Origin of the sequence: Sorangium sp. So ce448 (assembly GCF_051520915.1) — a bacterium.
Taxonomy (GTDB): Bacteria; Myxococcota_A; Polyangia; order Polyangiales; family Polyangiaceae; genus Sorangium; species Sorangium cellulosum_B.
Genome location: NZ_CP150343.1, coordinates 2,361,342 through 2,419,012 on the forward strand (window position 1 = coordinate 2,361,342; position 57,671 = coordinate 2,419,012).

General features: G+C 71.8%; 42 protein-coding genes (2 of these 42 cut by a window edge). 27 read left to right on the top strand and 15 right to left on the bottom strand.

Annotated features, from left to right (window positions below):
- The 9 genes from WMF45_RS09050 to WMF45_RS09090 form a co-directional block, all read right to left on the bottom strand.
- On the bottom strand, positions 1-360 hold the 5' portion of the coding sequence (locus WMF45_RS09050) for a tetratricopeptide repeat protein (RefSeq protein ID WP_437716536.1). It extends 753 nt beyond the left edge of the window; only the first 360 of its 1,113 coding nucleotides appear in the window; it begins with the start codon at positions 358-360; its stop codon lies beyond the left edge, outside the window.
- Positions 361-431: 71 nt separating this feature from the next.
- Positions 432-1,835, bottom strand: coding sequence for a PGRS family protein (locus WMF45_RS09055; RefSeq protein ID WP_437716537.1), 1,404 nt, complete (start codon positions 1,833-1,835; stop codon positions 432-434).
- A 305-nt stretch (positions 1,836-2,140) separates the two neighbouring features.
- Positions 2,141-3,202, bottom strand: a complete 1,062-nt coding sequence (locus WMF45_RS09060; protein ID WP_437716538.1) for a PEGA domain-containing protein — start codon at positions 3,200-3,202, stop codon at positions 2,141-2,143.
- Positions 3,202-4,992 (bottom strand): hypothetical protein, encoded by a 1,791-nt coding sequence (locus WMF45_RS09065; RefSeq protein ID WP_437716539.1) that lies wholly within the window; start codon positions 4,990-4,992, stop codon positions 3,202-3,204. Before WMF45_RS09065 ends, WMF45_RS09060 begins: the two co-directional genes overlap by 1 nt.
- Complete coding sequence (locus WMF45_RS09070; RefSeq protein WP_437716540.1) at positions 4,982-6,001, bottom strand: hypothetical protein; 1,020 nt, start codon at positions 5,999-6,001, stop codon at positions 4,982-4,984. The genes WMF45_RS09065 and WMF45_RS09070 overlap by 11 nt, the downstream gene beginning before the upstream one ends.
- A gap of 256 nt (positions 6,002-6,257) precedes the next feature.
- Complete coding sequence (tsaD, locus tag WMF45_RS09075) at positions 6,258-7,328, bottom strand: tRNA (adenosine(37)-N6)-threonylcarbamoyltransferase complex transferase subunit TsaD (RefSeq protein ID WP_437716541.1); 1,071 nt, start codon at positions 7,326-7,328, stop codon at positions 6,258-6,260.
- Positions 7,316-7,906 carry a hypothetical protein gene (locus WMF45_RS09080; protein ID WP_437716542.1) on the bottom strand — a complete coding sequence of 197 codons (591 nt, stop codon included), beginning with the start codon at positions 7,904-7,906 and terminating at the stop codon, positions 7,316-7,318. The genes tsaD and WMF45_RS09080 overlap by 13 nt, the downstream gene beginning before the upstream one ends.
- Positions 7,903-12,174, bottom strand: coding sequence for a HEAT repeat domain-containing protein (locus WMF45_RS09085; RefSeq protein ID WP_437716543.1), 4,272 nt, complete (start codon positions 12,172-12,174; stop codon positions 7,903-7,905). The genes WMF45_RS09080 and WMF45_RS09085 overlap by 4 nt, the downstream gene beginning before the upstream one ends.
- Before the next feature lie 109 nt (positions 12,175-12,283).
- Positions 12,284-12,598 (bottom strand): hypothetical protein, encoded by a 315-nt coding sequence (locus WMF45_RS09090; RefSeq protein ID WP_437716544.1) that lies wholly within the window; start codon positions 12,596-12,598, stop codon positions 12,284-12,286.
- Positions 12,599-12,968: 370 nt separating this feature from the next.
- On the opposite strand from WMF45_RS09090, the gene WMF45_RS09095 reads away from it, so the two are divergent.
- The 12 genes from WMF45_RS09095 (at position 12,969) to WMF45_RS09150 (ending at position 34,895) form a co-directional block, all read left to right on the top strand.
- Positions 12,969-17,009, top strand: coding sequence for a protein kinase domain-containing protein (locus WMF45_RS09095; protein ID WP_437716545.1), 4,041 nt, complete (start codon positions 12,969-12,971; stop codon positions 17,007-17,009).
- A 346-nt stretch (positions 17,010-17,355) separates the two neighbouring features.
- A complete protein-coding gene (locus WMF45_RS09100; protein WP_437716546.1) occupies positions 17,356-17,997 on the top strand; it encodes a hypothetical protein in 642 nt (213 codons plus the stop codon).
- 88 nt (positions 17,998-18,085) lie between these two features.
- Positions 18,086-19,258, top strand: coding sequence for a TolB family protein (locus WMF45_RS09105; protein ID WP_437716547.1), 1,173 nt, complete (start codon positions 18,086-18,088; stop codon positions 19,256-19,258).
- Positions 19,255-22,788: a hypothetical protein gene (locus WMF45_RS09110; RefSeq protein ID WP_437716548.1), complete on the top strand. Its 3,534-nt coding sequence runs from the start codon at positions 19,255-19,257 to the stop codon at positions 22,786-22,788. Before WMF45_RS09105 ends, WMF45_RS09110 begins: the two co-directional genes overlap by 4 nt.
- Before the next feature lie 166 nt (positions 22,789-22,954).
- Positions 22,955-23,773 carry a CDP-diacylglycerol--serine O-phosphatidyltransferase gene (gene pssA, locus WMF45_RS09115; protein WP_437551069.1) on the top strand — a complete coding sequence of 273 codons (819 nt, stop codon included), beginning with the start codon at positions 22,955-22,957 and terminating at the stop codon, positions 23,771-23,773.
- A 171-nt stretch (positions 23,774-23,944) separates the two neighbouring features.
- Positions 23,945-24,346: a hypothetical protein gene (locus WMF45_RS09120; RefSeq protein WP_012234257.1), complete on the top strand. Its 402-nt coding sequence runs from the start codon at positions 23,945-23,947 to the stop codon at positions 24,344-24,346.
- A gap of 273 nt (positions 24,347-24,619) precedes the next feature.
- Positions 24,620-25,531 (top strand): cytochrome C assembly family protein, encoded by a 912-nt coding sequence (locus WMF45_RS09125; protein ID WP_437716549.1) that lies wholly within the window; start codon positions 24,620-24,622, stop codon positions 25,529-25,531.
- A gap of 5 nt (positions 25,532-25,536) precedes the next feature.
- A complete protein-coding gene (gene hemA, locus WMF45_RS09130; protein WP_437716550.1) occupies positions 25,537-27,126 on the top strand; it encodes a glutamyl-tRNA reductase in 1,590 nt (529 codons plus the stop codon).
- Positions 27,123-28,028, top strand: a complete 906-nt coding sequence (gene hemC / locus WMF45_RS09135) for a hydroxymethylbilane synthase (protein WP_437716551.1) — start codon at positions 27,123-27,125, stop codon at positions 28,026-28,028. The genes hemA and hemC overlap by 4 nt, the downstream gene beginning before the upstream one ends.
- Before the next feature lie 258 nt (positions 28,029-28,286).
- Positions 28,287-29,885 (top strand): glycoside hydrolase family 57 protein, encoded by a 1,599-nt coding sequence (locus WMF45_RS09140; protein WP_437716552.1) that lies wholly within the window; start codon positions 28,287-28,289, stop codon positions 29,883-29,885.
- Between the two features lie 556 nt (positions 29,886-30,441).
- Positions 30,442-31,623 carry an efflux RND transporter periplasmic adaptor subunit gene (locus WMF45_RS09145; protein ID WP_437716553.1) on the top strand — a complete coding sequence of 394 codons (1,182 nt, stop codon included), beginning with the start codon at positions 30,442-30,444 and terminating at the stop codon, positions 31,621-31,623.
- A gap of 44 nt (positions 31,624-31,667) precedes the next feature.
- On the top strand, positions 31,668-34,895 hold the full coding sequence (locus tag WMF45_RS09150; protein WP_437716554.1) for an efflux RND transporter permease subunit: 3,228 nt from the start codon (positions 31,668-31,670) through the stop codon (positions 34,893-34,895).
- Between the two features lie 69 nt (positions 34,896-34,964).
- Here WMF45_RS09150 and WMF45_RS09155 read toward each other — a convergent pair whose 3' ends face one another.
- A complete protein-coding gene (locus WMF45_RS09155) occupies positions 34,965-36,119 on the bottom strand; it encodes a S1C family serine protease (RefSeq protein ID WP_437716555.1) in 1,155 nt (384 codons plus the stop codon).
- Positions 36,120-36,234: 115 nt separating this feature from the next.
- Between WMF45_RS09155 and WMF45_RS09160 the strand changes: the two genes are divergently transcribed.
- The 7 genes from WMF45_RS09160 to WMF45_RS09190 all read left to right on the top strand — a co-directional run bounded on the left by WMF45_RS09160 (position 36,235) and on the right by WMF45_RS09190 (position 45,348).
- Positions 36,235-37,947, top strand: a complete 1,713-nt coding sequence (locus WMF45_RS09160) for a DUF885 domain-containing protein (RefSeq protein ID WP_437716556.1) — start codon at positions 36,235-36,237, stop codon at positions 37,945-37,947.
- 107 nt (positions 37,948-38,054) lie between these two features.
- Positions 38,055-38,582 carry a hypothetical protein gene (locus WMF45_RS09165; protein ID WP_437716557.1) on the top strand — a complete coding sequence of 176 codons (528 nt, stop codon included), beginning with the start codon at positions 38,055-38,057 and terminating at the stop codon, positions 38,580-38,582.
- A gap of 267 nt (positions 38,583-38,849) precedes the next feature.
- The gene (locus tag WMF45_RS09170; protein WP_437716558.1) at positions 38,850-39,323 is read left to right on the top strand and encodes a hypothetical protein; all 474 of its coding nucleotides are present in this window, start codon (positions 38,850-38,852) and stop codon (positions 39,321-39,323) included.
- Positions 39,324-39,585: 262 nt separating this feature from the next.
- Positions 39,586-40,729 (top strand): peptide chain release factor 2 gene (gene prfB, locus WMF45_RS09175; RefSeq protein WP_437716559.1). Its coding sequence is split into 2 segments (ribosomal slippage): positions 39,586-39,654 and positions 39,656-40,729, totalling 1,143 coding nucleotides; the frame shifts between segments, so codons are not numbered across the junction.
- Positions 40,726-42,447: a lysine--tRNA ligase gene (gene lysS, locus WMF45_RS09180; protein ID WP_437716560.1), complete on the top strand. Its 1,722-nt coding sequence runs from the start codon at positions 40,726-40,728 to the stop codon at positions 42,445-42,447. Before prfB ends, lysS begins: the two co-directional genes overlap by 4 nt.
- Complete coding sequence (locus WMF45_RS09185) at positions 42,444-44,606, top strand: FtsX-like permease family protein (protein ID WP_437716561.1); 2,163 nt, start codon at positions 42,444-42,446, stop codon at positions 44,604-44,606. The genes lysS and WMF45_RS09185 overlap by 4 nt, the downstream gene beginning before the upstream one ends.
- A gap of 7 nt (positions 44,607-44,613) precedes the next feature.
- Positions 44,614-45,348, top strand: coding sequence for an ABC transporter ATP-binding protein (locus WMF45_RS09190; RefSeq protein WP_272101325.1), 735 nt, complete (start codon positions 44,614-44,616; stop codon positions 45,346-45,348).
- Here WMF45_RS09190 and WMF45_RS09195 read toward each other — a convergent pair.
- The 3 genes from WMF45_RS09195 to WMF45_RS09205 all read right to left on the bottom strand — a co-directional run bounded on the left by WMF45_RS09195 (position 45,337) and on the right by WMF45_RS09205 (position 49,656).
- Entirely contained in the window at positions 45,337-47,418 is a 2,082-nt protein-coding gene (locus WMF45_RS09195) for an FAD-dependent oxidoreductase (RefSeq protein ID WP_437716562.1), read from the bottom strand. The genes WMF45_RS09190 and WMF45_RS09195 overlap by 12 nt on opposite strands.
- A 161-nt stretch (positions 47,419-47,579) precedes the next feature.
- On the bottom strand, positions 47,580-48,623 hold the full coding sequence (locus WMF45_RS09200) for an arginine N-succinyltransferase (protein ID WP_437716563.1): 1,044 nt from the start codon (positions 48,621-48,623) through the stop codon (positions 47,580-47,582).
- Between the two features lie 187 nt (positions 48,624-48,810).
- Positions 48,811-49,656 (bottom strand): shikimate dehydrogenase, encoded by an 846-nt coding sequence (locus tag WMF45_RS09205; RefSeq protein ID WP_437716564.1) that lies wholly within the window; start codon positions 49,654-49,656, stop codon positions 48,811-48,813.
- A 47-nt stretch (positions 49,657-49,703) separates the two neighbouring features.
- On the opposite strand from WMF45_RS09205, the gene lepB reads away from it, so the two are divergent.
- Positions 49,704-50,438: a signal peptidase I gene (gene lepB / locus WMF45_RS09210; protein ID WP_437716565.1), complete on the top strand. Its 735-nt coding sequence runs from the start codon at positions 49,704-49,706 to the stop codon at positions 50,436-50,438.
- Positions 50,439-50,447: 9 nt separating this feature from the next.
- Here lepB and ftsH read toward each other — a convergent pair whose 3' ends face one another.
- Positions 50,448-52,271, bottom strand: a complete 1,824-nt coding sequence (ftsH, locus tag WMF45_RS09215) for an ATP-dependent zinc metalloprotease FtsH (RefSeq protein WP_437716566.1) — start codon at positions 52,269-52,271, stop codon at positions 50,448-50,450.
- Between the two features lie 202 nt (positions 52,272-52,473).
- Between ftsH and WMF45_RS09220 the strand changes: the two genes are divergently transcribed.
- From WMF45_RS09220 to WMF45_RS09230, 3 genes are all read left to right on the top strand, one after another.
- Positions 52,474-52,998, top strand: coding sequence for a hypothetical protein (locus WMF45_RS09220; RefSeq protein WP_437716567.1), 525 nt, complete (start codon positions 52,474-52,476; stop codon positions 52,996-52,998).
- Positions 52,999-53,063: 65 nt separating this feature from the next.
- Positions 53,064-53,306 (top strand): hypothetical protein, encoded by a 243-nt coding sequence (locus WMF45_RS09225; protein WP_012234278.1) that lies wholly within the window; start codon positions 53,064-53,066, stop codon positions 53,304-53,306.
- A 1-nt stretch (position 53,307) separates the two neighbouring features.
- The gene (locus tag WMF45_RS09230; RefSeq protein WP_437716568.1) at positions 53,308-53,976 is read left to right on the top strand and encodes a sigma-70 family RNA polymerase sigma factor; all 669 of its coding nucleotides are present in this window, start codon (positions 53,308-53,310) and stop codon (positions 53,974-53,976) included.
- A 36-nt stretch (positions 53,977-54,012) separates the two neighbouring features.
- On the opposite strand, the gene WMF45_RS09235 is transcribed toward WMF45_RS09230, so the two are convergent.
- The gene (locus WMF45_RS09235; protein WP_437716569.1) at positions 54,013-54,432 is read right to left on the bottom strand and encodes a hypothetical protein; all 420 of its coding nucleotides are present in this window, start codon (positions 54,430-54,432) and stop codon (positions 54,013-54,015) included.
- Between the two features lie 224 nt (positions 54,433-54,656).
- Here WMF45_RS09235 and WMF45_RS09240 point away from each other — a divergent pair, with 224 nt between their 5' ends.
- From WMF45_RS09240 to WMF45_RS09255, 4 genes are all read left to right on the top strand, one after another.
- Entirely contained in the window at positions 54,657-55,421 is a 765-nt protein-coding gene (locus tag WMF45_RS09240) for an SDR family oxidoreductase (RefSeq protein ID WP_012234280.1), read from the top strand.
- A gap of 357 nt (positions 55,422-55,778) precedes the next feature.
- Positions 55,779-55,991, top strand: a complete 213-nt coding sequence (locus tag WMF45_RS09245; protein ID WP_437328430.1) for a (2Fe-2S)-binding protein — start codon at positions 55,779-55,781, stop codon at positions 55,989-55,991.
- Positions 55,992-56,189: 198 nt separating this feature from the next.
- Positions 56,190-56,660, top strand: a complete 471-nt coding sequence (gene bfr, locus WMF45_RS09250; protein WP_437716570.1) for a bacterioferritin — start codon at positions 56,190-56,192, stop codon at positions 56,658-56,660.
- A gap of 210 nt (positions 56,661-56,870) precedes the next feature.
- Positions 56,871-57,671: the 5' portion of a sigma-54-dependent transcriptional regulator gene (locus WMF45_RS09255; RefSeq protein ID WP_437716571.1), read on the top strand. 555 nt of this gene lie beyond the right edge of the window; 801 of the gene's 1,356 nt are visible here — the first part of the coding sequence; it begins with the start codon at positions 56,871-56,873; the stop codon falls past the right edge of the window.

The window sequence follows — 57,671 nt, forward strand, 5'->3', positions numbered from 1 at the left end:
GCTGGCTTTCGCCTCGGCGAACGCAGGCGGAGCGCCGTGCGCAAGCTTCTCGTCCACGACGAGCCGATACACGTCACGCGCCTCGAGGAAGCGGCCGAGCTTGACGTAGCAGCGCGCCACCATGAGGAGGAACGGAGACGCGTGCGCTTTCGCCTCTGCCTGACGGAACGCCTGGAGCGCCTCGGCGTATCGGCTCGCCTCGTAGTGGCCCCATCCCTGCTCGGCGAGCGCGACGGCGGCTGTCTTGCTCTGTGCCAACATCGGACCGTCCTGTGCCGCCGCAGGCGACGTGCAGAGCAAGCCGAGGAGGAGAAGGCTGACCGCAGCGGAACGGCGGTTCGTTTCCCTATTCTTGCTCACGAATCGTCCTCGCGGAAAGAAGGCGCTCCGGCAAGTACATGCGACCTGGCCACTGCAGGGCACGGTGGATGTCACCGGGGGGTGAAATCGAGCGTCGGCGCGGCGTCTCCGTCGGCGCCATTGTGTATGGTGTCGTTGCCCTCACCCTGGCCGCCGAGGCCAGGGTCGCCAATCTCGAAGCCGATCTGGTCCGTGGCCATCGGCGGTGGCGTGCCGAGGAAGGCGATGCCGATCGAGTGGCCGCCGCGGCCGCCTCCGCCGGTGCCGCCCTGACCGCCGCGGCCGCCACGACCGCCACTGCAGGCGTTGTCAAGGCCGGAGGAGTTCGTCGGCGGCTTGCCGCCTTCGCCGCCTTTGCCACCGTCGCCCCCGGGCTGTCCTGGCCAGCCGTCGTCGCCGTCGCCGCCGCGGCCTGTCTTCAGGGTGACGCCGTTGAATTCGAGGGTGGAGTAGATGCTGATCAGTGCGATGCTCGAGCCGCCGGCGTTACCCCCGGGGCCGCCTTTACCACCGCAGCCTCCCGCGCCGCCCGAGCCGCCGCTGGCGCCGCCGACTCCTTTGCCGTTGGGGCATTCCCGCGGCGGCGTAGGGTTGGCAATGTTCGGAATACCGCGAGCACCGCCGCCTCCACCGCCACCCTGCGCCGTGACCCCGGGCAGGCCAGACAGGCCGGATACGCCGGTGTAGCCATCTTCTCGTGAGAGGGTCCCGAGAGCCATGGCCCCAGCGCCTGCGCCCGGCTCGCCGGCAGTGCCATCTACGCCATCGCGGCCGTTCTTGCAGAGATCGGCTGTTGATGCCTGCCCGACTCCGCCATTGTCCGAGCCACCTGGTGTGCCCCTGAGGCCCTGGTTGCCAGCGGCCGGAAGCCCTGGTCCGCCCGCGCCACTGAGAGAGTCCTCGACCCCCTCTTCGCAGTCGTTGGATTGCTCAGCACCGCCGGGGGTAATGGTGGGCATGCACGCCTCACGACCTGGGTTCCCATCTTTCCCGGCCTCGGCGGCCGCGTTGTCGCCGGTGTTCGGGGGTCTCTTCGCGTTTCGCGCGGCATCACCTGCCGCAATCGTGCAGCGCGCAAGCGACATCGTGATACCGTCGGCCACGGCCGCGATGGACGACTTTCCGAACATCGCCTGCTCCTCCGGGGGAATGGATTTCGCAACAACATCGACGTCCTCCATCCGAATTTCTGCTCCCTCATGCATGGTGAGGGGGATTCCCCCAGCATCGGCCGTCAGCGTCGTCCGCTTCTGTTCGCCTATCCATCGCCAGCCGTTCTCGCAGTCGAGTCCACCGAACAGCGTCACGTCGGCCGCGATCTCGACCGCCTCCTCGAACGTCTCGGCGCATGCATACACGTTCTTCTTCGTGGCGTCGGTCTTGGCGGTCGCGAGGGCGATGGCCTTTTCCAACGACTTCACCGGTGCGCCCGGTGTCCCGTCGTTATCATCGTCTCCGTCGAGCCTCACGAACACGCCGCACGTCGCGTCCGCGTTCCAGCCCTGGCCGTCGCCCGGCACGCACTGCGGCGGCGGTGGCGGCTGTCCTCCGCCTCCGCCTTCTCCATCGCTCCTGAGGCAGGCATAGATTTTCGCGCAGTCGGTGGCGTCCTCTTCTTGGGAGCCCGCTTCGTCGGCCTCCTGAGGACGAGAGAACGGCCAGTCGACTGCGCCGCACCCGGCCCCGCCGGCGGCCAGGGCCATCGTCGCTAGAAAGAGCACCGAGGCGACACGAGCGCGGCGACGCATAGTGCAAACTCCTCCTGTCCAGGAATGCGAGCTCAGAACTGTCCGCTGAGCGAGAGTCCGGCAACGCTAGGCCCCAGGAGTGGCGCTGCCCGCACGCCTGGCGCCACCTCCGCAGGCTTCCTCGTCACGAGCCCGTATACGAGAGTGCCAGCCCCGATCGCTCCGCCTGCCACGAAGCTCCAGAACGCTGCGTTGCTGAGATCGACCTTGGCATAGACCGTATCCCTGAGATCCTTGCAGCCGGGCATGGTCATGCCATGACAGGAAGATTCGCTGTACCCTTTGCGGAGCAACTCGTCCTTTTTGTCCTCAGCCTCGCTCGCCCGTGCGTTGGCCATCACCGTGAAGATCACCCCCGCCGCCACGCCGGCGCCCGCCGCGATCCCCCCGCCCAGGAGCAGCGCTTTCCGTGTGCGATTTTCCGAGCCCACGGCGCCGGACGCCGGCGGAAGGACCGCCGGACCAGGCTGCACCAGCACGCCGGCAGCTGGCGTGCGGTTCAACTGGAGAACCGCCGTCTGCTTTCCCCCCGCGATCGCCACGATCGACTGCGTCGCCGGCTCGTGACCGTCGAGCCTCGCTCCGATGTCATGCTTGCCCGGTTCCAGGAAGATCGGATCCGTGAGCGGCGCCTTGCCCCTTGCCGCCCCATCTACCGTCACCTCCGCCCCTGCCGGCGTCACCTGTGCAGTGACGGACGCGACCTTGGAGAGCGCTTCTCTCAGCGACGCCTCCGCGCTCTGCCGCTCCTTCACCTTGCTGGCAGGCGCCTCGCGGAGATACCGCGCCAGGTACTCCGCGGCCTCACGATGCCTGCCCAGCTTCAGGCAGGTCACCCCGAGGTTCGACGCGATCTGGTAATGCGGCTTGATGGCCCACGCCGCGAGAAACGACGCGTGCGCATCGGCCCACTTCCCTGCCGCTGCCGCCTGTCTCCCCTCTTCGTAAAGCTGCCGCGCCTTGTCCGTCAGCGCATCGGTCTCACCAGCCACGGCGGGTGCGGCCGGCTGCTGCGCGCCGGCCGCCTGCGCAGCCAACACCACGGAAACGCTCACACCCCACAGTAGCGGACACTTCTTCATCGTCGGAATCATCAGAACTCTGGCGTCCCTTCGGGGAGAGACGATTCACGGGGGCTCGACGACGGCACCTTACTCCCTCTGGGTTTCTGTTCAAAGCGCCCCGTCGCCGCGCCGCCCCCTTTGGGATTCCGGGTCCGTCCCGGTTGCTGAGTCTTCGACGCCGATTCGCTCGGCTCACCCTGCTGCGGCTGCTCCTGCCCGGCCTGCGGCTTCGCCGTCGCCTCCGGCCGCGCCGTCGTGGCGGGCGAGCCTGTCGTCGCCGCCGCCCCTGTGCCGGCCTCGGCGCTCGGCCCCGGCGCCGCCGCGCTCCCGGCAGGCGGCGCCACGCCCGGCCCCGTTGCCTCCGGCGTTGCAGTCCCCCCTCCGGGCGCCCCCTGCGACACCAGCACCGCGACCATGCCCGCCACGGCCACGAAGCCGAGCCCCGCGAGGGCCCAGATCCACGTCCGCGACGACGCCGGCTTCTCCACGATGACCGGGATCTCGTCGCGCTCCTCCCCCCCGACGCCCGGCAACGGCGGCAGCGGCGCCGCCGCCGCCGGCGCGCTCCACGCCCCGCCGTTCGCCGCCCGCCCCGCCGCACCGCCCGCCGGCACGGCATTCCCCGCCGCCGCCTGTCCCATCCGCACGGGCCCCGTGCCTCCGGACTCGACCCCCGCCGTCAGCGCCGCGCTCCCGAGCAGCTTCTCCGAATCGATGACCAGCGTCCCCTTCGGCCCAACCTGCTGCGACACCGGCCCCGCCGGCCCCGCCCCCACGCCCCGCTGCGACGGCGGCATCGACCCCGGCGCCCGCCGCTCTTGTCCCGCGCCCCCCACGCCATGCGCCGCCACGCCCACCGGCCCCGTCCCGCCCTGCTGCGCCGCGAACCGCTCGCGCCATCCGCCGCCGAACTGTGGCTTCTCCTCCACCTCGGCCAGCGGCCGCGCCCCGAACATCCCCCGCGCGATCTCCCCCTCGTCCTCCGAGACCTCCTCGATCCGGATCAGCATCCCGTGCCGGTCCTCCATCGTGACGTCCCGCTCCCTCACGAACCGCACCGATACCCCGCCCGGGATATCCGCCTCCCGCCCGCTTGTGATCGACGTCCACTTGATGTTCGACCGGTACAGCACCGTCGCGATCCGCGCCGCCGCGTGCGCGATCGCCCCGAAGGGCTCATCCGGCTTGTGGACGATCACCACCCGCTTCGGCTGCGCCCCCTCGTCGGCCACCCAGTCCCACGTCGCGCCGCTCCGCCGGAGATATGGCAGATCCCCGAACTCCTCGACATACCGCTCCAGCACGTGCGCCACCCGCTCTGGCGCCTCCCGCACCGCGCTCACGTACTCGCGGTAGAACATGCCCGCCGACGAGTTGACCTCCGTCGCGTTCATCACGTGCCGGTAAAACGTCGCCGCTGCCTCGAGCAGCGTCGTGTACCCGAGGTCCCGATCCACCGCGACGATCCCGTGCGCGAACGGCGGGTTCCCCCGCCCGGCGTGGTCGACCGCCCCGCCGATCCGGAAGCCGAAGATGAGCCCCACCGCCCCGTGGCCAGGCTCGTGCTGCGTGTCATCCCTCGACAGATTGCCAATCGCGAACGCGTGAGTCGCTCCCGTCGCAGGCTCGATGTACTTCATCAACCGCGCCAGGTGGCTGAACTGCGTCGTCGTGAGGGGCCCTTGCGGCACCTCCGGGCAGTACATGAAGTCGATCTGGTGCCCCGGGATGTTCCCGTGCAGCACGTGATACCACGCCGCGTCCGCCGGCGCGCGGTACCGCGGGATCACATACCCCGAAGCGCCCTCGCTACCGTACATTGGGCCTGACCTGCTGCGGCACCGGCGGGGCAGGGAGCGCCGCGGTCCGCGCCAGCGCCGAATGCCCGCTGATGTCCTGCTTCATCCGCTGCAGGAGCTGCGGATCATACGCGTTCTTCGGGAGGATCTTCTCCACGAAATGCGAGAACAGGTGATGCGTGCTGTGCCCGTAGCTCGCCGACCCGACGAGCACGCGAATGTCGATGTTGTTCTTGTACCGCTCCAGGCTGTCGATGAGCGTCTTGTAATACCCGCGCGCCTCCCGCTCCACCTCGGCCGGCGTCCCGGACAGAACATCGGACTTGTTGATGAAGAGCACAACCGCCTTGCACGAGGCCAGCGTCTTCGGGCTGAAGAAGAACTGCAGCGACTGCGGCTGAAACTCCCGGAGCTGCTCCTGGATCCTCGACGGCTCGACCTTCTGACCGTCCTTGCCCGCCAGATCCACGACCATCAAGAGCCCATGGACCTCCTCCATGATGAGCTCCTGCTGCGCGTCCACGATGTGCTCGCCGCCCCAGTCGCCGACCTCGAACACGTGCTCTGTCAGCACCTCTTTCGTGAGGACGTGGCTGACGGTCCGCTCGTAACGCTCGATCTTCGTCCCCTGCAGCGTGCCCAGATCCACCAGGGGATTCGCCCACTTGAGCGTGAGCGACGTCTTGCCGGTCCACTTGATGCCGAGCGTCAGGATCTTGTACCGCTTCTGCGTGATCTTCGGCCGGCTCTCGAGCTCGCTCTTGTACCAGTCGATCTCCTTCTGCTGGGCGTCGAGCCAGTCGACCTTCTGCCGGTCCTCGCCCCGCGAGAGCTCAAGCGCCTGCTGGAGCTGCCCGTACTGGGCGCGCATCTGATCCAGCTGGCCCTTGGCCTGCCGGAGCGCCTCGATGTGCTGGTTCGCGTCCTGAAGCTTCCGCTTCAGCTGCGTGGCCTGCATCAGCAGGAACACGGCGCCTGCGCCGCACGCCACCGCAATCAACCCGAGCACTATCGGTAGAACAACCTGCATGGCTTACAATCCTCGCGCCCCGCAGGGCGGGCTATCCCGCCCTGTCCTGTCCCGCGCGGCCGGAAGAACGGCGAACGCGGACCGGCCTGAATCCTGAGAAACGCATCAGACCACGGCTCGCCGCAGCGTACAAGTCCGAGGTAATCCCCAGCACGAGCCATCACTTCACCGCTCGCCACCGGACGCCATGTCCCCACACACACAGGACCCGCGTCCTCCGCGTCCTCGCGCCGCTCCCGCTACCGGCCTGTCCCGATCACCTCGCGCCACCGCCCTTGCGGGTCACCCGCGGCAGCGCCGTCCTCGTCTCCGGCGCGAGATCCAGCGTGTCCCGCTCCCCGGCCGCGAGCCGCAGCGCGCCCGCATACGCGATCATCGCCCCGTTGTCCGTGCAGCTCGCGAGCGGCGGCACGAACAGCGCGAGGCCCCGCCGCTCGCACGCCGCGGCCATCTTCGCGCGGAGCCCCTGGTTCGCCGCGACCCCGCCGCCGAGGACCACCCGCCCGATCCCCTCGGCCCGCGCGGCCCGCACGGTCTTCTGCACGAGCGCGTCGACTACCGCCCCCTGGAAGGCTGCGCACAGGTCGCGGAGCGCCTGCCCCTCCGGCCGCCCCCGCTTCGCCACGTGCCGCGCGACCGAGCTCTTGATGCCCGAGAAGCTGAACTCCAGCGACTCCTTGCGCGCCATCAGCGCCGGCACCGCGTCCGCCGCGGCCGCCGCGTCGCCCCCGGCCGCGAGCCGATCGACCACCGGCCCGCCCGGATACCCGAGGCCGAGCAGCTTCGCCACCTTGTCGAACGCCTCGCCCGCCGCGTCGTCGCGCGTCGCGCCGAGCTCCCGGATCGCGCCGATCGCCGGGCCATCCACCCGGTAGATCGCCGTGTGCCCGCCCGAGGCGAGCAGCGCCACGTACGGGAACGACGGCCGCTCGTGCTCGTCGGCGAGCGGCGCGCCGCCCCGCCGCAGGAACACCGCGAGCAGGTGCCCCACCAGGTGATCGACGCCCACGAGCGGCTTGCCCGCGGCCCACGCGAGCCCCTTCGCGGCCTGCAGGCCGACGAGCAGCGCCCCGGCGAGCCCCGGCCGCGACGTCACCGCGATGCCGTCGAGATCCGCCGCCGAGACGCCCGCGCGCGAGAGCGCCTCGCGCACCACCGGGACCACCGCGCGCGCGTGATCGCGCGCCGCGACCTCGGGCACGACGCCCCCGTAAGGCGCGTGCAGCGCCACCTGGCTGCGCACGACGTCGGAGAGGACATCGCCTCCCTCGGTGACCACCGCCGCCGCCGTCTCATCACACGATGTCTCGATCCCTAGAACCCGCATGTCCCTGTCCGCCGCGTCAGCCTGAAATTGCCAAACACCTGCCGCTGCCCCGCCGCATCCACCTCGCCCGGCGCGAACGGCGCCCGGCCAGGCCGGAGCAGGCGCACCTCGACCGACGCGTCGGTGCGCAGCGATAGCACCGCGAGCAGCGGCTCCGCCTCTGGCTCCGACGTGTCGACCGCGTAGATCGCGTTGCGCTCCCGGCCCTCCCCGAACTCCAGCCGCGACAGCGGGTCGTGGGCGAGCGCGCCGATCGGCCGCAGCGGCACGCCGTCGAGGAGGCGCCGCTCGGCCGTGGCCCCGTCGGGCGCCTCGTAGGTCCACAGCGCGCCGGGCGGCTCCGGCCCGTCGAGCGCGTCCGCGTCGAGCGTGAGCCGCATCTGCACCCGCGGGCTCAGGCCGGCGCGGAACGCGCCGCCCAGCGTGATCGCGCCGCAGTACGCCTCCCCGTCGGCCGTCGAGAACCGGCTCAGGTCGTCGCAGCCGGCCGCCCCGCCGGCGCTCATCGCGCCGGCGAGGGCGAGCGGCGCGAGCCGCAGCGCGTGGCGCCGCGGCCCGGGCGGAGAAGCGCGGCTCAAGGCGCGGCGCTCCGCATCAGCTCGGCCGCGGTCTGGCGGACGCGCGGCTCGGGATCGCTCGCCGCGAGCTGCCGGAGCACCGGCGCCGCCGCTGCGCGGTCCGCGGAGGCGAGGGCGCGGGCCGCCGCCTCGCGCACAAGGGCATACGCGTCGGCGCGGGCCGCCCCGCCGAGCGTCTCGGCCACCTGGCTCGGCCTGCCGCCGCCCGCGCCCCCGCCCGGCGCGCCGAGCCGACCCAGCGCCTCCGCCGCGCGCACGCGCAGCGGCCAGCTCGACGAGGTCCGCAGGAGCTCCGAGACGGCCGCGATCGTCGGCCCGTGCCGGACCGCGCCGAGCGCCGCGAGCGCCGCGCGCCGCACGCTCTCCTCGGGATCGCCGAGCGCGTCGACCACGGCGGCCTGCGCCTCCGGCTCGGGCCGGGTCGCGAGCAGCTCGACCGCGCGCGTGCGCACCTCGATCGCCGGGTGCCGCACGAGCGCCACGAACCCGCTCACGACCGCCGCCGCGATCCCCTCCACGGCGGCCTCCACCTGCCGCCTCGGCTCCGGTGCGAGCGCCGCGCGCCCGTCCGTGAACGGCGCGAGCCCGAGCGCCGCGCCGCCCCCGTCGGCGCCGCGATCGCCGCCTGCCCCGCCCGATACGGCCGCGCCGCGCGACAGGATCGCGTCCGCGACGACCAGGGCCCGCTCGGGCGACGTCGCGACCGCGGCGACCGCGGCCTTCTGCAGCGCCGGGCCGAGCGCCACGAGCGCCGCCGCGCGATCCTCCGGGCCGGGCGGATCGGGGTCGAGCCCCGCGAGCACGTCCTTCACCGTCAGCGCGCCGTCCGGCACCGGCAGCGGCTCGCGCGCGCGCGGGTACGCGCGCCGCGTGAGCGCGACCGCCGCCGACACCGCCGCGGCGCGCAGCCCCTCGTCCGACGAGAACGCGCCGGCCGCGATCGCCTGGGCGGCCCCGCCCTCGGCGACCGCCTCGGCCTCGCCGGCGCCGCCGCCCCCGGGCCCTGCGCTGCCGCCGCCGCCGAGCCGCGCGAGCGTGATCAGCGCCGCGCGGCGGAGCTCCGGCTCGCTCGAGTCGGCGAGCGACATGAACAGCGCGGGCCCCTCGCCGCCGCCCCCGAGCTCGCCCAGCGCGCGGACCGCGGCCGCGCGCGGCACGGAGCCGGCCTCGGGCGCCCTCGCGACCGCGGACAGCGCCGCCGCGTGCTTCCGGTCGTGCGTCAGCCCGAGGCCGACCGCCGCGAGCGCCCGCACCTCCGGCGCCGGCGACGACAGGAGCCGCGCGAGCAGCGCCACCGCCTTGGCCGCCGGCCGCCCGCCGCCCGCCGCGAGCCGCGCCACGCCCCACGTCGCGGCGACCGCGACCGCGTCGTTCGGCAGCACGCTCGCCGCCGCGTCCCGCGGCGCGAGCATCTGCTCGTAGCGCTCCAGCATGGCCGGATCGCGCAGCGCGCCGCACGCGATCATCGCGCGGGCGCGCAGCCCCTTGTCGGCCTGGCCTACCGCGAAGTTGTAGAGCGCCGGCCCGGCGCCCTTGTTCTCGACGTAGGCCAGCACCTCGATCGCGATCTTCTGCTGCGACTCCTTCTCGTCCGCGAGCGCGTCGAGCAGCGGCTTCACCGCGCGGGCGCCGATCTTCGCGAGCTCCGCGCGCGCCGCCGCGCTCGCCGCGCGGCCGTCGCCGCGGACCTTCTGCATCAGCGGGAAGGTCATCGCGCCGTAGAGCTCCACGAGCAGCCGCCGGTAGAGCGGCTTCTGCGGGTTGCCGACCGCGACCGGCAGGAGCTCGCGCTCGAGCACCTCGAGCGAGCCCCTGCCGAGGTTCACCTGCATCGACATCCGCGCCGCGCGCGCGACGAGCTCCTCGTCGTTCGACGCCCTCACCACGCGGCGGAAGAGCCGGTCGGCCTCCTCGGCCTGACCCGCGGTGAGCAGCAGCTCGGCGAGGTCGAAGTACACGGGGAACAGCCGGTCGTTCTTCGCGAGCGCCTGCCGGTACTCGGCGATCGCGCGCTGGAAGTCCTGCCGCCGGCGGTACATGTCGCCGAGCTTCTGGTGGCCGCTCGCGTCCTCGGGCGACAGCTCGACGGCCCGCGCGGCGTACCGGATCGCGTCGTCGTCGCGGTACAGCTCCGCGGCGTACTGCGCCATGCGCTGGTAGAACTCGCGGGCCCGCTTCGGGTTCACCTCGACGAGCTTGCCCAGCACGTCGATCGCGCCGAGCAGGTTCTGCTGGAGCACGAGCACGCGCTCCAGCGCGAGGAGCGAGTCCTCGTCGCCCGGCGCGGCCTGGACCAGCCTCCGGAGCGTGGCCTCGGCGTCGGGCAGCCGGTGCAGCTTGCGCTGCACCTCCGCGAGCAGCCGCCCCGCCTCCAGGTCGGGCGGGGTCGCGTTGAAGCGCGCGGCGAGCGGCGCGACGCGGCTCGGCAGCTCGTGGGTGAGCGACCAGAGGCTGACGATGTGGGTGCGCGCCTCGCGCGCGAGCAGCTTGTCGTTGCCCGCCCCGGCGAGCAGCTGCTCCCAGAGCTCGCGCGCCTCCGTGTAGCGCGGCCCCGCGTTGCCGAGCGCGCTCGCGGTGCGCTCCAGCGCGATCGCGAGCGCCTTCTTGTAGCGGCTGTTCGCGGGCTCGAGCTGCGCGGCCTCCCGGAGCGCGGCGAGCGCCTCCGCCACCATATCGTGGTCGAGGTACACCTCCCCGAGCGTGGCCGCGGCGCGCGCCCGGCTCGGCACGACCTGCTTGATGCGCGCCCACGTCTCCAGCGCCTTCTTCTTGTCGCCGGCCTGGAAGTACCGGTCGCCCAGGTCGACGAGGTGGCTCGGATCGCCGCCCGCGGCCGCGGCGAGCCGCTGGAGCACCTTGAGGGCCCGGTCCTTCTCCTCCACCCGCTCGTAGAAATCGGCGACGGCCGCGAGCGTCTCGGCCTCGTCCGCGACGCGCCCCTCGAGCTGGGTGAGCAGCGCGAGCGCCTTGGGCCGGTCGCCCCGCTGGATGAGCGTCTCGCACAGCTCGAAGACGAAGTCCGCGTTGCCCGGGGCCGCCTTGATCAGGAGCTCGTACTCGCGGATCGCGGCGTCGAGCTCGCCGGCGGTCTGCAGCAGGTGGACGAGCCGGAGCCGCGTGTCGATGTGCTTGCCGTCGATCGCGAGGGACTTCCTGTAGATCCCGATCGCCTTGTCGACGTCGCCGGTCTCCTCGTACAGGGCGCCCAGGGTCGCGAGCCGCTGGAAGTCCTGCCCCTTCTCGGCCTCGAGGATCGCGATGAGCTCCGCGAGCTTGCCCTCGGCGCGGAACGCGTCGGTCATGATGAGCAGGATCTCGGCCCGCACCCCGGCGGCGCTGCCGGCGATGGCGAGCGCCCGCTTCAGCACGGCGAGCGCCTCGTCCATCTTCTTCTGCTTGGCGAGCGACTGCCCGAGATCGCGCAGCGCCGGCGCGAGCGCGCGGTTGTCGCCGGCCGCGGCCTTCACGAGCTCGCGGAACTCGGCCTCGGCGCGCGCGTGGTGCCCGCGCGCGGAGAGCTCGCGCCCGAGCTCGGCCTTCACGAAGAGCGAGCCCTGCGCGTTCTTCACGAGCGCGTCGTGCTGCGCCTTGGCGGCCTCGAAGTCGGAGAGGTCGAGGCAGAGCGCGAGCAGCGTGCGCCGGGTCTGCTCGACGTCCGCGGGGACCTTGAGCAGCGGCAGCGCCTTCTCGTAGTGCCCGCGCGCGCGGGCCTTGTCGCCCCGATCTGCCTCGAGCTGGGCGAGCGCCATCATCGCCGCCGGGTCCCCGGGCCGGTCCGCGATGGCGGCCTCGTAGGTCTTGATGGCGTCGTCGTAGCGCCCGTCCTGCTTGTAGACGCCGGCGAGCACGACCTTCGAGGCCCAGGCGTCGGCCCCCGGCTGCGCGGCGCGGCGCTCGAACTCCTCGACGAGCTTCTTCAGGTTCCCGTCGCGCTCCCGGTAGAGCTGGGCGAGGCGCTGGAGCGGGAAGGGCGCGCTCGGCTGGCTCATGACGATGGCCGTGTAGCGCGCGATCAGCGCGTCGCTCGACGGGCCGCCCCGCTTCCCGTCGCCGGTCTCTGCCGGCTCCGGCTTCGCCTGCGGCGGCTTCGCGGGCTGCGGCCGCGCGGCGGGGCGAGGCGTGCTGCCGCCGGGCTTCGGGGCCTTCGGCCTGGGCCGCTTGCCGCGGCCGGACGGATCGAAATCCGCGGCCTCGGCGTGCGGGATCGCGAGCGTCGCGGCCGCGGGGATCAGGACCGCGAGGCAGCCGGCCAGAACGTGGGATCGCACCTGGGTAGGGTAGATCGACGGTGCGCGGCGGGCCACGCGGAGCAGCGGCGGCGCCGGGAACGGGCGCGATCGGGCCGGCGCGGATGCCGGACATGCGAGGCCGCTGAGCTCAGCAGACGTCTTTCCAACCGCTCCCGCGGCCGCGCCGCTTCGAAAGGACACGTAACGTCCACACCCTCGCGTATTTCCTCGGGAAGCGCGGCGAGGACCTCTCGCCGCCGTTCCAGGATCTCGCCGTCTGAACGACCCGGCGGCCCGCGAGCATTTCCAGCAGCACCCCGTCCTCGTTCTGACGCTCAACGACATCAGGACGCTCTCTCACGAGAGCACGTTCGACGCGGTCCGTTCGGAGGTGCAGCGCGTCTACAGCCAGTATCAGCACCTGCTGAAGAGCGACGCGCTCCGCCCGGATGAGCGGTGGCATTGCAAGCAACTGCTCATCGGACGCCGGCGCCGCCCCCGTGCATGAGCTGGCCGCGGTCTTCGATGGAAGCGCCTGGGTGAGGCGGGTCGATGAAATCCTCTCCGGCGCCAAGGACGGACACCCGCAGGGCCAATCGACTCGGGCAGACGTGGGGTGCCTCGTTGTTCATGTGTGGTGAGGCGCACAACCTCGGATCCGCCCTCGCCGCGAGCTTATCGCGCTGCGGTCCCTGACGTTGCCTTGCTTACAGCACAATTTGCTCACGGGGAGCGCTTCAGTTCTGGATATCCTCGGTCGCTGCGATGAGCTCGTCCGAAGCACCCCACAGGCGAGCGCTGCGGCTCTCTGAGTCGTCTCGGGGGTACCGCTGATGCGCGCTGGTGACATCGTCGCCGACCGCTTCGAGATCGAAGGGCACGCGACCTCCGGCGGCATGGCGCAGATCTTCCGCGCCCGCGATCGGCTCACGGGCGAGCCGGTCGCGCTGAAGATCCTCCAGCGCACGGGCCCGCAGGAGTCGCACCGCTTCCGCCGGGAGGCTCACGCGCTCGCCGCGCTCCGGCACCCCGGGGTCGTCGGGTACGTCGCCCACGGCACGACCGAGGGCGGCGAGCTCTACCTCGCCATGCAGTGGCTCTCCGGCGAGACCCTCGCCGAGCGCTTGCTGCGCGAGCCGCTCACCGTCCCCGAGAGCCGCTCGCTGGGCGTGCGCGTCGCCTCCACGCTCGGCGCCCTCCACCGGCTCGGCATCGTCCACCGCGACCTCAAGCCGAGCAACCTCCTGCTCGCCGGCGGCTCCGTCGACGAGGTCATCCTCCTCGACTTCGGCGTCGTGCGCGTCGCGGACGCCGGCCAGGAGCTCACCATGCCCGGCGTGATGCTCGGCACCCCCGGCTACATGGCCCCCGAGCAGGCGCGCGGCGAGGTCGCCATCGACGCCCGCGCCGACGTCTTCGCCCTCGGCTGCATCCTCTACCGCTGCCTCACCGGCCGGCCCCCGTTCGTCGGCAACGACGGCCTCTCGGTGCTCGTGAAGGTCCTCCTCGAGGATCCGCCGCGGCTCCGGGAGCTCCGCGGCGAGGTCCCGGCCGCGCTCGACGACCTCGTGACGCGCATGCTCGCCAAGGCCCCGCGCGACCGCCCCCGCGACGGCGCGGCCGTGGCCGCCGAGCTCGGGTCGCTCGGCGATCTCGCGCCGGCCTCGCGGCGCGGCCTCCCCGTGCCCATGGGCGGCCCCACGCCCGAGCTGACGACCGGCGAGCGCCGGATGATCTGCCTCCTCCTCGCCCGCGACGGCGCGCTCGACAGCGACGCTACCCGGTCCGAGGGCGAGGACGCGCTCCGCGTGCGCGCGCTCAGCGCCCTGGCCGAGCGCCACCAGGGCCGCCTCGAGATCATCGAGGCGCGCTCTCCCGTCGTTGTGCTGTCCGGCCTCGTCGCGCCGACCGATCTCGCCGCCCGGGGGGCGCGGTGCGCGCTCGCGATGCAGGTGCTGCTCGGCGGCGCGCCCGTCGCGCTCGTCTCGGGGCGCGCCGAGATCACCGCCCGCTCTCCCATCGGCAAGCTCATCGATCAGGCCGCCGCGCTGCTCGCCGGCGACGAGGCGCGGCTCGGCGTGGTCCGCATCGACGAGGTCACGGCCGGCCTGCTCGGCGCGCGGTTCGATCTCGGGTCGGATCACGCGGGCCATCTCCTGCGCGGCGAGTGCGACGACCTCGAGGCGGTGCCGCGCCTCCTCGGCAAGCCGACGCCGTGCGTGGGCCGTGACCGCGAGCTGTCGCTCCTGGAGGCGACGTTCGTCCAGTGCATCGAGGAGCAGACCCCGTCCGCGGTGCTGGTGACGGCCCCCGCCGGCATGGGCAAGTCGCGCTTGCGCGTCGAGCTGCTCCGGCGCCTCCGGGCGCGGGACGAGCCGATGGCGGTCTGGATCGCGCGCGGCGACCCCATGAGCGCCGGCTCTGCCTTCGGCCTCCTGGCGCAGGTGCTCCGCCGCGCGCTCGGCGTCGCCGACGGCGCGCCGCCCGCGGCGGTGCACCGCAGGATCCGCGAGCGCGTCGGTGGCCACGGCGAGCGCGGCGCCCACGTCGCGCCCTTCCTTGGCGAGCTCGTGGGGACGCCCTTCCCGGACGAGGCCAGCGAGGCGCTCAGGGCGGCGCGGCGGAGCTCCGTGCTCATGGGCGATCAGCTGCACCTCGCGTGGGAGGAGTTCCTTCGCGCCGAGTGCGCGGCGCAGCCGGTGCTGCTCGTCCTCGAGGACATGCACTGGGGCGACCTGCCCACCGTCGGCATGATCAACAGCGCCCTCCGCAACCTGCGCGACGCGCCTCTCATGGTGCTGGCGCTCGGCCGGCCCGAGGTGCGCGAGATGTTCCCGAAGCTGTGGGCCGGCCGCGGCGTCCAGGAGATCGAGCTCACGGGGCTCTCGCGCCGCGCCAGCGAGCGGCTCGCGCGCCAGGCCCTCGGCGGCGCCGTCACGGAGGAGATCATCGGCACGCTGATCGAGCGGGCCGACGGCAACGCCTTCTTCCTGGAAGAGCAGATCCGCGCTGCCGCCGAGGGGCGAGGGGCCGCGCTGCCGGAGACGGTGCTGGCGATGGTGCAGGCGCGGCTCGAGGCGCTCGATCCCGAGGCGCGGCGTGTCCTCCGGGCGGCGAGCGTCTTCGGCCAGAGCTTCCGGCCCGCCGGCGTCGCCGCGCTGCTCGGCGGCGCCGACGCCGAGGTGGCGGTCCGGCTCGCCGAGCTCGTCGAGCGCGAGGTGATTGCCCCGAGGCGGCCGCCTGGCCGGGGCGGCGCGGCTGGTGAAAGCCTCTCCTCCACGTCGTCCGCGCGCGGGGGGGCCGGGGGCGGGGGGGCCGGGGGCGGGGGGGCCGGGAACGGGCCCGAGCGCGAGGCCCCGCCGGCGCGCCGTGCCGGGGCGCCCGAGCCTGGCCCTCCGATCGACGCGGGCGCGGACGACGCCGAGTACAGCTTCCGGCACGGCCTTGTGCGGGAGGCGGCGTACGGGGCGCTGACGGAGTACGACCGGCGGCTCGGCCACCGGCTGGCGGGCGAGTGGCTCGAAGGGGAGGGGAAGGGCGACGCGGCGCAGCTCGCGGAGCACTTCGAGCGCGGCGCCGAGCCGGGGCGCGCGGCGGCGTGGTACCGGCGCGCGGCGGAGCAGGCGCTGCGCGGCAACGATCTCCTCGCCGCGATCCGCCGCGCTGAGCGCGGCCTCGCGTGCGGCGCGACCGAGGCAGAGGCCGGCGGATTGCTCCTCGCTGACGCGGAGGCCCGCGTGTGGCGTGGCGATTTCGCCGTCGCCGAGCAGCGCGCGCTCGACGCCGTCGCGCTGTTCGAGCCGGGCTCGCCGTCCTGGTACTCCGCCGTGACCTGGGTGGTCACGGCCGCTGGCAAGCAGGGGGCCTTCGATCGCGTGGAGTCCTGGGTGGCGACGGCGCGGGGCGCGTCGCCCCGCGAGGGCGCGCTGACCGGGAGGGACGTCTGCCTCGTCGAGGGGGCCAACTGGCTCGCCTTCGGCGGCCGCTACGCGGTGGCAGACGGGATCATCGAGGCCCTCGAGCGCAGCGGGGAGGAGGAGCGGCCGCTCGACGTCGAGGTGCTCGCCAGGCTCTACGAGGCGCGCGCCATCCGCACCATGACCTCCGGCGATCTCGGCGCCTGCCTCGACGGCATCGAGGCGGCGCTCGAGGTGTTCGAGCGGAGCGGCGATCGCCGCAACGCGTGCTCGCTGCGGGTGAACCTGGGCGCCATCACCATGGAGCTCGGGGACTACGAGGGGGCCGAGGCCGCGCTGCGCGCCGCGCTCCGCGCGGCGGAGCAGATGGAGCTCACGGATCTGGCCGCGTTCGCCCGCAGCAACCTGGGCAACGTGATGATCGCCCGCGGCGATCTCGACGAGGCCCGGCGGGTCGAGGAGGAGGCAATCGCGACGTTCCAGCGGCTGGGCGATCCGAGGGCCGAGGGGGTCGCCCGCGCGTACCTGGGGAAGGCGGCGCTGCTCGCCGGCGACCTCGGCGCAGCCGAGTCCGAGGCCCGCGCGGCCGCGGAGCTCCTGCAGAGCGCGCCGCCGCTGCGCGCGGCGGCGTGGGCGCTCTCCGCGCGGGTCCTGCTCCGGAAGGGCTGCGCCGAAGAGGCGCTCGCGCTCTCCGGCGACGCGCTCTCCCTCCTCGAGTCGCTCGGCGCGGTCGAGGAGGGCGAGTCGCTGATCCGGCTCGTCCGGGCCGAGGCGCTCTTCGCGAGCGGCTGGCAGGCCGAGGCGCTCGCCGCGATCGCGCGGGCGCGCGACAGCGTGCTGTCCCGCGCCGGGCAGATCTCGAATCCTCGCTACCGGGATCAGTTTCTGTCTGCGCTCGACAACGGCGAGACGCTCGCGCTCGCGGCGCGATGGCTCGGCGACCGAGACGCCCCATGAACTCGCGCTTCGGCGCACGTGGGATTCCCTGCTCGCGGCTCTTCCAGGCGCCGCGCGCTGCCCACGAGCGCGCCCGAACGACCGTCTCCTCGCCGTTCTCACGACGTCATCGCAGGCGCGGAATTTCTAGGGTTCCTCCGGAAAAGTCGTTGAGGAAATTCCTGACGCGTGTTTCATTTGTGTGGAGGGGGCTATGCAGTATCGTTTCAAACTCGCAATCTCGTTCCTGGCCCTATGGTGCGTCTGTCTCCCGGCCTGTGTCGGCGAGGCTGATCCCGAGGAGGAAGACGGCGGCACTGGGGCGCAAGACCTGTTGACGCGGAATGCGTTCACGAAGGAAGCGCTCGTGGACAGCCCGTTCACGACAGACAGGCTCGCGACGGAAGCGCTCACGGGCAACCCGCTGACGAGCGACGCAGTCGCGAGCAGCAGCGATGTCATGAGGGCGCTGCGGGATCCTCTGGCCCGCGAGTTCTTGACGTACGTGGCGAGCTGCGCGCTCCCGGAGGGGCAATCCGTGCAGGTCTCCCTGGACGGCGAGACCTACACCTTCGAGGGGAGCATCGGTCTTGCGCCCGAGTGGGGCCGAGATCATGGTCAGTGCAACGCCCGCTGTCAGGGCTGGCTCTCCGCCTGCATGCTGGCCAGGATCAACCATCTCGGGGAGAGCGTGCCTATCTCGATGCGCGGAAAACACAAGGCCCTTGACTCGGATCAAGCGGAGCGGGATGCCTTCCCTCGGCGGGAGGGGGCCTATTTCGGCGACCTCTTCGCGCCGGAGCAGCGCCGGTTCGCGTGCAAGTCGCCCGGCTCGACGCTCATCAGCCGCGTGTGCGGCGGGACTGGCGTCGACACGCAGGGCTGCATCATCGACGTCCTCGGCGACTGCGACGACATCTGCGGCGCTCCGACGTCGGACGGCAGCTTCCCGAACTGCGTTGGCGGTGGCCATACGACGCCGACGACGGTGACCGTCTTCCGGGAGTAGCCGGTCCGGGGTTCCGTCGCCTCGGGCTGACCCGCCGCGGGCGCGTCCCCGCGACGGCTCGCCGCTTTCGTACTATGGTCGCGCCGCCATGAAACGAAGGCTGCCCGCCCCGCTCGCCTGCCTGCTGCTCGCCGCCTGCGCCTCCTCGGAGCCCCGACCGAAGGAGCCGCTCGGCCAGATCCCGGAGGCGACGACCACGGCGAAGCCCGAGTGGCTTCCCTTCCGCATCCGCGCCGGCAAGAGCGTCGCCGCCGATCCGCGCGAGAAGCACTTCGCCGAGCTCCGGCAGCTCACCTTCGGCGGCGAGAACGCCGAGGCCTACTGGTCGCCCGACGGCAGGAAGCTCGTGTTCCAGTCGACCCGCGACGAGAACAAGTGCGACCAGCAGTACATCCTGGATCTGGAGAGCGGTGAGGTCCGCCGGGTCTCGAACGGCCAGGGCAAGACCACCTGCGGCTACTTCCTCTTCCCCGCGCCCGCGGCCTCTGCCCAGGCGCGCGTCCTCTTCGCGTCCACGCACGCCGCCGGCGAGGCGTGCCCCCCGAAGCCCGACCACTCGCAGGGGTACGTCTGGCCGCTCGACGAGTTCGACATCTACACCGCGAGCGCCGACGGCTCGGATCTCCGCCCCCTCATCCAGGGCAAGGGCTACGACGCCGAGGCGACCGTCGCGTTCGACGGCTCGCGTCTCGTGTTCACGAGCACGCGCGACGGCGACATCGACCTCTACACCGCGAAGCTCGACGGATCGGACGTCAAGCGCATCACCAGCACGCCCGGCTATGACGGCGGCGCCTTCTTCTCCCCCGACGCGACCAAGCTGGTCTGGCGGGCGAGCCGCCCCACCGGACCGGCGCTCGACGACTACCGCGCGCTGCTCGCCAAGGGGCTCGTGCGGCCCAGCGCGCTCGAGATCTTCGTCGGGGGCGCCGACGGGCAGAACCCGCGCCCGGTGACGAGGAACGGCCGCGCCAACTTCGCGCCCTACTTCCTCCCGGACTCGCGGCGGATCCTCTTCGCCTCCGATTTCAGCACCCCGCAGGGCGCCCGGGGCATGCCCAACTTCGATCTCTACCTTGTCGACTCCGACGCGCCCCCGGCGGCGGACGGCGTGCCGCCCGTCGAGCGCGTGACCTTCTACGAGGGCTTCGACAGCTTCCCGATGTTCTCGCCGACCGGTGAGCACGTCGTCTTCGCCTCGAACCGGTACGGCGCGAAGCCCGGCGAGACCAACCTGTTCGTCGCCCGCTGGGTCGAATGACCGCGCCGCCGTCGCGGACCCGCGCGCCGCTCGCGCTCGCGTCGGCGTGCGCGCTCGCTGGCTGCTCGGGCGCCCCGGCGCAGCCGCCCCGCCCTGCCGAGGCCGCCCTTCCGGCGGCGGACGCCGCGGGCGCGGCCTACACCTCGCCCGCGCGCTGGAGCTACCATCCGGCGGCGCCCGACGCCGCGGTCGCGTGGGCGCCGTTCGCCGGCGCCGGCTGCGTCGTCGTCGCCCAGGGAGGGCAGCGATGGACGGTGACGCCCGATCCACGGACGTCCACGCCGCCGCCGAGCGCCGCCGGGCCCGCCGCGCAGGCCGCGCGCTGCGCCGGCCAGGGCAGGACGAGCGCCTCGCCCGCGCCCGAGGAGCTCACCGCGATCGTGCGGCGCTCGCCGGCCTCCTGGATGTTCGTCGGCGCGAGCGGCGCGATCTACGAGGCCTCCTCGCCGCTCGGGCAGCTCACGCGGGCGCTCTCTCCGCCCGAGCCGCTCCTGCAGGTCGCGGGCGCCGGCGGCTCGCTGATCGGGGTGACCCGGGGCGGCGGCGTGCTCCGGTGGCGCGAGGAGCTCGGCTGGAAGCCGGTGCTGCTCGAAGGCGCCGCGGGGCAGGGCGGGGCTCCGGCGCGCGCCTTCGGCGTCGCCATGGCCGACGGAGGCCGCGCGCTCGTGCTCGCGCTGCCGGAGGCGCTGTTCGCCAGCGAGGACGGCGGGGGCACCTGGTCGCGCGCGCCGCTCCCGACGATGGGCCTCTCGCGGGTCGGCGCCCTCGGGGGCGAGCTCCTCGCCGAGGGGCTCCTCGCTTCGGCGACCTGGGATCCGCGGCGCACGCCCGCGTTCTCCCGCAGCGCGGCGACGCTCCCGCGGGCCGACGTCGAGCTCGACGTGACGACCCCGCGCGCCCCGTCCGCCTCCGCCGTGTCGATCGGCCGGGCCGCGATGAGCGGCGATCGCTACGTCGAGGCGGTCCGCCCGGAAGACGCCGGCGCGCCGTGGCTCTTCGCGAGCGGCCCCATCGAGGGGCCGCTCAAGGAGGCGGCCATGCCGGGCACGGGCGACTGCGGGAGCATCAAGCTCGGCGCGAACGGTCGGCGCGTCGTCGCGGTGTGCGCCGAGCCGGACGGCGATCGCGTCGTGGCGCGGGTGCTCCGCAGCGACGACGGCGGCGGCGCGTGGTCGCCGGCCGCCACGCTGGAGACGCCCGACATCGACCAGGTCGGCGTCGCTGTGGCGCCCGATGGCGCGGCGCTCCTGACCGGCGTCTGCAAGCCGAGCGACGGCGCGGACAGCTGCAAGCCGACCGCGCCGCTCCTCCTGTCCCACGACGGCGCCCACGACGAGGATCGCGCCGCGATCGCCCTCGCGGCGGCCCCCACGCTCGGCGCGTCCGCCGTGCTGCCCGCGTTCTCGGCGGACGGGCGCTCCGCGTATTTCCTCGGCTTCCGCGGCAAGGACGAGCGCCTCGCGCTGTTCGTCTCGCACGACGGGGGCGAGACCTTCGCGCCGCGGCCGCTCGACGCGACCGCCGCGCTGCCCGCCCCGCAGGCTGACGGCGCGGAGGACGAGGACGAGGAGGGCGGGCCGGGCGACGGTCCCTCGCCGGAGGGGTTCGAGGTCGTCGAGGAGAGCGCGCTGCGCCCGGCGGAGGACGGCGCCGTCGGCCTGCTGCTCTCGGAGCGCGGCGCGCTCACGTACCTGACCGCCGACGAGGACGGCCGGGTGCTCACGGCGACGACCCCGCCGGAGAGCGCGGCGCTCGCCGGCTTCGGGCGGCGCGTGCTCGCGCTCGCGCCGCGCGCGCGCGCGAGCGGCGATGACGTCGCGGCGCTCTGGGAGTCGCTCGACGGCGGCGTGAGCTGGGCGGAGCTCCCGGAGATGCCGGCGCTCTCGCGCGAGGTCTCCGAGGCCCAGCTCACCATCACATGCGGCGCCAGCGGCTGCCTCTTCGGCGACGTGGCGACCCGCGTCGGCTGGGGCGGCCAGGCCGACGGCGCGCTGCCCCGCGCGCCGGATCCGGCCCCGCGCGGGCAGCCTTCCGCGCGCACGCCCATCGTCTGCGAGATGCTGCCGTCCTCGAAGTGGACACGCGTCGACCACGTCGACTCGAGCGGCCTCGGCCTGCCCGACGGCGACGAGCTCTTGCGCGGCCGGTCGGTGTGGTCGTTGCTCACGCGCGCCCCGAGCGGCGCCGTCGACGTCGTCTCCGCGATGCTGCCCGAGTCCGGCGCCGGGGAGGCGCGGGTCGTCACGCGATCGCTGCTGCCCGCGGTGCCGGCGGGGCTCGGGCGAGCGCGGGTCGCGACCAACGTCACCTCGCAGATGGAGGGTTACGCCGTGGCGCGCCTGCGGATCCCGGGCGGCGCGGCGGCGCCGGGGGCCCCGATGCGCAACGTCGAGGTCGCCTGGGAGAACTGGATGGATGGCACCTCGGGCCGCGGCACGATCCCCGACGCCGGCCCGTTCGAGCTCGGCGACGTGAAGGTCGTCCCCGACGCCGCGCGAAAGCCGCGCGCGGGCGCCCGGCCGCAGGCCGGCCCGGGAGGCGCGGCCTCGCGCCGCGCGCCGCCCCCCGACGACTTCTTCGATCCCGCGCTCCTGTCGGTCTCGCTGCGCGGCCTCTTCATCAGGCCGCACTCCGACAGCGCTCAGTCGGCGCTCACGTTCTTCTACGAGCCGCCGGGGAAGCTCCAGCGCTTCGACTTCCCTTCCTGGCCCGCGTCGGGCCTTCACGGCAGCCTCGACGTGCGCGCCGATGCGGTCCTGGCGGACGGCCAGCCCGTCGGCGTGGGGATGGTCCGGCAGGCGTCGAACGGCCCGACGATCGGGATGCTGCTCGCCCACCGCCCGGCGCCCCCCGCCGGCGCGTCCGCCGCGCCGGGCCCGGGCGCCGCGTGGGCGATCGATGCCGTCTCGGTCGCTCCGCCGACGGACCGCGATCGGATCGTGCACACCGACTGGACCTACGCTGGAGGGTCGATCGGCGTGTCGACGCTGGTCGCCCATCCCGGGCACGCGGCGGCGTGGTCGATCTTCCAGCCGTTCCGTGGGGATGGCACGCTCGGCCCCGCGCTGCCGCTGCCGACGCCGTTCGACCTCGGAGACGCGCCGCGCCCGTGCTCTGCCGCCGAACGCGCGGCGACCGCGCGCCAGGAGGCGCCGCTCTTCCTCGGCAGCACGGCCTTGTTCCCGGGCACACGCCACCCGGTGCTCGTCGTGGACGCCGCTGGTCCCTCCAGCCCGCCCGAGGTCACGGTGCTCCTGACCTCCACCACGGTGCTCCACGGTACGCCTGCCGCGCCTTGTGTTGCGGGCTGGGAGGCGCGAGCGATCGGACGGGGGCCCCGCTCTGCGATCATCCCCGGCGATCTAGCCCAGGCGTGGTTGTTCCGGGCCGCGGCGGGCTCGGCGGTCGCTGTGGGCGGATCGAGCGGCCCGGCCGTCGAGCTCCGCCCGATGGTGTGCCGCTTCGATCCCGGCGCGGAGATCCCGGAGGCTGTATGGAGCGAGCCGGGCATGGCGCAGCCCGCGCGTTGAGCGACGGCGGAAAAGCAAAAACGACGAATGAAACGAAGCTGACGGTGAGATGAAACGATCCCGGATCCTGGCTCGCGGTAACCTTCTAGCGACTCGCGTGTGCGCTTCGGCGCTTGCGTTCGCGGTCCCTGCGGCGATAGCCTGGCCTGCCTAAACGGGAGGCGGCATGATCCGGAAGCGACGGCGGTTCGAGCTCAGGAAGACGCTGTTCCTGCTTCCGAACCTGATCACCCTCTCATCGATCTTCTGTGGCTTCGACTCGATCCGGCGCTCCGCGACCGCGCAGTCGGAGGATGATTTCTACCGCGCCGCGCTGCTGATCGTCTTCGCGATGTTCTTCGACACCCTCGACGGGCGTGTCGCGCGGATGACGAAGACCCAGAGCGCCTTCGGCCTGCAGATCGACTCGCTGGCCGATATCGTCTCGTTCGGCGTGGCGCCGTCGATGCTCGTGTATCAGTGGACGCTGCACCGCTTCGATCTCGCGGGGCTGCTCGTGTCGTTCATCTTCACGGCCTGCGGAGCGGTCCGGCTGGCGCGCTTCAACGTCCTCTCCATGGGTGAGGCGGGCAAGCCCACGAAGCCTTCGAAGTACATCGTCGGCCTCCCGATCCCGGGCGCGGCGGGCATCCTCGTCTCGATCGTGGTCGCGAACCACGCGGCCGCCGGCGAGATCGGCGGCGAGCGCTACGCATCGGCGATCCTCGTCACCACGACGATCCTGTCGCTGCTGATGGTCTCGACCATCCGGTTCCGCTCTTTCAAGGATCTCCGGCTCAACGTCCGGACGGTGCTCTTCGTGGCGTTCGCTGTCGGGTCGAGCGCGGTGATCTCGACGCAGCTGCAGCCCGCGTTCGTGCTCGTGTGGTTGCTGGGTTTCTACGTGCTGCTCGGGATCTTCGAGTCGCTCTGGCACCTGCCTGCGCGGCTCCGCGGCCTGCGTCGGGACTCGGTGCCTCCGCCCACGGTACCCCCTGCGGCCTGAAGCGCCTGCGGCCTGAAGCGCCTGCGGCCTGAAGCGCCTGCGGCCTGAAGCGCCTGCGGCCTGAAGCGCCTGCGGCCTGAAGCGCCTGCGGCCTGAAGCGCCTGGGCGCACCCCTGGTGACCGGCATCGCGACCCAACCGCTCCGGCTCATTTTTGAGTAGACTGCGTGCGATGAAGAACCGCGTGTTCTTTCCGCAGGCCGCGCTCGACGACTGGATCGCGAGCGACCGCGTCGATCTGAACAACGACGAGCTTCTGATCAAGACCGAGGGCCGCCGCTACAAGATCATCGAGGCGATCCGCGTGCTCCGCGAGGTGACGGGCTCCGCGGACATCCACGAGGTCCTCGGCAGGGTCAAGACGCGGGCGTTCTTGCGGGAGCTCGGGGCGGAGATCCTCGAGGGGTCCATGATCATCGGCGACAACGCCTACGACGTGATCCCGGGGTTCATCGGCGCCCCGGTGGGCACGTTCGCCGAGCACCGCAAGGCCGCCCCGGCGGGGACCGCGACCAGCAGCAGCCCGACGAGCGACGAAGAGCTCCTGGCCGCGTTCCTCACCAGCAAGATGTAGCGGCGCCGCGCCCGGTTACTTCGACGCCGCGCCCGGTTACTTCGACGCCGCGCCCGGTTACTTCGACGCCGCGCCCGGTTGCTTCGACGCCGCGCCCCGTTGCTTCGGCGCCCCCCCGGCGCGCCACACCCGCGGGGGCGAGGCGCTGCCGATACGGTCTCTCGCGTCCGCCTCTCCCGGCGCATCCGCGCTGTCAGGCCTCGGCCTACGAGAGTACGCTCCCGCCTCTGCGGCCGGCGGGCCATCCCCGGTGAGGCAGGCTATAACGGGGCCATGCCCGAGGTCATCTCCGGGATCAGCTTCGCGCTCGCCCTGCTGTTCTACAGCGCTGCCAGCGCGCTCTTCTTCCTCGACGTCGCCCGCAGCCGCGCCCGGCTCCCCTCCACGGGCGACCTCGCGGGCCTCTTCGGCGCGGGGGCGCGCGTCCACGACCCCGGCGCTCGGCCGAGCGCTGCGGTCGCCGCCTCCGCCTCGCGGCACGCGCCCTTGCTGCTCGGCCTGGGCGCCCTCGGGCACGCGACCTACGTCACGCTCGCCAGCTTCGTCGCGCGGGTCTGCCCTGTGCACTCCGTTCATTTCATGCTCTCGGTCGCGTCCCTCCTCGCGATCGCCGTTTACCTCGTCGCCCGTCATCGCTTTCGCATCGACGCGCTCGGGCTCCTCATCGGGCCGCTCGGGCTCGCCTTCCTGCTCGGCACGTTCTTCCTCGGAAAGCCGCACCCCGAGCCGAAGCTCAGCCCGCTGTTCATCGCGGCGCATGTCATGGCGAACCTGCTCGGGATCGCGCTCTTCCTTCTCGCCGGCGCCTCTGCGGCGCTCTACCTCGTCCAGGAGAAGCGGCTCAAGCGGAAGCGGCATCTCGAGCGCATGGGCAACCTCCCGCCGCTCGACACGCTCGACCGCGCCATCCATCGCTTCCTGAGCGCCGGCTTCCCCTTGCTGACGCTCGGCATCGTCACGGGGACGTACTGGGCGCACCAGCTCGAGATGGGCAACGCCGAGGAGGTGATGCGCGCCATCTTCGGCTACGCCACATGGCTCCTCATCGCGCTCGTGCTGCTCATGCGCGCCGCCGTTGGCTGGCGCGGCCGCCGCGCGGCGTACGGCACCATCGCGGGGCTCGCCTGCGCCGGGGCGGTGCTCATCATCTATCTCATCCGTCCCGCCGCGGGGCTCGGAGGCTAGCGCAGGTGATCTTCGTCGGGCTCTCCCACAAGACCGCGCCCATCGAGGTGCGCGAGCGGCTCGCGATCGGGCGGGATCGGCTACCCGAGGTGCTCGCGCGCCTCACGGCCCACCCTGCCATCGGCGAGGCGCTCGTCCTCTCCACCTGCAACCGCGTCGAGATCTACGCATCACCCCGGCAGCAGACGCCCGCGCCGCCCCGCCCCGGGAGCGCTCCGCCGCCGTCCGATGAGGATCTCTCGCGCGACAACGAGGCGCTGCGCGCCGCCGTCGCGACCCTCGTCGGCCTCGGGGGAGACGCCGTCCGGAGCCACCTCGCAGGCCGCGTCGGCAGCGATGCCGTCCTCCACCTCTTCCGCGTCGCCGCGTCGCTCGACTCGATGGTCGTCGGCGAGCCGCAGATCCTTGGACAGATGAAGGAGGCCATCGAGGTGGCCCGCGGGGCGAAGACCCTCGGCGCGAGGCTCGGCCGCGCGGCCCACCGCGCCATCAAGGTCGGCAAGCGCGTGCGCACGGAGACGGCGATAGGCGCCGGGCAGGTCTCGGTCTCCAGCGTCGCCATCGATCTCGCCCGCCAGATCTTCGCCGATCTCGCCGGTCACACCGCGCTGCTCATCGGCGCCGGCGACATGGCCGAGGCCGCCTCGAAGCTCCTCGTCCGCGCCGGCGCCCGCCTCATCGTGGTCAACCGGAGCCCGGACCGCGCCGCCGCGCTCGCCCGCGAGGTCGGCGGTGAGCCTCGCCCCTGGGCCGACCTCGAGCGCTCCGTCATCGACGCCGACATCGTCATCTCGTCGACCTCGAGCCCCAATTACGTGGTCACGCCCGACCTCGTCCGCCGAGCCCGCAAGGCCAGGAAGGGCAGGAGCCTGTTTCTCATCGACATCGCGGTCCCGCGTGACATCGACCCCGCCGTCAACAAGCTCGACAGCGTGTACCTCTACGATGTCGACGACCTCTCGCAGATCGTGGCGCAGTCCGTCGAGGGGCGCGCCGCCGAGGCGGCGCGGGCCGAGGCGATCGTCGCGGACGAGGCGCAGGCCTTCGAGGCGTGGACGCTCGAGCGCGCCCTGACGCCCACGATCGTCGGCTTGCGGGCCCGCACGCGCTCCATCCTCGCGGCCGAGGTCGAGCGCAGCCTCTCTGGCAAGCTCCGGCACCTCGGCGCGGCCGAGCGCCAGGCCCTCGCGATGATGATCGACGCCGCCACGAACAAGCTGCTCCACGTGCCCACCACCCGACTCCGCGCGATGGCCAGCGATCCCCGCGTCGCCGAGCACGTCGACTCGCTCCGGGAGCTGTTCGACATCGACGGCGCGCCGTCCGAAAACGCCGCCGCCTCCGCGCTCGCCGAGGGGGAGCTGCGCGGCGCGGTGGACGGGCCTCCCACGCCTCGCTCCGCCCGCGGGGCGGCGCCTCCCGCCTCCGGCGCTCGAGGCGGCGCCTCGCCCCGGCACGCCGATCCGCGCGTCCAGGCTGCAGAGGACAACGGCGTTTACGCGCGGCAGCCCGGCGGGCGCCCCGCCGAGGCGGGCGTCATGGCCGTCGCGAATCCAGCCGCGGCCGTGAGCGCAGCTGGGTTAAAGGGAGCGTGATGCCCACGGAGCTCACCCTCGCCACGCGCCGCTCGGCGCTCGCCCTCGCCCAGTCTCGCGCCTTCGCTCGTTCCCTCGAAGCGGCGGTGCCCGATCTCTCCCTGCGCGAGCTCGAGGTGGTGACCTCGGGCGACAAGACGCAGGATCGCTCGCTCCAGGATATCGGCGGCAAAGGGCTGTTCATCAAGGAGCTCGAAGAGGCGCTCCTCGACCGGCGCGCCGACTTCGCGGTCCACTCGATCAAGGACGTCCCCGCCGAGATCGCCCCGGCGCTGTGCCTCGCCTGCATCCCCGCGCGGGAGGACCCTCGCGACGCGCTGGTCACCCGGAGCGGCGCCTTGCTCGCAGAGCTGCCGGCGGGCGCCCGGGTCGGGACCTCGAGCCTCCGCCGGGCGGTCGCGCTGCGCGAGGCGCGCCCGGATCTCGTGATCGAGCCCGTCCGCGGCAACGTCGACACCCGGCTCCGCAAGGTGTTCGACGGAGCGTTCGACGCCGTGGTGCTGGCGCTCGCCGGACTGAAGCGGCTCGGCCTCGAAGGCCGCGCCACGGAGGTGCTGTCGCCCGAGGTGTCGTTGCCCGCCATCGGACAGGGCGCGCTCGGCATCGAGTGCCGCACGGCGGACGACAGCGTGCGTGACGTCCTCGGGACGCTCGCGGACGCCGAGACAACGATCTGCGTCTCTGCCGAGCGAGCCGTGATGGCCGCGGTGGAAGGCAGTTGCCGGACGCCGGTGGCCGCCTATGCGGTGCGGGACGGCGACGCGCTGTGGCTTCGGGCGCTCCTCGCCGAGCCCGACGGCTCCCGGTTGCGAAGGGCGGAAAGGCGCCTGTCGTGGCCCGGAAACACGCACGAAGCCGAGCGCCTCGGAGCGGACCTCGGGGCGGAGCTCAAGAAGGGTTGAGGCGTGTAACTCGATTGGAAGGCTGCCACGTCCAGAACAATTCTAGAATGGAATGGATAAGGGATCTCCGTACCGCGCCGGGATGAACGGTCACCTGACGATGTGATCGCCGGCGCTCGGCGCGCCGGCGCCTCCAGGCGGAGCCCGTCGGCCCGCGGCGTGCGCGTCGCCGTGTCGCCCATGACCGGTGCGCTTCCCGCGCGGGCGCGACCGTGCGAGACGACAGCCCGCCGGCGGTTTCCCGCCGCCCAGCGCTCCATGCCGGGCTACGTCGCCCTCGTCCTCCACGCTCACCTCCCGTACGTGCGTCACCCCGAGCACGTCCGCTCCCTGGAGGAGCGCTGGCTCTTCGAGGCGCTCTGGGAGTGTTATCTCCCCCTGCTCGGGGTCCTCGATCGCCTCGCCGCCGATCGCGTCGTCGCCCCGCTCACCCTCTCCGTCTCGCCGTCGCTCCTCGCGATGCTGCGCGACGAGCTGCTCCTTCGCCGGTTCGAGGACCACCTCCGCCGGCTCACCGCGCTTGCGGCCCGGGTCGAGGCCCGCTTCGCCGGGAGCGGCTTCGCCGAGGCCGCCGCGTTCTACCGCGCGCGGCTCGCGGACGCCGCGAGCTCCTGGGAGGCGCTGGGCGGCGATGTCCCGGGCGCCCTGGTGCGCCACGCCGGGGCGGGCCGCGTCGAGCTCCTCACCACGGCCGCGACGCACGCCTACCTGCCCGGACTGCTCGCCACGCCGGCGTCGATCCGGGCGCAGCTGCGGCTCGGCCGCCGCGCCTTCGCGGCCTTCACCGGCGCGCCCGAGCCTCGGGGCCTCTGGCTGCCCGAGTGCGCTTACGCGCCCGGCCTCGACGCCGAGCTCGCGGCGGCGGGCGTCCGCTTCACCGTGCTCGACGCCCACGCGCTCACGCTCGCCGCGCCTCCTGCGTCCGCCGGCGCGTCCGTCCCGGTGCTCTCGCCCGCCGGCCTCGCGTGCTTCGGGCGCGATCGCGACAGCGCGCGCGAGGTCTGGTCGCGCGACGCCGGCTATCCGGGTCACCCGGTTTACCGCGAGTTCTACCGCGACGTCGGGCTCGACCTGCCCGAGCGCGAGCTCGAAGGGGAGGTCGGTCCCGACGGCGTCCGGCTCATGACCGGCCTCAAGCTCCATCGCGTGACCGGGCCCGGCCCCGACAAGGCGCCGTACGACCCGGCCCGCGCCTCCGCGCAGGCGCGCGCGCACGCCGCGGACTTCGTGGCCCGCCGCGAGGCCGCGCTCGCGTCGATCCGCGGCGTGAACGCACCGCCCCTCCTGGTAGCCCCCTACGACGCCGAGCTCTTTGGCCACTGGTGGCTCGAAGGGCCCGAGTTCCTCGAGCACGCCCTGCGCGGCCTCGCGGCCTCGGATCGCGCCGCTCCGATCGCGCTCGGCGCGTACCTGGAGCGCCATCCGCCCGTCGAGGTCGTGGAGCCTGCCGCCTCCACGTGGGGCGAAGGCGGGTTCGGCGCCTTCTGGACGGGCCCGAGCGCGTCCTTCCTGTGGCGCCACGCGCACCACGCCGAGCGCGCCGTGCTGGATGCGCTCTCGCGTTGCCGCCACGCGGGCGGCCTGTCCGGCCGCGCGCTGGACCAGGCGATCCGCGAGCTCCTCCTCCTTCAATCGAGCGACTGGGCCTTCATGATGTCGGCCGGGGAGACGGCTTCCTATGCCGAGGCGCGCGCCCACGCCCACGCGATCCGCGCCCGCCGCCTCGCGTCCCTGGCCCAGCAACCCACGGCTTCGCCCTCGGACGTGGCGTGGCTCGACGCGCTGTGCGCGCTCGACCCTTTCCTCGTCGAGCTCTCGGGCCCTGCGCTCCGAGGCGCCTTCGACCCGTGGCGCTGAGCCGGCGTTCCCCTGCGCCCCTCGCCTCCGGATCTCCCGTGCTCCAGGGGGGCAGATCAATTTCCGGCAGCGGAGGATTAAATTACGTTAAAATATTCTACGACGATATTTCACATGGTCGCCTACCCTCTGCGTCGCGGTGGTCGACTCCGTGGGAGGGCGTGTGCGCCCCGCGGCGGTGCCCTCGGCGCCTCTTTTCGGGAGGGTGACCGGCGATTCACCGGCCCTTTTCATCGCCCGCCGCCGGCCGCGCGACCCGGTGCACATCCCCCAGCACGTTTTTCGCGGCCATGGCGGCATGAAGTGCGAGAGGGACGGAGACCTTGTCCGGAACACCCCCTTGATGACCGGCCGGTCAGCACCCTAGTGTGATGCCCGCCAGCTTTGCTCCTGGACCGCACCGGCAGGCGCTGGCAAAGAACCGGGCGGACTCCCCATGACACATCCTCCTTGCGGACCCGAGCGCCGTTTCGCTCGATGGGCTCTCGGCGCTCGTAGCGCCTCATCGAATCACTCCCGCGCCGCCGTCGTCGCGGCGCTGCTCGCTGCGCTCGCGGTGCCCACGTTGACCGGCTGTCGCCGCCCCGAGGCGGACGCGCAGCCGTCGCCGGCGCGCGACACCGCCGCGCCACGCCAGAAGCCCGCGGTGCACTTCGGGAAGGTGACCGCGCGCCCGCTCGCGCAGACGCTGGACATCAGCGGCACCCTGGTCGCCGACGAGACGAGCGAGGCGGCGACGCAGGTCGGCGGCCTGGTCGTGAGCGTCGCGGTCGACGTGGGCGCCCGGGTCAAGAAGGGCGATCCGCTCGTCGTGCTCGACGCGCGCAACGTCGCCCTCCAGTCACAGGCCGCGTCCGCGGCCGTCGCGCAGGCGCGGGCCAAGCTCGCGCTGCAGGACGGCGCGTCGCCGAAGGGCATCGATCCCGACCAGGTGCCGGAGGTCCGGGCCGCGAAGCAGAGCATGGAGCTCGCGAAGTCCGAGGCCGAGCGCGTGAAGCAGCTCTACGACCAGGGGGCCGTCCCCCAGTCGACCTGGGACGCGGCGCGCACGCAGGCCCAGAACGCGACCGCGCAGTACGACGCCGCGGTCAACGGCATCCGCGCGACCGTCGCGGCGCTCACGTCCGCGCAGGCGCAGGCGGGGCTCGCCTCGAAGGCGGTGTCCGACACGACGGTGCGGGCGCCCTTCGACGGCGCGATCGCCGAGAAGCGGATCAGCGTCGGCGAGTACGCCAGCCCGGGCCGCGTCGTGGCGGTCGTGGTCCGCGACAACCCGCTGCGGCTGCGCATCGACGTGCCCGAGGCGGACATCGCGCACATCGAGGTGGGCAAGCCGGTCAGCGTCTCGGTCGCCGCCTTCCCCGATCGCCTGTTCCCGGGCGTCGTGAAGCGGATCGGCGCGAGCCTGAAGGCCTCGTCGCGCACCCTGCCCGTGGAGGCCGAGTTCGACAACACCGAGGGCAAGCTCCGCCCCGGCCTCTTCGCGCAGGGGCAGCTGACGCTGACCGGCGAGTCAAGAACGGCGATCCTCGTCCCCGAGTCGGCGGTCGGCACCTCCGGGACGAGCGCGCGCGTGTTCGTGAAGTCGGGCGATCGCGTGACGGAGCGGCTCGTCAAGCCCGGCCGCAAGATCGAAGGCCTCGTCGAGGTCGTCGGTCCGCTCGCCGAGGGGGATGAGGTCGCGATCGACAAGGTGAGCGAGCTGGCGGACGGCATCGAGGTCGCGGCGGCGCAGTGAGCCGAGCGCACCGCGCGCCTCATTACTGAAGAAAGGTAGCGACCATGCAATGGCTCGCGGCAATCTGCATCCGTAGGCCGGTTTTCGCCTCGGTGATCGTCCTGCTCCTGACGGTGCTCGGGGCGTTCTCCTACTTCGGCCTCGGCGTGGACCGGTTTCCCAAGGTCGAGTTCCCGTTCATCGTCGTGACGACCGTCCTCCCCGGCGCAGCGCCCGAGGAGGTCGAGACGGAGCTCTCCGACAAGATCGAGTCGGCGGTCAACACGATCAGCGGCATCGACGAGCTGCGCTCGGCCTCGGTCGAGGGGCTCAGCCAGGTCATGATCTCCTTCCAGCTCGAGAAGGACGTCGACGTCGCCGCGCAGGAGGTGCGCGACAAGGTCGAAGGCATCCTCGCGGATCTGCCGGAAGGGATCGAGCCGCCGGTGGTCGGCAAGCTGGATCCGGACGCCGCGCCGATCCTCACGCTCGCCGTCTCATCGCCGAAGGCGGACGTCCGCTCGGTGACGGAGTTCGCCGACAAGACGCTCCGGCGCGAGCTGGAGTCGCTCGCCGGCGTCGGACAGGTGCTGCTCATCGGCGGCCGGAGCCGGCAGATCAACATCTGGATCGATCCGGAGAAGCTCGAGAAGTACTCCCTGACCGGCGGCGTGGTGGCCCAGGCGCTGGCGAGCCAGAACGTCGAGATCCCGGCCGGCCGGATCGAGCAGGGGGGCAGGGCGCTCACCCTGCGGACGCGCGGCCGCGTGCAGTCGGTCCAGCAGATGGCGGACATCGTCCTCGCGAACCGCGACGGCTACTCCGTCCGGCTCGGCGACGTCGCGGAGGTCCAGGACGGCATGGCGGAGCCGGAGTCCGCCGGCTTCCGCGGCCTCGATCCTGCCGTGCTCCTCAGCATCCGCAAGCAGAGCGGGACGAACACCGTCGAGGTCATCGACGGGCTGAAGGCGCGGATCAGCGAGGTGGAGAAGCGCCTCCCCGAGGGGTACAGCATCGCCGTCGCCCGCGATCAGTCGGAGTTCATCAAGAACTCGGTCCATGCGGTCAAGGAGCACCTCGTGCTCGGCGCGGTGCTCGCCGCGATCATCGTCGCGCTCTTCCTCGCGAACGCCCGCAGCACGCTCATCTCGGCGATCGCCATCCCGACGAGCATCATCTCCACGTTCGCCCTGATGAAGGTGGCGGGCTTCACGCTCAACGGGATCACGCTCCTCGCGCTGACGCTGGCGGTCGGCATCGTGATCGACGACGCGATCGTCGTCCTCGAGAACTGCTACCGCTGGATCGAGGAGAAGGGCGCGAGCCCGTGGGAGGCGGCGCTCCAGGGCACGAAGGAGATCGGCCCCGCGGTGCTCGCGACGACGCTCTCGCTGATCGCCGTGTTCCTCCCGGTTGCGTTCATGAGCGGCATCGTCGGCCGCTTCCTGAACTCGTTCGGCCTCACCATGGCGTTCTCGATCCTCGTCTCGCTGATCGTGAGCTTCACGCTGACGCCCATGCTGTCCGCGCGATGGCTGAAGAAGCCGGAGAAGCACGACGCCGGCAGCTCCAAGGAGTCGCGCTTCTACGGGCCGATCGAGCGCGGCTACATGGCGATCCTCCGCTGGTCGATGGCGCACCGCTGGGTGATCGTGCTCGCCTCGCTCCTGGCGCTCTTCTCGATCCCGGTGCTGGGGAAGATGGCCAAGTTCAACTTCCTCCCGGTCGAGGACGAGTCGCAGTTCCAGGTCAGCATGCGCGCGCCCGAGGGCGTGAGCCTCGACGGGACGCGCGTCATCGCCACGCGGATCGCGTCGGACATCGAGAAGCTCCCCGGCGTGCTCTACACGCTGACGACGATCGGCGACGATCCGCAGAAGACGCCGAACCTCGCCACCATCTACGTGAAGCTCAAGCCGGCGGATCAGCGCGCGCTGTCGCAGCAGGACCTCATCGATCGCGCTCGCCGCGAGCTCACGCCGCAGTTCGAGGCGGAGAAGCTCCGGGCGAACATCGGCGTCGTGCCCGCCTTCTCCGGCGGTCAGAGCACCCAGATCGCCTATCAGGTGCAGGGCCCCGACCTCCAGAAGATCGGCGTCTACTCCGACGCGCTGCTGAAGAAGCTCAAGGCGATCCCGGGCGTCGTCGATCCGGACACCTCGCTGCTCGTCGGCAAGCCGGAGATCCGCGTGGTCATCGACCGCAAGAAGGCCGCCGATCTCGGCGTTCAGGTCGGCGACGTGGCCAGCACCCTGCGGCTCCTGGTCGGCGGGTACAAGGTGTCGACCTACAACGAAGGCGGGGAGCAGTACGAGGTGCGCGCGCGCGCGCTGTCGAGCTTCCGCTCCGACAAGGAAGGCCTCGCGAAGATCACGGTGCCGTCGACCAAGCTCGGCGCCGTGACGCTCGACAACGTGGTCTCGTTCGCCGAGGGGACAGGCCCGTCACGCATCGAGCGGTACAACCGGCAGCGGCAGGTCATGCTGACCGCCAACCTCGAGGCGGGCTACTCGCAGCAGACGGTCATCCAGGAGCTCGACAAGGCCGCCGCGGAGATGAACCTCGCGTCCGGCTACTCCGCTGGCCCCGTCGGCGCGTCGAAGGAGCTCATCAAGATGATGAAGAGCTTCCTCGTCGCCCTCCTCCTGTCGCTGGTCTTCATGTACCTCGTGCTCGCGGCGCAGTTCGAGTCGTGGCTGCACCCGATCACGATCCTCCTGTCGCTGCCGCTGACGGTGCCGTTCGCGTTCATCGCGGTCATCATCTTCCGGCAGTCGCTCAACATCTTCTCGCTGCTCGGCATCGTCGTGCTGTTCGGCGTCGTGAAGAAGAACTCGATCCTCCAGATCGATCACACGATCAAGCTGCGCGAGCACGGCTTGCCGCGTGCGCAGGCCATCCTGGAGGCGAACCGCGACAGGCTCCGGCCGATCCTGATGACCACGCTCGCGTTCGTCGCCGGCATGATCCCGCTCGTCGTCTCGAGCGGCGCGGGCTCGGGCACGAACCGCGCGACCGGCTTCGTGATCATCGGCGGGCAGACGCTGGCGCTCCTCCTGACGCTGCTCGCGACCCCGGTCGCCTACTCGCTGTTCGACGACGTATCGTCGTGGCTCAAGCGGATCCTGCCCTTCATGCGGGGCAACGACGACCAGGGCGATCCGCGCGGGGCGGGGGAGGGCGGCGTCGCTCCGGCGGGGGATGGGGTCGTCGCGGCGGGGCACCGCGGCGCCGCGGCGCGCGCCGCCGTCGCGCACGACGCGGGCCGGCCGGCGTCGGCGCAGCTCGACTAGCAGCACACTGGCAGCGCTCCGGGGCCGCGGCGCGCCGCGCCCGGCCCCCTTGCTACCGCGGCGAGGCGCTCACTGCGCTTCGCCGTGGACCTTGCGCAGGATCACCTCGAGCAGCCCGTCGAACGCGTCGCGCATCGCCCAGGCCTGGGCGGCCTCGTCGTCGAGGCCAGCCGCCTTGCGCCGCCCCTCGACGAGCGCGTTCTTCGGGCCCCTGCACGCGGGGCCGAGCCGGCGCTCCATGTCGAGCGAGGCGCCCGCGTAGACGTGATAGCAGGACGCGAAATCCCCCTGGTTGTAGAGGGGCGAGCCGACCTGGATCGCGCCGTCCATCGTGCGCGCCAGCACGAGCAGGTCACCCTCGGTGCAGCCGCGGAGGATCGCGAGCGCGTGGTGAGGCACCGATCGCTTGACCGCCGGCAGCCCTTGCTCTTCGTCGGCCGTCTCGGCCGCGAACGTCGAGAGCGGGACGGGATCGGGGCGCACGAGCAGCCGCTTGAGGTAGTCGGCGGGCACGCCGAAGTTGAGGTTCTGCCCCTGCGTCGAGACCGCCGCGGCGACGCCGATCACCTCGCCGTGATCGTTGAACAGCGGGCCGCCCGAGGAGCCTGGCGCGATCGGCGCGGAGATCTGCAGCAGCGTCAGCTCCGGATCCACGACGCGGACCGCGCTCACGAGGCCGTTCGACACGGTGTCCGCGAGGCCGAGCGGATGGCCGATCGCGACGACCGGATCGCCCGGGCGGACCGCGCCGCTGTTGCCGAGGGAGAGCAGCGGGAGCCTCCGAGGCGCGTGGATCCGGACGATCGCCAGATCTCGAGCCTCGTCGAACGCGAGCACCTCGAGCACCGGGTGCTCGCTCTGATCCGAGAGGACGACCTTGAGGTCCGGCATCCCGGCGACGACGTGGAAATTCGTCGCGATCCAGCCGTCCTCGCGGACGAGGAAGCCCGCCCCGAGCGAGCCGTCGCCGCGGATCGTGACGACCGCCGGCATGGCGCGCGCCGCGATCTGCGCCGGCGTCATCGCCGCGGGCTGTGACGCGGAGATCGCCGGCTGGCTCGCCGAGCTCGCGGTGCAGCCGAGCGCCGCGATCGCCGCCGCGGCGACGAGCGCCGAGACGCGCGGCCAGGCGCGCCGCTGCGGGGGTCGGGGGCGCGATGGAGGAGCGGCGCAGGAGGGCCGGTCGTCGTCATGGAGCTCGCCTGGCAGGCTGCGGTGGTTCATGTCGCTCCCCGAGGCCGCCGCGTGAGCGACCTCCCTCCAGCAAGCGTAACGAAGACCCGACGGATCGTCTCGCGCGCCCGGAGAAAATCCGGTCGTGGCCGCATATGCTGTCGCGGTGAGCCAAGACCACGACGCGCGCGATCCGATCTTCGCCCTCAGCGACGAGTTCGTCGAAGCCTTCGCTGCCCGCTGTCCTGCCCATGCCACCCTCGCGGGCATCCCCTGCGACGAAGGCGCCTGGAACGACTGGAGCCCGAGCGGCGCCGCGTCCTGGGCTACCACGGTCGCGTCCTTCCAGGAGCGGCTCCGCTCGCTGCCGCCGCCGCGCCCAGGAGCGGAGGCGCGGTGGGGTCGCCTCGCACGCCGTGTCATGGCGGATCACCTGGATGAGCGGCTCGACGATTTCCGTCACGGCGAGCACCTGCGCGATCTCAACAACATCGAGTCGGCGTTCCAGCACCTCCGGATGGTCTTCGACCTCATGGATGTCCACAGCGCCGCCGGCTGGGAGGCCATCGCGTCGCGCCTGGAAGGCCTGCCGCGCGCGTGCGACAGCTACCGCGCTTCGCTCGAGGAGGGGCGCCGGACGGGCCAGGTCGTCGCGCGTCGCCAGGTGTTCGCCGTGATCGAGCAGGCGCGCTACCAGGCGGGCGACGCGTCGTTCTTCCTCACGCTGCCGGCCGCTCACGAGGCGTCAGGTCGCGGCGCGGGCGCAGGCCGCGCGCGCATCGCGGACGGGGTCGAGCGGGCGCGCGCCGCGTTCGGTGCGCTCGCCGGCTACCTGGAGCAGACGTACCTGCCGAGCGCGCGCGCCGCGGACGCCGTGGGAGAGGAGCGCTACCTGCGCCTCTCGCGCCGCTTCCTCGGCGCGAGCATCGACCCGATCGAGACCTACGCCTGGGGGTGGTCCGAGGTGCACGCCATCGAGGCCCAGATGGCGCGCCTCGCCGGCGAGATCCTCCCCGGCGCGTCGCTGTCCGAGGTGATCGATCTGCTCATGACCGACCCCGCCCGGTGCGCGCAGGGCGCAGACGAGTTCCTCCGCATCATGTCCGAGCGCCAGCGAAAGGCGCTCGCCGATCTCGACGGCGTCCATTTCGACATCCCGGCGCCCATCCGTCACATCGAGGTGAAGCTCGCTCCGCCGGGCGGCGCGCTCGGCGCCTACTACGTGCCACCGAGCGACGGCTTCAAGCGGCCCGGCACCGTCTGGTATGCGCCCGGCACGAAGCAGGCGTTCCCGCTCTACGAGGAGATCACCACGGCGTACCACGAGGGCTTTCCTGGCCATCACCTGCAGTGCGCGCTCCAGGTGCACCTCGATGACCGGCTGAGCCGGCTCCACCGCTTCCTGGTGACGAACTCCGGCCACGCCGAGGGGTGGGCCCTCTACGCCGAGCAGCTCATGTACGAGCTCGGTTATTTCGAGCGCCCCGATTACGTGCTCGGGATGCTCGCGGGCAAGCTGACGCGCGCTTACCGCGTCGTCCTCGACATCGGCATGCACCTGGAGCTGCCGATCCCCCGGGACGCGCCGCTCCACGCCGGCGAGCCCTGGCGCTACGAGATCGCCGTCGAGTACCTCCAGCGCCGGGCCTTTCTCCCGCTGGATCACGCGCACAGCGAGGCGACGCGCTATCTGGGCTGGCCGGGGCAGGCGATCTCCTACAAGGTCGGCGAGCGCGTCGTCCTGGAGCTGCGCGACGCGCTGCGGCGCCGCCACGGCGAGGCCTTCGATCTGAAGGCGTTTCACGCCAGGGTGATCGGCTCCGGGTCCGTCGGGCTCGATCACCTGCGCGAGATCGTGCTCGACGACGCCGCGCACTGATCGCGCGTCAGACACGCGCGCGTCTGGCACCCGCTCGTCGGACACGCGCGCGCCGCCCGCCCGCTTCGCGCCTCGACGCGCGGCCGTGCGCGTGCCAATCGACGCGGGTGAGCGCTCCCCCAGCGAATGAAGCCCCCGAGGCGCGGCCGGACGGCTCGGACCTCTGCACCGCGTGCGGCCTCTGCTGCACGGGGCTGCTCTTCGACGTCGCGCCGCTCGAGGAGCACGAGCTCCCGCGGGCGGAGAAGTTGCGCTTGCCGCTCGCCTGCAATCGGTACCACGACGCCTTCAGCCTGCCGTGCCCCTGCCATCTCGACCGGAAGTGCACCGTCTACGAGATGCGCTTCTCCGTGTGCAGCAGCTACGAGTGCGGCCTGCTCCGGCGCTGCAAGGCGGGCGAGGTGCCGCTCGGCGAGGCGCTGGCCCGCGTCGAGCGCGTGCTGCGCCTGGCAGACGACGTGCGCGCGCGGGTGCCGCCGCTCGTGCCGCCGCGTCCGCTCTGGGACGAGGCCCGCGAGCACCTCCGCCGGCGTGACGCCGAGGACCCGTCGCCCGCGTGGCAGGGCGAGCGCGGCGCGCTCGTCGCCGCGCTCGGTGAGCTCCGGGTCGCGTGCAGGGAAGGGCTCGATCCGTAGCGCCGGCGCCTCGCGAGGGACGCGGAGCGCGGGAACTGGTCTTTCCCATGCCGGGGTCCAATCCGCGGGGCGCTCCAGCGTGCTTTGGAGATCTCCCTCTCTCTGTCCTGCAAAGATCTCCAGGGCCCCCAGGACACCGACGAGCGCGGAGACTCCCCTGCTTCGTCCAGGCCGACCGTGATCCGCCCTCGACTGCGCGCGCCGCGCCCTCGTCAACATGCTTGTCTCGGCCTCCCGGCGGCAGGCTCCAGGCCGTATATACGACCCATGGAACCGACGATCCGCCGGATGACCAACAAGTATTCTGCCATCGCTGCAGTGATCAGCTTCGTCACTCAGCCCATTCCCGGCGCAGATGAGCTGATCGTGGTTCCCATTCATTACTCCTTCTCCGTGTCGCTGACCCGGCGCCGGGGCGTGCCGCTCCGCAGGGCTCCGTGGCTGCAGGTGAGCAAGATCATCTGGGGTGGAGCGGGCGTAAGGCTCTTCGCCAACTTCACGCTCGGCCTCGTCCCGGTCGCCGGTCTCTTCTCCAATGCGGTCACCGCCGTCGCCTTGACGGAGTTCCTGGGTCGCTACCTCGACGCCGCGCTGAGCAGCGAGGCGCCGCCTCCCGCGGTCTCCATCCGGGCCATCAAGGATGCCCTGCGGAGCCCAAGGCGAGCGCGGAGCGCTCAGCGGTTGTGGTCCAGGATCGGCCGCGCCGTCCGGGAATCCGTCCCCGCGCCGACTCCTGGTTGAGGCGCCTTGTCCTGCTGGACGGGAAGCTCGGAGCGCGCGCGGCCTCGGGGGGCCCGGCTCTCGTGACGCGGTCGACGGCCAAGGAATCCGCGGCGCGGGGTCATCTGCCGCACCCCCTCCCGCCCGCGCGCCGCGTCGGAGAGCGCGTCGCCGGCGCGCCGGACGTGGACCCGACGCGGAGCCGCCTCGGTCCGCCCGCGCGCGGCGGTCTCGCCTGCGTCTCTCCTGGCGATCGCCGCCCAGATCGAATAGATCCCCGGCCATGCTCTCCGAGACCCGCGAGAAAGTCCTCGACATCAAACGGCGCTTTGAGGCGCTAAGGGGGCATCTTTGACGTCCCCAAGCTCGAACGGATGCTCCAGGATCTGACCCAGACGACGCTGTCGCCGGGGTTCTGGAACGATCAGGAAAAGGCCCAAGCCGTCCTCCGCAAGCGCGCCCAGGTCGAGTCGAAGCTCGAGGTGGCGCAGCGGCTCGGCCGCGAGATCGAGGATCTCGCGGAGTACCTCGAGCTCGGCGCTGCCGAGGGCGACGAGAGCGTCATCGCCGACGCCGACGCGCAGGCCGACGCCATCGCCGGGCGCCTGCGCAAGGTCGAGCTCGATCGCATGCTGTCCGGCCCCGCCGACCGCGGCAACGCGATCGTCAGCATCCACCCTGGCGCCGGCGGCACCGACGCGAAGGACTGGGCGTCCATGCTCCTCCGCATGTACCTGCGCTTCTGCGAGCGCCGCGGGTACAAGACGGAGATCATCGACTACCAGGACGGCGACGAGGCCGGCATCGACGCCGTCACCCTCACGGTGAGCGGCGACGCCGCCTACGGCTATCTGCGCTCCGAGGCCGGGGTCCACCGCCTCGTCCGGATGAGCCCGTTCAACGCCGATCACACGCGCCAGACCGCGTTCGCCGCCGTCGAGGTCACCCCGGACAGCGACGACGAGATCAACATCCAGGTCAACGAGAAGGACATCGAGATCACGACGATGCGCGCCGGCGGCAAGGGCGGGCAGAACGTGAACAAGGTCGAGACCGCCGTTCGCCTGCGGCACCTCCCGACTGGACTCAACATCGTGTGCCGCGCCGAGCGCAGCCAGCACCAGAACCGCGCGATGGCGATGAAGGTCCTCAAGGCGAAGCTGTACGAGATGGAGCTCCAGAAGCGGGATGCGGAGGTCCAGGCCTACAACGCCGCGAAGAGCGCCATCAACTTCGGCAGCCAGATCAGGAACTACGTCCTCGCGCCCTACCGGCTCGTCAAGGACGTGCGCACCTCCACCGAGGCCACCGACGTGGACGCCGTCCTCGACGGCGATCTCGAGGGCTTCATCGAGGCCTACTTGCTCGCCGCGGCCGGCGGTTCGCTCAGGAAGGGCGGCTCCGTCGCGGAGGACGACGCTCCGTGAGCCAGCAAAAAGACAGACCGAACGACAAGAAGACCGAGCGGCTCGTGAAGGAGGCCGCCGAGGCCGCGCGCGCCGAGGAGACGCTGATCGCCACCCGCAAGGCGAAGGCGGCCCGCCTCCGCGCCCGCGGTGACAACCCGTTCGCCAACGACGTCACGGAGGGCGAGCCGCTCGTCGAGCTCGCGGCCGTCCGCGCCCGCTTCGACGGGGCGCGGGCCGCGGTCGAGCCGAGGCCCGAGGGCGCGGCGCCCGAGCGATCCGCCTCTGCCGCGGCGGATCGCTACGATCCGGCGCGCGTCGAGCCGGTCCCGTTCCGCGTCGCGGGCCGGGTCCTCTTCGTGCGCTCGTTCGGCGGCGTCACCTTCGTCCGGCTGCGCGACCGCACCGGCGAGCTCCAGCTCTACTGCGAGCAGGGGGGCCTCGCCGATTTCGAGCGGCTGGAGGACATCGATCTCGGCGACTTCGTGGAGGCCCACGGCGTCGCGATGGCGACGCAGAAGGGCGAGCTCTCGATCCGCGCAGGGCGCCTCCGGCTGCTCACGAAGGCCTACCGCCCGCTGCCGACCAAGACGAGCTTCAAGGACGTCGAGTCGCGCTACCGCATGCGGTACGTCGATCTCGTGGCCAACCCGCACGTCGCGGGGGTCTTCCGCGCCCGCTCCGCGATCGTCGCCGCGCTGCGCGAGTTCCTCGACGCGCGCGGCTTCCTCGAGGTCGAGACCCCGACGATGCACACGCTCGTCGGCGGCGCGGCCGCGAAGCCGTTCAAGACCCACCACAACGCGCTCGATCTCGAGCTCTTCATGCGCATCGCGCCGGAGCTCTTCCTGAAGCGGCTCGTGGTCGGCGGCTTCGAGCGCGTCTACGAGATCGCGCGCTGCTACCGGAACGAGGGGCTGTCGACGCGGCACAACCCCGAGTTCACGATGCTCGAGTACTACCAGGCGTACGCGACGTACGAGACGCTGATGGACGCCACCGAGGCGATGCTCCGCCACGTCGACGCCCGCCTCGCCGAGCGGCTCCCGGCCGAGCACGCGGCCTGGGCCGCGCAGCGCACGTACTCGCTCGAGCGCTTCGAGCGCGTCCCCATGGCCGAGGGGATCGCCCGCGCCCTGGCGAAGTCGGGCCTGCCGGCCGACGTCCCGCAGCGCGTCGCCGCGGACGACGCCCCGATCAAGGAGTGGGCGAAGGCGGCGAAGGCGAGCGGGCGCGAGATCGACTGGACGAACTTCCGCGCGGGCGCGAAGAAGTGCGAGTCGCCGGGTGAGCTCGTCTTCTGCGCCTACGAGTACGTCGTCGAGCCGTTCCTCACGAGGGACTACCGCACGGAGGCGGGCGACAAGAGCGTCCCTGTCTTCATCATCGACTATCCCTTCGAGGTCTCCCCGCTCGCGCGCAAGAAGGACAGCGATCCCTCGCTGGTCGATCGCTTCGAGCTCTTCATCGACGGCCGCGAGCTCTGCAACGCCTTCAGCGAGCTCAACGACCCCGAGGACCAGGACGCGCGCTTCCGCGCGCAGGTCGAGAAGAAGTCCCGGGGCGAGGAGGAGACGATGGATTACGACGCCGACTACGTCCGCGCCCTGGAGCACGGCCTCCCGCCGACGGCGGGCTTCGGCATGGGGGTCGACCGCCTGACGATGCTCCTCACCGGCGCGACCTCCATCCGCGACGTCATCCTGTTCCCGCTTCTCCGTCCCGAGACCGACGCGTGATCGAGCTCTCCAGGTCGTTGCAGGCCGCGCTCCTCGCCGCCGTCGCTCTGGGCATCGTCCTGCTCGCCTGGCGGGGCACCACCCGCTTCGACAAGAAGGGCGAGCTGGAGCCGCGGCGCCCCGGCGTCGTGCGCGCCGGGGTCGTGGTCGCTCTCACGGGCGCCAGCCTGCTCGCGCTCACGCTCATCGGGTCCAGCGGGCGCGCGAAGGGCCTCGCGCCCATCGGCGCCTTCTTCGCGAGCAATACCCAGCTGATCGCCCAGCTCGTCGCCGCGCTGGTCGTGGGGGGTGCCCTTCGGCTGTTCCGGGCCAGGACGGCCGCGGACAACGGCCGGTGGCTCTCCGGCAGGTGGGGGTCCAAGGCCCGCGTGGGGCTCCGCGTGCTCGGCGCGACGTCGCTGCTCGCCGCGCTCGCGATCGTCGTCCTCTGGGTCGCGGTCCTGCCCATCCAGCCGACCTTCAGGTGGATCCTTGGAGGCATCCTGTTCGGCGCGGGCGCGGGCTATCTGGTCGCCGGGAGCCGCCCCGTCCGCAAGGGGCTCTATCGCGCGCTCGGCTGGTGGTGGGGCGCGCTCGTGGGCGTGGCCTTCGGCGTCACCGCGACGCTCACGGCCAGGATGCCCGTCGGGAAGGGCGCGTCGTTCAATTCGACGGATCAGATCATCCGCTTCACCGCGCTCGTCTCGAGCGTCGTCTTCCTGTTCTTCGTGCTGTCGGCGCTCCTGCCGCTCGCCCTCGACGCGCTCGAGCGCCGGAGCTTCGTGCCCCACGTGGCCGCGCGCCACGTGCGCGCCTCGAAGAGCGGCTTTCTCACGGTCATCTCGGTCCTGTCGATGGCCGGCGTCGCCGTCAGCTCGTGCGCCCTGTGCTCGGTGACGAGCATCATGGGCGGCTTCGGCGCCGACCTGAAGCGCAAGATCCTCGGCAACAACGCGCACATGGTCGTCGACGCCTCCCGCCCTGGCGGCTTCGGCAACTGGGACGACAAGCTCACCCAGGTGCGCGTCGCGCTCGCGCCCTACGGAGGCGCCGCGACCCCGGTGGCGGCCGGCGAGGCGATGGGATCGAGCGCCTCGAACACCGCGGGCGCGCTCGTCCGCGGCATCGATCCGGACACCATCGGGCAGGTCATCGACCTCGCCAAGAACATCGAGGTCGGCAGCTTCGACTACCTGCGCGAGCCCGAGAAGCTGACGAGCCTGCCTCCCGAGGAGATCATCGGTCGAGGTCCTGGCGGGGAGCCGTACTTCAAGGGGCCGGACTTCCGCCAGCCCACGGACGTCGACCCGTCGGTGCGCGATTACCTGAAGCTGCAGACGCGCCTGTACCCGGGCGTCATCATCGGCCGCGAGCTCGCAAAGTCGCTCCACGTGCTCGTCGGGGACGAGGTGACCCTCCTGTCGCCGATGGGCGAGCTCGGCCCCACCGGCGTGATGCCGCGCTCCCGCAAGTTCCGCGTCGCGGCGATCTTTTATAGCGGCATGTACGAGTACGACGTCACGCACGCGTACGTCTTGATGGAAGAGGCGCAGAAGTTCTTCAGCCTCGACGACAAGATCACCCACATCGACATCCGGGTCCCGGATCCCGAGCGGGTGCAGGAGGTCCGCCCGGCCGTGGAGGCGGCCGTCGCCGCGAGCGCCGCGCTCGACGAGGCGCCGGAGGGAGGAAAGCCGCCGCCGCAGCTCCGCGTCCGCGACTGGATGGAGATGAACAAGAACCTCTTCAGCGCGCTCAAGCTGGAGAAGATCGCGACGTTCATCATCCTGTCCATCGCCATCGCGGTCGCGAGCTTCTGCATCGTCTGCACGCTGCTCCTCATGGTGACCGAGAAGGGCAAGGAGATCGCCGTCCTGAAGGCGCTGGGCGCCTCGGACAACGCGGTGATGCGCGTGTTCATGATCGAGGGCGTGATCATCGGCGCCATCGGCACGATCTACGGTGTCGGCACGGCGCTCGCGGTCTGCACGGGCCTGTACTGGTTCGGTGTCCGGCTCGATCCGGACGTCTATTACATCGACCGGTTGCCCGTGAACGTGAACCTCTCCGACTACGCGATGGTCGCGGTCGCGTCGCTGCTCATCTGCACCATCGCCACCATCTACCCGGCCCGCGCCGCCTCGAGGCTCTCTCCGGTCGACGGGCTCCGTTACGAGTAATCACTCCATGTCCACTCCGCTCGTCGTCGTCGAAGACCTCCGCAAGACGTTCGTTCACATGGGCCGCGAGCTCCACGTGCTCTGCGGCATCGACATCGTCATCAACCAGGGCGAGGTCGTGGCGTTCGTGGGCCCCTCCGGCGCCGGCAAGAGCACGTTCCTCCACTGCATCGGCACGCTGGACCTCCCCACGAGCGGCCGCATCCGCCTCGGCAACGACGAGCTCACCGGCCTGCCGGGCTCGCGGCTCGCGGCGATCCGGAACCGGACGATCGGCTTCGTCTTCCAGTTCCACCACCTGCTGCCCGAGTTCAACGCGGTCGAGAACGTGATGATGCCGGGCCTCATCCAGGGGAAGACCCGCCGCGAGATGGAGCCGCTCGCGCGCTCGCTGCTCGCCGAGGTCGGGCTCGCGGCGCGCGCGACGCACCGGCCGGGGGAGCTGTCGGGCGGCGAGCAGCAGCGCGTGGCCCTGGCGCGGGCGCTCGTCCTCTCACCGAAGCTCCTCCTCGCCGACGAGCCGACCGGGAACCTCGACACCGCGACGAGCGACTCGATCCACCAGCTGTTCTTCGAGATGAACCGCAAGCACGGCACCACGATCGTGGTGGTGACGCACAACCTCAGCTTCGCCGAGTCGATGCCGCGCGTGGTGACCATGCGCGACGGGACGATCGAGAGCGATCGCATCGGCAGCGAGCGCGCCGCGGCCCTCGGGTACCGCGACGGCTCAGCCGGATAGCCGCTCGCTCAGGAGCTCGGCCGCGCGCAGCGACATGGCCATGATGGTCATCTGCGGGTTCACGCCGAGCGACGACGGGATCGCGCTTCCATCGCACACGTAGAGCCCGGCGACGTCGTGCGCCTGGTGGTCCGGCCCGAGGCACGATGACCGCGGATCCACCCCGATACGGCACGTCCCGAGCGGGTGGAACGCGGCCACGTCGAGGTCCCCGGCCTTGATCTGCCGCGCCTTGAGCCGCTCCAGGTCCGCGGGGCCGTTCACCTCGTCGCAGCCGGCGACGAGCGGCAGGACGCGCCGCGCCCCCGCGGCCAGGAACACCTCGCAGAGCAGCTCGACCCCGCGCTTCATCTTCGCGAGGTCCGCCCCGTTCATCGTGTAGAGCACGAGCGGCGTGCCGCCGATCCCGGGCCTCACCTCGCCGCGGCTCGTGTCCTTGATCATGAACCCGAACGTCGCGAGGTGCGGATACCGCTCCATCAGCTCCGTGTAGCGGTGTCCCGTCCAGGGCACAGCCAGCGCGGCGACGTCGAACGGGAGCGAGCCTCCCTCGAACATCAGCCCTTCATCGGCGAAGTGGTCGATCTGGTAGCCCTGCGGGATGCCTTGCCACTGATCGATCCGCTCATCGAAGAGCGCCATCACCTTCGACGCCGGGTGGATCGAGAGGTTCTTTCCCAGCGCGCCGCTCGACAGGCACGCTCCGCTCCGGCGCAGGAGCAGCGGTGTCATCAGCGCGCCGCCGGCCACGACGACGGCCTCCGCCCTGACCACGAGCCGAGGCTGCCGCCTTGCGCCGCTCGCCGCGCGGTCGTCGTTGCCTCCGGCCCTCGTGTCGCCGCCGAGCACCGCAGTCGCCCCCCGCGCGCGGCCCGCCACGATGTCGATCGTCCTGACCCGCGCCGCCGTGATGAGCTGCGCGCCCCGCTTCAGCGCCTCGGGCACATAGCTCACGTCGGTCGAGCGCTTGGCCCCCGTGGGGCAGCCGAAGCAGCAGATCCCCTGCCCATCGCAGTCCGGCGCGTTGCGCTGGAGCGGCCCGTGCCGCAGCCCGAGCCGCTCCGCCCCGCGCCGGACGATCGGCCCGATCGCCCCGAGGTGAAGCGGATCGGCGGGGGCGACCTGGAGCATGCGCTCGACGCGCTCGTAATAAGGAGCGAGCCCGCCGGACGAGAACTCCGCAGGGAGCCCCATGCCGTCTCGCCACGACGCGAAGGTGCTCTCCGGAGCCCGGTAGCAAGTACCGGAGTTGATCACGGTGCTCCCTCCGACGGCGCGCCCCGCGAACACCGGGATATTCACGTTGCCGAGCGTCATGTCGAGCCCGTGGTCGCGGTACATCTCCCGGTAGGCGCGCGCGGGCCGTCCGGTGAAGCTCGAGCGGCGGTGGAAGTCGCCCTCCTCGAGCATGAGCACCGCGTGTCCGCGCGACGCGAGCTCGTAGGCCGCGGCCGCTCCGCCGGCGCCGGTGCCGATCACGAGGACCTCGCACTCGAGCTCCAGGTCCTCCTCGACCTCGCGCCCGTCCGTCACCTGCGCGAGCCAGCGCGGCGCCTCGTCGCGCACCGTGGGCAGCTCGTAACGGCAGCCGACGTGCTTGAACATCTCGGGCCGGTCGTAATGGACGAACCTGAGCGGCGTGAGCGCGGCGCGGAGCAGCGAGCGCAGCGTCCGCGCCCGGCTCTGCTCCAAGCCGCGGAGCACCTCCATCCGCTCCTCGAGCGGCAGCGCCGACAGCGGCCTGAGCCGGAACGGAAGGGGAGCGAGCTCTATCGCCCACAGCGCCGCGCGCACCCCCTGCGCCAGGTGCGGCGGGATCGAGCCGAGCCAGGCCGCGAGTCGGCTTGCGGTCGCGGCGCCCGCGCCGTCGAGGAAGCGGCCGGGTGGCATCGCCGCCTCGGCGAGCGCGGCGGCGATACGCATCTCCCGCCCAGAGAGCCTGGGCTCCGCGCCGCCGTTTGTCTCGGGGGCCCGCTCCGCGCCGGCATCCTCCCTCGGTGTCCCGGGCCAGCGTTCCCTCCGCTCCAGCGCGGGCAAGCGCCCGAAATCGAGGTCCAATCCAAGGGTCATGGTCCTCCGAACCGCTCGTGAAAACTTCTGTTAATTCTGTAGCAACAGAATCGTCATGATGCAAGGCGGGCTGAGCCGCTGCTCTCGCGCGTGCTGGACGTGCCGCGCAGGCGGGCTGATCCGTTGCTCTTGCGCGCCGGACGTGTCGCGCAGGCGGCCTGTCACGGCATGGGCAGGATCCAGATCGGCGAGCGCGGCTGGAGCTCGAGGTGCTTCCAGGCGTCCTCGGCGATCGCGATGCCGAGCTCTCCCTCATCGCGGAGGCTCGCGGCGACCGCGCGAAAATAAGGGGCGTCCGGGCGCTCGAACGCGATGATGCCCTTCGGATCCGACGGGCTCGGGGTGAACGGGCGACCCGCCTTCGCCCGGCGCGTATCGCTCACGAGCGAGATTTCGTCCATGCGGGCGGTGAAGTGCGGCCCTCCGTCGAACGGATCGACCCTGTGGGCGTAGCGGAAGCCGACGCGGCGGAGCAGCTTCTCCACCCCCCGGGTCTGCGCCCCGACCTTCCCGATCACGCGCTGCGCGTCCTCGGGTAGCAGCGACGCGTAGATGGTCCCCTCCGGGAAGAGCCCCTTGATGAACTCCTTGTTCTTCTTGGAGAGGAGATCCGCGTCGGCATAGCTCATGTCGGTGAACTTGCGCCCGAGCGCTTCCCAGAGGTGGCTTGTCCCATCCGGCTCGAGGGGGGGCATCAGCTCGGCGAGGATCTCGTCCTGGAACAGCGCCGATCGCGCGGCCATGTAGAGGAAGCGAACATAGGAGATCATCGTGCCGAGCCGCTCGGGCCCTTGCCGGTACTCCGGCATGAGCACGAGCCCGCCGATCTCCGTGGGGCCGTTGTACGAGTAGCCGATGCGCAGCACGGTATGATGGAAGTGCTTGTCGATCGTGGCCGAGTACTTCTCCTCGTCGAGCACGTCGAAGAAGATGTAGGGGACGCCGCGCCGGCCGAGCTGCGCGATGATCATCGACGTCCCGACGATCATGCCCTTGTCGCCCTTCGTCAGGTCGACGAGGACGAAGACGTATTGGCGGAGGCGCGGGTCCTGGATCGACCCGTTGAAGCTCTTGTGGCTCTCGGCGACGATCTCGTGGATTGCGTCACGGTTGTTCGGCAGGTTGACCGAGTTCAGGTGGCGCGCGACATAGAGGAGCTGTTCCTCGTCGTCGGTCACGGCTGCGCGTATCTCGAACGAGACCATCGCCGGAAGCCTACGCGTGGCGCCCGTCCTTGGCCATTGCTCGGGAAGCCGTGCGCATGGCGCAGAGCGGCGATCGCCGCGCGCCTTGACCGACCGGACAGGCGCCGGACAGCGCGGGACGTCGCGCGCGTCAGCCGAGCTCAGCGCGCGACGCTTCGTCCGTGGCGTCGAGCGGCGGCTCCGCGCGTCAGCCGAGCTGAGCGCGCAGCGCTTCGTCCATGGCATCGAGCGGCGGCTCCCGCCCGGTGTACAGCCGGAACTGCTCTGCAGCCTGGTGGAGCAGCATCCTCCCGCCGTGAACGGCGGTCGCTCCGCGCCGACGCGCCGCCGCCACGAGCTCCGTGATCATCGGTTTGTACACGATATCCATCACCAGGAGACCTTCCCGCAACACCTCCTCCGGGACAGGGCTTCGCGGATCGACCTCGGCCATGCCGAGCGACGTGGCGTTCACGAGGACGCCGTGGTCGGGCGAGAGCGCCGCTGCGTCGAGCGGCACGGCCGCCCCGCCGACCGCCGCCGCGAGCTGCCGCGCCTTCTCGAGATCGCGGTTCGCCACCGTGACGCTGGCGCCGCGCTCCGCGAGCCCGAACGCGACCGCGCGCGCCGCGCCGCCGGCGCCGAGGAGCAGCACCCGCGCGCCCCCGAGCTGCGTCACCTCCTCGAGCGCCCGCACCGCGCCGATCCAGTCGGTATTGTAGCCCCTGAGGCGCCCGTCGTTGTTCACGATCGTGTTGACCGCGCCGATCCGCTCGGCGACGGGATCGAGCTCGTCGATCCATGGAATTACCGCCTGCTTGTAGGGCATCGACACGCCGAGGCCGCGGATCCCGAGCGCGCGCATCCCGCGCGTCGCGCCTTCAACATCGGTCACCGCAAAAGGGATATAGGTAAAATCGAGTCCCAGCGCGCGGTAGCCGGCGAGGTGCATGGCGGCCCCTGTCGTTACCGGATGACGCGACATTGATCCGCAGAGTGTGAGGCGGCCCGGAGCTTGGGAGAGTGGTGCAGTCGATGAAGTGCAGCCGTGCATGCAGCGAAGCTGGCTTGTCTCGAGCGCGGATGCTAGCCCCGCCAGAGATGAGCGAGCCCAGCGTTCCCGGGCCGGCGGTGGAGGCCGCGGCGGTGTGCCTCCAGCCCGACAAGGCCGGACTTTTCATGCTTCGATCCGATCGCGCGTTCGCGCGGCGCGCCTACCAGACGGTCGCGCCGTTCGGGCGGAGCCTCCTCAAGGTCCTCGCGGCGCTCGCGATCCTCACGCTGGGTCGCTCGACCCTCGCGGACCAGTACCACGTGCCCACCGGCTCGATGTGGCCGACGATCGCCCCGGGCGATCGCATCCTTGTCGACAAGGTCGCCTACGGGCTCCGCGTCCCGCTCACGGATCACTACCTGTTCGAGCGAAGCGGACCGAGCGCCGGCGACGTGGTGCTCTTCGCGGATCCGCGCGGCGGGTCCACCCTCCTCGTCAAGCGCGTGATCGCGCTCCCGGGCCAGACGGTGATGCTCCGGCAAGGCGTGCTGTACGTCGACGGTGCGGCGCAAGCTCTCGAGCAGCTCGTGGACGGCACGAGGGTGGAGCACCTCGGCGAGGTCACCCACGCGGCCGGCGAGCCCGACTTCGACGCGTTCGGTCCTGTCGTCGTCCCGCCGGACCACCTCTTCGTGATGGGCGACAACCGCGCCGCCTCGCTCGACAGCCGGGCGATGGGGGCGGTGCCGAAAGAGCTCCTGCGCGGCCGCGTGCTCCGCGTCGTCTATCACCATGATGCCGCGGGCTTCGATCTGTCCCGCGCGCTCCGGAGCGTCGACTGAGCGGCTGTTCTAGGCTTCTCCTCTTGCCACCATCTCCCTGAGCTCATCGCCGCTCAGGGTCTCGACCTCGTAGAGCCGGGCGGCGACGCGCTCGAGCGTCGGCCGGTGCCCCTGGATCAGAGCGCGCGCCCGCGCCTCCGCGTCCGCGAGGATCCGCGCGACCTCCGCGTCGATCGCGCGCGCTGTCGCGTCGCTGCACTCCCGCGGCCCTGCGCCGGACGGCATCGCGCCCTGCGCTTCCCCGAGGAACGACAGCGGCCGGCGCGGATCGAGCGCCGAGAGCCCGAGCCCCTGGCCCATCCCGAGCTCGCGGACCATGCGACGCGCGAGCTCGGTCGCGTTGAGCAGATCGTCCTGCGCGCCGGTCGAGAGGTCTCCGACGGCCTCCTCCTCGGCGACGCGTCCGCCCAGCAGCACGACCAGCCGATCGAGGATCTCCTGCCGGCTCCACAGGTAACGATCCTCGCGCGGCTGCTGGATCGTGTACCCGAGCGCGCCCGGCCCCCGCGGCACGATGGATACCTTGCGCACCGGATCCTGCGTCGGCAGCAGCGAGGCGGTCAGCGCATGCCCCACCTCGTGGTAGGCGACGACGAGCTTCTCGTGCGCTCCGAGCCGCCTGCCACGGCGCTCGAGCCCGGCGAGCCCGCGCTCGATCGCCGCCTCCAGGTCGCCCTGTCCCACCGCCTCCGCGCCGCGCCGCGCCGCGAGCAGCGCCGCCTCGTTGACGATGTTCGCGAGGTCGGCGCCGACGAGCCCCGCGGTCTGCGCGGCCACGGCGTCGAGATCCGCGCCAGGATCCAGCGTCACCTTCCTCGCGTGCACCGCGAGGATCTCCTTCCGTTCGGCGAGGTCCGGCCGGTCGACGTGCACCCGGCGGTCGAACCGCCCTGGCCTGAGCAGCGCCGGATCGAGGATCTCGGGGCGGTTCGTCGCGGCGATCACGACCATGGCCGTGTGCGCGTCGAACCCATCCATCTCGGTCAGGAGCTGGTTGAGCGTCTGCTCTCGCTCGTCGTGGCCGCCGACGGACCCGCCGAGGCCGCGCACCTTGCCGACCGCATCGAGCTCGTCGATGAACACGAGGCAGGGCCCCTTCTCCCGCGCCTGCGAGAAGAGGTCGCGCACGCGCGCGGCGCCGACGCCGACGAACATCTCCACGAACTCCGACCCGCTTGCGCTGAAGAAGGGGACGCTCGCCTCTCCCGCGATCGCCCGAGCGAGCAATGTCTTGCCCGTGCCGGGTGGCCCCACGAGGAGCACCCCTCTGGGCATCCGCCCGCCGAGCTTCTCGTAGCGCTCGGGCGCTTTGAGGAAGTCGACGATCTCGCCGAGCTCCGTCTTCGCCTCGGCGTTGCCGGCGACATCGCGGAACGTCGCGATCGCGCCCCGCTCCTCGTAGAGCCGCGCCTTGTGCTTGCCGAAGGCGGTCGCGGCGCCCGAGATGGTCCCTGCCGTCGTCGCACGGCGCGACGCGAGGTGGCCCATCGCGGCCAGACCGGCGAGCGGCAGCAGCAGCCAGAGGTACGGCGGCAGCCCCAGCTCGTCCGCGACGCGCGTGTACGGGATCCCTCGCCGGTCGAGATCGGCGAGCAGATCCTTCTCGGTCTGCTCGATGCGCCCCGTGCGGTAGCTCTGCGGCGCGCGCGCGCTCAGGCCCGGCACCGCGCGTCCGATGTACATGTCATCCCGGATCTCGATCTCGGCGAGCTCTCCGCTCTGCGCGAGCGAGCGGAAGCGCGCGTAGGGGATCCGGCCGTCGGACGCCGCCATCACCTGAAGCAGCAACGCCGAGCCGAGCACCAGGACGAGAACAATCCAGAGCGACCGCATGCTCCCGCCTCCGCACGGACAGGCGACATGGCCGGCAAGACCGACCTGTCGTCACGGTGCGCCCTGCACGGAGCCTGCCAAGGCGGCCCGTGCACCCTCGCGGCAAGCGCGGCAAGCCGACGGGGCGCTCGATCCGCCGCGCAGCGCCGAGCGCGCCCGGCGCGGCATGGACGCCCGGCGCGAGCCGATCAACCCTCGCTGCATGGGGAGAGCTCTTTTCTTGCTCATGGTCACGGGTCCGTTGTCGACGTTGCTGCTCGGGTGCGGAGGGGCCTTGCCGCCTCCGATCGAGCAGCCCGAGCCAGTGCGGTCGGAGGAGCCGTCGCTGACGGCCGAGCCCACGAGCGATGCCGCCCAGGGCGCCGAGGCGCGGGAGGCAGACGCGGAGCCCGTCGGGGCGGCGCCGGCGCCGCCGCGCCGCGACGACTCGGTGCCCGACGACTACGCGCTCATGCATGGCGACTGCGTGGATCTGGGCAAGCGGCTCACAGTGCTCACGCGCTCGGAGCAGGTCGCCGCGCTCAGCGCCAAGCTCACGGCGGAGCAGCGGGGCGAGACCGAGAAGAAGATCGACGCCGTCGCGGCCACGCTGGGGGAGCAGTACGCGCAGTCGTGCGAGCAGAACGTCGGCAAGAGCGTGGATCCGAGATCGCTCAAGTGCGCGTTCGACGCGCGGACCGTCAGGGCGTTCGAGGCCTGCCTCAACGAGCCGCCGCCGTCCAAATGACGCATCGGCGACGCGGCGAGCGGCGGATGACGGCGCGCTCGGCGGAGATATAATGGGCGTCTCCCATGGACGCTTCACTCCTCGATGACCCCTGGATCGCCGCTCAGGTCGACGCCGCCGTGGCGCCTTACGTGGGGCGCCTGCCCGCGCACGAGATCGCGTGGATGCGCGAGCAGCTCGTGGAGGTCTTGCTGCACGACGAGGAGGCGAGCCGCCTCCTTCGGCGCGCGCATCCGCGCGAGGTCGACGAGAGCGGCGAGCGGGCGTTCGGGGTGCTCGGCGCAGCGGGGCGCGCCAAGGCGGGATAACGTGCGCACTCCGGAAGACCGGCTCCTCGCCGAGGGGCTCGACCTGCTTCAGCTGGTCGCGAAGCGCATCGCGCGCCGTCTGGGCCGCCGCATCCCGGTGGAGGACCTCGTCGCGCTGGGGCACCCGGCGCTGCTCGAGATCGTGCGGACACACGATCCGAGCCGATCCACCTTCGAGGCCTACGCCAAGCGGAAGCTCCGGTGGGCCATCTTCGACGGCGTCCGGAGGGAGACGCGCTGGCGTTCCGCGGCCGCGCGGGCCAGCGCGCTCGCTGCGTCGGCGCGCTTCGCCGAGGGACGCGGGGCGGACGACGACGCCGACGCGCCTGCCACGCAGGAGGCCTACGCCGCGCGGCTCGGCGATCTGCTCGCCGGGCACGCGGCCGCGATGGCGCTCGGCCTGCTCTCGAGTCACGGGGACGTCGCCGCCGTCCCCGACGCCGCGGACGACCCGGAGGAGCACGCCTCTCGCGCCGAGCTCGCGCAGGTCGTGCGTCACGCCGTGCGCGAGCTCCCGGAGCGCGAGCGCGCCCTCGTGGAGCGCCACTACTTCGACGACGAGCGCTTCGATCAGATCGCGCAGGATCTCGGGATCAGCAAGAGCTGGGCGAGCCGGCTGCACAGCCAGGCCATCGAGCGGCTGGGCGAGCTGCTCCGCACGGCGCGCTGAGGCGCGGGCGCCTCGCCGCCCGCCGGCGGATGCCGGTCAGCGCTGGCGGCTCTGGTACGAGCGGAGATAGGGGGCCCGCTCGTCGTCGCTGACCGGCTCGTTGCTGATCACCCGGTGGTCGCGCGGCAGGAAGTACACGAGCCGGACCGTCATGTGGTCTTTCGCGACGGTCAGCTTCCCCTTGCGACGGAGCTCCGCGGCCTCCTCGAAGCTCTGCGCCTTCGGATCGTAGGCGATCATGTGCAGATCGGACCCGAACGGCTTGGGCAGCTCTTCCACCTCGACGATCTTGTAGATGCGGATCCCTCCGCTCTGCTCGGCGGCTGCGACCACGGCGCCGATCACCAGATCCTTGCCCGTAGGATCGGAGGTCTCGGGCACCGGGGGGGCGCGGTCACATGCAGGCGCGAGCGTCAGGATGCCGGCGCACACGGCGGCGAGCGCGATCGACCTCATGGGCGCTGAATAACATCGATGCCACCCGGCGCAAGCGGCGACCGCGCTGGTACGCGGGGTACGCGGGTTGCGCGGTTACACGGATTGCGCGGGGGCCTGCAGGCCGCGCGGGGGTTGCGGGCGTTGGTGGCGCGCTGCCACGTCGTCCGCCGCCTCGCGGTGGTGTCGTGGTAGACGGCGCGTTCGACACGGAGATCGGGAGCGATCCCTGGAGGAGTGCGATCATGCGACTCGAGGACACGAAGTTCGTCGTCACAGGTGCTGCCCAGGGGCTGGGTCGCCACTATGCGCTGCGGCTCGCGGAGCTCGGGGGCCAGGTCGCCGCCGGCGACATGAACGAGGAGGGGCTCGCGTCGCTCGTCGAGGCGAGCAAGGGGCTCGCCGGCAAGGTCCACGCGCGGGCGGTCAACGTGGCGGTGGAGGCCGAGGTGGAGGCGTTCGTCCGCTTCGCGCACGAGGCGATGGGCGGCCTGAACGGCCTCGTGAACAACGCGGGCATCCTGCGGGACGGCCTGCTCGTCAAGAAGGACCGCCAGACGGGCGCGGTCGTCAAGCTGAGCGCGGCGCAGTGGCAGGCCGTCATCGACGTCAACCTGACGGGGGCCACGCTCATGGTCCGCGAGGTCGTCGCGAAGATGATCGAGACCGAGCAGAAGGGGGTCATCGTCAACATCAGCTCCATCGCGCGCCACGGCAACCGCGGCCAGTCGAGCTACACCGCCGCGAAGAGCGCGCTCGCGGCGAACACGAAGACCTGGGCGCTCGAGTTCGCGCCGTTCGGCATCCGCGTCGGCGCCGTCGCGCCCGGCATGATCGAGACGCCCATGACGCAGGGCATGCACCAGAAGGCGCGCGACGCCTTGGTCGCCATGATCCCCGTGGGCCGCATCGGCGTGCCCGAGGACATCTGGCAGGCCGTGCGCTTCGTGATCGAGTGCGAGTACTTCAACGGCCGCTGCATCGACGTCGACGGCGGCCTCACGATGTGACGCCGCCGCGCGGCCGACCGCTCCGCGGTGGGCGTGCGTCCGCGCCTCGCCGCTAGCCCGCGCTCGCGCGGCGTCGTCTTCCGCCGGTCTGACCGGCTGCATCGCTGCCCGATCCCTCTTCCTCATTCCCCGGTGCTGCGGTGGCGCTCGACCGACCGAGCGCTGCTGGGCGGGTTCCGTTCGTCGGCCGGCCGAGCGCTGCTCGGCGGGTTCGACCGAGCGCTGCTGGCTCGATCCAAGGGGATCTCGGACCACGAGCCAAGGCGGCGATCCGCCCAGGCGACATTCCCCTTGACGCTCCGATATTGAAAGCTATGTTCAATATCAATCCAACCCGTTACGTAGCCGGGGGTCTGCATGTACGTCTGCCTCTGCATGGGCGTCTGTGATCGAGAGATTCGTGAAGCGATGAGCGAGGGCGCCTGCTCTGTTTCGCAGGTCATGGAGTGCACGGGCGCCGGTACGCGCTGTGGCTCCTGTCGGTCGACGATCGCCGAGCTTGTCGGCGAGCGCGATGGCGCTTCGACGCCGCGTCGCCTGGTGATGGCGCCGGTCTCCAGCGCAGCTTGATCCTCCGGATTGACCGGCAACAGCCTCAATGCCCTGGTTTCCGTCGGAAGCGACGGCGGTGGCACCTGTTTCCTTAGAAACTTCTTGCGCACCTCCACGGACCTCGCGCATTTGTGCGGGGCGCTGGCGTTCTAGCCAGCGTCCCCCGCCTGATAGGGGCGGGGTCCGCACGACAGGCATGAGCGCGAGAGGGGTCCGATGAAGGGTGCAAAAGACATCGTTGATGCGTTGAACGAGGTGCTTGCCGGAGAGCTCGTTGCGATCAACCAGTATTTTCTGCACGCGAAGATGTGTTCGCACTGGGGCTTCGTCACGCTCGCTGCGCACGGGCGCGCCGAGTCGATCGACGAGATGAAGCACGCCGATGCGATCATCGATCGCATCCTCTTCCTCGATGGGCTCCCCAACCTGCAGCGCCTGGACACCCTGCACATCGGGCAGAGCGTGCCGGAGCAGTTCAAGAGCGACCTCGATCTGGAGTACCACGCGGTCAAGCGGCTCAACTCGGCGATCGCCCTCTGCCGCGACAAGGGGGATCGCACCAGCGAGGATCTGCTGGCCAAGATCCTCGAGTCCGAGGAGGAGCACATCGACTGGCTCGAGACACAAATCGGGCTGATCGAGAAGCTTGGCGAGACCGCCTACCTCGCGCAGCAGATCCGCGAGTAGGGTAGGGTGAGGGCCGTCCCTCGCACAGGGAGCGTCCCCCGTGCACCTTCTGGCGGCGGAGGTCGTGCTTGACGTACGATGCTCTGGACGCATGTCCAAGGCGCCGCGGACGACCGTGCTCGCGCGCTTACGCGCCAGCGCGGCACGTCGGTCGTGATCGTCGCGCCGCGCTCATTTCCCGGAGGCGGATGAGCGCGGCGGGGGAAATCCATGTCGAAGATTCTTGTCGTCGATGACCAGCGGAACATGCGGACCACGCTCGCGATGATGCTGCGTGGCGCCGGGTACGAGGTCGATGAAGCCGCGGACGGCAGCCAGGGCGCCGATCTGGGCGCCAAGGGGGCGTACGACGTCGTGCTCACCGACCTCCGGATGGGCGGCTTCGACGGGATCGGCGTCCTGCGCGCGGTGAAGGAGTCGAACGCGAACACGGAGGTCATCGTGATGACCGCGTACGGCACCATCGAGAGCGCGGTGGAGGCGATGCGGCTCGGCGCGTTCGACTACATCCAGAAGCCGTTCTCGGAGCAGGAGCTCCTCGTGAAGGTCGAGCGCGCGATCCAGAACCGGAAGCTCACCGGCGAGGTGCAGCTGCTCGCCAGCGAGTTCAAGGAGCGCTACCGGTTCGAGAACATCGTCGGCCGCTCGCAGGCGGTCCGCGAGGTGCTCGGCCGGATCGTCAAGGTCGCGCCGACCGACGCGACGGTGCTCATCACCGGCGAGAGCGGCACCGGCAAGGAGCTCGTCGCCAAGGCCATCCACGCCAACAGCAAGCGCGCCGACCGCCCGTTCGTGCCGGTCAACTGCGCCGCCATCAGCGAGACGCTCCTCGAGAGCGAGCTGTTCGGCCACGCGCGAGGCTCGTTCACGGGCGCGATCTCGGCCAGGAAAGGGCTGTTCGAGGAGGCCGACGGGGGCACGTTCTTCTTCGACGAGATCGCCGAGACCCCGCTCACCTTCCAGGCGAAGCTGCTCCGCGCGATCCAGGAGAACGAGATCCGCAGGGTAGGC

What these genes read in the sequence shown, in the direction of transcription:
- WMF45_RS09235 (WP_437716569.1), bottom strand. Translation starts at nt 54,432, where the DNA reads ATGAGGTCGATCGCGCTCGCCGCCGTGTGCGCCGGCATCCTGACGCTC.
- pssA (WP_437551069.1), top strand. Translation starts at nt 22,955, where the DNA reads ATGATCCGGAAGCGACGGCGGTTCGAGCTCAGGAAGACGCTGTTCCTG.
- WMF45_RS09245 (WP_437328430.1), top strand. Translation starts at nt 55,779, where the DNA reads ATGTACGTCTGCCTCTGCATGGGCGTCTGTGATCGAGAGATTCGTGAA.
- bfr (WP_437716570.1), top strand. Translation starts at nt 56,190, where the DNA reads ATGAAGGGTGCAAAAGACATCGTTGATGCGTTGAACGAGGTGCTTGCC.
- WMF45_RS09105 (WP_437716547.1), top strand. Translation starts at nt 18,086, where the DNA reads ATGAAACGAAGGCTGCCCGCCCCGCTCGCCTGCCTGCTGCTCGCCGCC.
- WMF45_RS09195 (WP_437716562.1), bottom strand. Translation starts at nt 47,418, where the DNA reads ATGACCCTTGGATTGGACCTCGATTTCGGGCGCTTGCCCGCGCTGGAG.
- tsaD (WP_437716541.1), bottom strand. Translation starts at nt 7,328, where the DNA reads ATGCGGGTTCTAGGGATCGAGACATCGTGTGATGAGACGGCGGCGGCG.
- WMF45_RS09205 (WP_437716564.1), bottom strand. Translation starts at nt 49,656, where the DNA reads ATGCACGGCTGCACTTCATCGACTGCACCACTCTCCCAAGCTCCGGGC.
- WMF45_RS09060 (WP_437716538.1), bottom strand. Translation starts at nt 3,202, where the DNA reads ATGATTCCGACGATGAAGAAGTGTCCGCTACTGTGGGGTGTGAGCGTT.
- ftsH (WP_437716566.1), bottom strand. Translation starts at nt 52,271, where the DNA reads ATGCGGTCGCTCTGGATTGTTCTCGTCCTGGTGCTCGGCTCGGCGTTG.
- WMF45_RS09125 (WP_437716549.1), top strand. Translation starts at nt 24,620, where the DNA reads ATGCCCGAGGTCATCTCCGGGATCAGCTTCGCGCTCGCCCTGCTGTTC.
- WMF45_RS09170 (WP_437716558.1), top strand. Translation starts at nt 38,850, where the DNA reads ATGGAACCGACGATCCGCCGGATGACCAACAAGTATTCTGCCATCGCT.
- WMF45_RS09155 (WP_437716555.1), bottom strand. Translation starts at nt 36,119, where the DNA reads ATGAACCACCGCAGCCTGCCAGGCGAGCTCCATGACGACGACCGGCCC.
- WMF45_RS09095 (WP_437716545.1), top strand. Translation starts at nt 12,969, where the DNA reads ATGCGCGCTGGTGACATCGTCGCCGACCGCTTCGAGATCGAAGGGCAC.
- WMF45_RS09110 (WP_437716548.1), top strand. Translation starts at nt 19,255, where the DNA reads ATGACCGCGCCGCCGTCGCGGACCCGCGCGCCGCTCGCGCTCGCGTCG.
- WMF45_RS09070 (WP_437716540.1), bottom strand. Translation starts at nt 6,001, where the DNA reads ATGCAGGTTGTTCTACCGATAGTGCTCGGGTTGATTGCGGTGGCGTGC.
- WMF45_RS09220 (WP_437716567.1), top strand. Translation starts at nt 52,474, where the DNA reads ATGGGGAGAGCTCTTTTCTTGCTCATGGTCACGGGTCCGTTGTCGACG.
- WMF45_RS09200 (WP_437716563.1), bottom strand. Translation starts at nt 48,623, where the DNA reads ATGGTCTCGTTCGAGATACGCGCAGCCGTGACCGACGACGAGGAACAG.
- WMF45_RS09225 (WP_012234278.1), top strand. Translation starts at nt 53,064, where the DNA reads ATGGACGCTTCACTCCTCGATGACCCCTGGATCGCCGCTCAGGTCGAC.
- WMF45_RS09150 (WP_437716554.1), top strand. Translation starts at nt 31,668, where the DNA reads ATGCAATGGCTCGCGGCAATCTGCATCCGTAGGCCGGTTTTCGCCTCG.
- WMF45_RS09190 (WP_272101325.1), top strand. Translation starts at nt 44,614, where the DNA reads ATGTCCACTCCGCTCGTCGTCGTCGAAGACCTCCGCAAGACGTTCGTT.
- WMF45_RS09120 (WP_012234257.1), top strand. Translation starts at nt 23,945, where the DNA reads ATGAAGAACCGCGTGTTCTTTCCGCAGGCCGCGCTCGACGACTGGATC.
- WMF45_RS09065 (WP_437716539.1), bottom strand. Translation starts at nt 4,992, where the DNA reads ATGTACGGTAGCGAGGGCGCTTCGGGGTATGTGATCCCGCGGTACCGC.
- WMF45_RS09090 (WP_437716544.1), bottom strand. Translation starts at nt 12,598, where the DNA reads ATGCCACCGCTCATCCGGGCGGAGCGCGTCGCTCTTCAGCAGGTGCTG.
- lepB (WP_437716565.1), top strand. Translation starts at nt 49,704, where the DNA reads ATGAGCGAGCCCAGCGTTCCCGGGCCGGCGGTGGAGGCCGCGGCGGTG.
- WMF45_RS09240 (WP_012234280.1), top strand. Translation starts at nt 54,657, where the DNA reads ATGCGACTCGAGGACACGAAGTTCGTCGTCACAGGTGCTGCCCAGGGG.
- WMF45_RS09140 (WP_437716552.1), top strand. Translation starts at nt 28,287, where the DNA reads ATGCCGGGCTACGTCGCCCTCGTCCTCCACGCTCACCTCCCGTACGTG.